The following is a 55,145-nucleotide window of genomic DNA, read 5'->3' on the forward strand; positions in this document are numbered from 1 at the left end:
GTCCGAGCGCCGGCCAGGGGGCGAGCCGCGCGGTGGCGGGGGCAGCGCCGGTGGGCGGCGGGTCGCCCAGGTAGCCGGTCTGGAACAGCTGCGGCGTGCGCTGCTCGCCGCCCACCCGCATGATCATGCCCCGGCCGCGCAGCCGCGACGGGATCGTGGCCGCGTCGGGCACGCCGAGCACCTCGGTGCTGTCGGAAGGCTCGTTCTGCCGCAGCGTGATGCGCAGCGAGATGTTGTTCTTCAGCTCGGGCGAGAGCTTGCCCTGCAACGACTGCGTGGCCAGCACCAGGTGCATGCCGAGCGAGCGCCCCTTGGCCGCCACGTTCACCAGCTCGCGCAGGAAGTCGGGCGAGGTCTCCAGCACCCGGGCGAACTCGTCGAACACCATGACCAGCCGGGGCAGCCGGCCGCCCGCGTTCCAGTAGGCGTCGATCTCCCCGCCGTACCTGGCCAGGATCGCCTCGCGGCGGCGCACCTCCGCGCGTACGGAGGCCAGCACCCGGCGCGCCGCGCTCTCGTCGAAGACGTCGGCCGCCGTGTCGCCGGTCGAGCGGATCAGCCCGACCACGTGCGGGCAGTGCTCGAACGGCAGGAACGCGCTGCCGCCCTTGAAGTCGACCAGCACCAGGTTCAGCTCGTCCGGCCGGTTGGCCAGCAGCAGCGAGGTGACCAGCGTCTGCAGCAGGATGCTCTTGCCCGCGCCCGTCGCCCCGCCGAGCATCGTGTGCGGCCCGTCGGCGGCCAGGTCCACGGTCACGGGCCCGGAGCCGTCGGCCCCGATGCACACCCTGGTCGTCGGCCCCGGATCGGCGGCCCAGCGCGCCAGTACGGCCTCCGCACCGGGAACGGGCAGGCCCAGGGCGTCCAGCAGGCGTACGGAGGCGGGGATGACGCTCTCGGCCCTGGCCAGCGTGAGCCGGTCGCGCATGGGGGCGACCGCGCGGGCGATGCGTTCCGCGGCCTGCTCCCCGAGGCTCTCCGGCTGCACCGACACCGGCAGGCCCTGGCGGCCCCTGGTGAGCAGCATGCCGGCGCCGTCCAGCTCGCAGACGCCGCGGCACTCGTTCAGGCTGCGCTGGTCGGCGCAGATCACGTACACGCCGACGGAGGGGCCCTCCCTGAGCACCTCCTTCATGCCCGGGATGTCACGTAACGCGCGGGCTCCGTCGAGCACCACGACCACGTCCTCGGCGAAGCGGCGGTCCCTGACCTTGAGCCGCTCGGTGACCAGGTCCTTCAGCTCCTCGATCCGCTCCGTCCTGGTCTCCGGCGTGTTGCCGATCAGGCAGGGGACGGGGGCGTCCACGTTCAGGTGCGGCAGCCAGCGCGCCCAGGCCAGGTGCTCGCCTCCCGACGCGGTGATGAGGACGAGACGCAGTTCGTCGGGCGCGCGCAGCGTGCCGAGCTGGATCAGCAGCCAGCGCAGCAGCGCGTCCACCGGCTCTGGCGGGCCGATCACGCCCAGCACGCCGATCTCGCGCAGGTCCACCATGACGGGCACCCCGCGCAGCGCCGGCTCGGCGAAGCCGGGCCACGGCTCCCCGTCGAACGCGATCGTGGCCGGCTCGTCGGCCACGCCGACGCGCAGCGTCAGGCCGTCGGGGGAGTCGGCGTTGCGCGGCCACAGCCCGGGACCCTCGTGGGTGGCGGCGAACGTCAGGTCGACCTCGTCGGGCGCGACCACGTGCCGCAGCCACTGCTCGTGCACCACGTGCTGCCGCATCCGTTCGACGGTCTCGTGTTTGCGCTGGTCGAACTCGCGTTCCTTCTTCCTGCGCTGCCGTCCCTCGACCCACTGGGTGGCGAAGAACGTGATCGGCGTCAGAATTCCGAAAAGCAGAAAATATGGACTTTTCAACAGAATGGCCATCGCGACCGCAATGGGCAGCGGAAGAAGTGAAGAAAGGAGCGCCACGGCGATATTGCGCGGGGGCGTCTCGTTCCTGGGCAGGGTGAGGCGGGCGCCGGGAACGGCGGGGGCGGGGGAGAAGGCCCGGTCGAAGTCGATGTGCCCGTCCCTGCTGGGCGTGGTCCGCAGCCGGGCGGACGGCAGCGGCGCCCAGCGCAGCCGGTCGTCGCCCACCTGGAGCACCCCGTCGGGCCGTAACAAGGCCGGGCCGCGCACGGGGAGCTCGTCCACCAGCGTGCCGTTGCGCGAGCCGAGGTCGACGACCGTGGCCTCGCCGGTCCACGACACGTCCAGCCGGGCGTGCCGCCGGGAGACCTTGTGGTCGCGCGGCAGGCTGATGTCGGTCCACTCGCGGCCGATCACGTGGCTGCCGGGGCTCAGCCAGACCACCTGGCCGGCGTCGGGCCCGGCGAACACCCGGACGGCTCCCGCCGCGGCGAGGGGACGCCAGGGCGGCACCCGCTCGGGCTCGCCGACGCTGATCGTGACGCCCGGCACCAGCGGGCTGTCCGCGACGGTGGCGTCGGGGTCGAGCTTGCCGCTGCCGACGTAGCACGGGCGGCCCTTGACGGGGAACGGCAGCGCCCGCAGCAGGGAGCCGACCGTGGTCTCTGGCTCCGCCGTCACCTCGACGTCGGCGGAGGTGGAGGCCGCTGGATCGCGGATCGTCAACCGAATGATCATGATCCCCTCTCCAGGGGACTGAAGCACGATTTAACGGATATTTCTAGGGATGTGGCGAGACGGGCAAACTACCTGACCCGGAGGCTCGGCCGAGGCTAGAGTGTCAATTCTCAATATCAGCGGAGCGAGCGCGATATTTCATGATATCCGCCGCGCGAGGGAGCACGCCCCCACGTGAATCACCGCGTAACCGACGAGGCCATGGTCCGAGCCCTCTATCGCGAATACGGCGCCCCCTTGATGGCCTTCGCCATCAGGCTGACGGGCGGCGATCGGCGCTGGGCCGAGGACGTCGTCCAGGAGACCCTCGTCCGCGCCTGGCGCAACATCCACGATCTCCGTACGGACTCCGGCTCATTGATGCCCTGGCTGGCCACCGTCGCCCGCCGCGTCGTCATCGACAACCGCCGCCGCTCCGGCTCGCGCCCCCTCGACACGGTCGAGGACATCTCGGACCGCGTCCAGCCCGTGGCGGCCGAGGACGAGCGGTTGCTCAGGGAGATCGTCGTGACCGACGCGATGATGTCGTTGTCCCCGGCCCACCGTCAGGTGCTCACAGAGACGTTCCTGCTGGACCGCAGCGTCCAGGAGGCGGCGGAGACGATCGGCGTGCCCGTGGGCACGGTGAAGTCCCGCGTGTACTACGCGATGCGCGCGCTGCGCGTCGCGCTTGAGGAAAGGGGGGTGACGTTGCCGTGATCGGACAGCGTCACAGTAACAGGGGGGTGACGCCATGACGGAGGTACACCACGAGGACGTGGCCGCGTACGCGCTCGGCCTGCTCAGCGACGACGAGCGGGCCGCTTTCGAGCGCCATCTCGGCACGTGCCCGATCTGCGCCGCCGAGGTGGGGTCGTTCGCGGCGATGGGAGAGCTGATCAAGGGTGTGCACCCCGACGATCTGCTGCCGCATCCGCCGGACCAGCAGGTCGAGTCGCTGCTGGTACGCCGTGCGGCCACCGAGCGCAGGCGCCGCCGCTTCCACCGGGGGTTCATGAGCGCCGCCGCCTGCCTCGTCGTCGCGGCCGGGATCTTCCTCGGCATCAGCTCCTTCACCAGCGGGCCCAATCCCGACAGCATCCACAGCCCGGCCAGGGCCCTGCTCATGACCGGCCGCACCTACGCACTGAACGATCCCTCCACCGGGGTCTCGGGGCTCGTCGGCGTGGAGGACAAGGGATGGGGGACCCATGTCGCGCTGGAGCTCAAGGGCGTCAAGGGGCCGCTGCAGTGCCGGCTGATGGCAGTCGGCGACGACGGCCGCTCCGAGGTGGTGGCGAGCTGGGGCGTGCCGGAGAAGGGGTACGGCGTGCCGGGGGCCGAGGATCCGCTGCTGCTGCACGGCGGCACCAGCCTGCCCCAGTCCGAGCTCAACCACTTCACGGTCCAGACCTTCGACGGCCGGATCCTGGCCTCCGTCGCCGTGTGATCCGGTCCAGATGATTGTTCGGGGAGGGGCAGTATCGGTCGCCGGCTCACAACGCCTGGAGCAGGGCGCGTAGCTCGCTGATCTGCTTGGGCTCGGCGATCCCGTCCCACGGTGACAGGGCGGCCAGGCCGGCGTCCTGGTGCTCGGCCGCCCTGCCGCCGCGCAGCCTGCCCAGGTGCAGGTGGGCCAGCGCGGTGCTGACCCCGAACGGGGGCAGCCTCGGCTCGGCCTCCTCCAGCAACGCCACCACGGTTTCGGCCGCGTGCCCGGGGCCCTCCAGCAGCACCCCGGCCCGCTGCACCAGGCAGCGGGCCCTGCCGGTCTCGTCCGCCGTGTCCGCGTAGAGCTGCTCGGCCTGCTCCAGGTGGGAGCGGGCGTCGAAGGACTGGCCCAGGTAGTGGTGGGTGAGCGCGAGGAGTTCGTGGGCGTGCGCCTGCGCGCCGGGGTCGCCGGCCCGTCTGGACAGGTCGAGGGCGCGGAACAGCACGGCCCTGGCGTCGGCGTACAGGCTGCGTGCCTCCGCGCCCCTGCCGTCGTGGTCGAACGTCTGGCCCTTGCGCATGAGGAGCGCGGCCACATTGGTCATCCTGATCGCGTGCCCGGTGACGTCGCCGCCGGACAGCGCCTGCCCGTACCGTACGAGTGCCGACTCCACGGCGGTGAACTCGTCGCCGCCCGCCAGCAGCAGCGCGGCGTGCTCCAGGTGCAGCTCGGCCGGCCACGACCCCACCCTGACGCGCAGCTCGGCCGCCTGGTTGAAGTGCTGGCGGGCCTTGCGCGGGTCTCCCCAGGTGAGCTGGATCGCGCACTGGCGCAGCTCGGCCGTGGCCTGCACGCGTTCGTCCCCGAGCGCCTTCGCGGCGGCGGACAGCGCGGCCGCCGCGCGCAGGCGGTCCTCGTGCCGCTGTTCGAGCCGGAACCAGGCTTCCAGGCCGTCCGCGATGCGCCCGAGCGCGCGGCCGGTCTGGCGTCCCGGCACGGCGCCGGCCAGGACCTGGAGCAGCACCCGGTCCTCCATCGCGAACCAGGTCCTGGCCTCGTCGGCGGGCAGCCGGGCGGCGTAGGCGGCGGCCTGCTCGGCGAAGTGCTCGACCAGGCGGCGCCAGGCGGCGTTCTCCCGTGGCGTCCCGGCCGCGCCGCTGTCCCTGAACGCGCCGGTCACCCTGACGCGGGTCATCCGTACGTTCTCCACCAGCCCGAAGTCCGCCAGCTCGGTGATCGCGTCTTCGGCGGAGGGCACCCCGAGCAGCGCGGCGGCGGCCTGGTGGTCGACCTCGGCGATCGGCAGCCCGGCCAGCAGGATGAACAGCTGCTTGGCCGTGGGCCGCAACTGCTTGATGCTCAGGTTGAGCACGAAGTCGAGCGTCTTGTCGATGGACAGGTTCCGCAGGTCGTCCACCAGCGACTGCAGCGGCACGTTGGGGTTGCCCGCCAGCCAGCGGCCGACCCTGACGATCTCCAGAGGGCTGCCCAGGCAGGCGTCCACCAGCAGCGCGAGCGCCTTCGGATCCCGGGTAACGCGGTCGTCGCCGATGTGGCGGGCCAGCAGCGCCCGCCCGGCCTCGGGGGCGAGCGGGCCGAGCTGGATCGGCTCCGCGTGCTGCGGCAGCTCGTCGGAGAGCGTGCCCGCCACCACGATGTGCGCGCCTGGCACCCTGGTCGGCAGCCAGTCGACCTGGCTCCACGTGCTGACGTTGTCGAGCAGCAGCACGCAGCCGGTGCCGGTGAGAGCCTCGATCACCTGCGCCGTGGCGTCCTGCGGCTCCTGGATGGCGCCCGGCGGCCGGTTGAGCGTGCGCAGCACCCGCTGGGCGACGCTCAGCGGCGTCTCCGGATGGTTCCTGTCGGGGCCGCGCAGGTCGGCGTAGCGCTGCTTGCGGGCCTCGCCGGCCAGGTCCCACATGGCCCTGATCGCCACCGAGGAGGTGCCCGAACCCATGACGCCCTGCACCACGACCAGGCCGCGTTCCAGCGCCAGGTCCTTGATCTGCTGGAGCTCGGTGTCCCGGCCCACCAGGCCCTCCGGGCGGTCGGGGAAGGGCATGGGGGCCAGGGCGGGGCGGGCGGGGCGTTCGCGGCGGCGGCGTACGAGGTGGGTGATCCAGCCGGCCGCGATCGGGAAGGGCAGGGCGAGGACCGCCAGCAGCCAGGTCGGCAGGTCGCCCGCGAGCTGCTTGATCAGCTCCTCCTGGAGCAGCAGGAAGGTGCCGCCCGCCGTCACCAGGCCGCCCAGGCCGAGCTCGGGCAGGTGGGCCGTGGCTCGCCGGTGCAGCCGCGACAACCGGAAACCCAGCCGGTCCTTCCGCGAGATGTCCGTCATCGCGGCACCTCCCGGCGGCCCGGCCGGTCGTCGTAGGAACCCGTCATCGCCGCACTCCTCGCGTCAGCCCACGGTAGAGGCGCCGGGCGGTGACGGCCACCACGAGCACCGGGACCGCGGTCGCGATCACCGCTTGCGCCGCCAGCGGGCTCGCGGCGCTCATGAAGTGGCGGGCCTGCTCCAGCAGGATCAGCGGCAGGTGATCGCCCGACGGCCAGTTCAGCAGCAGCCCGACGACCGCGTCGTTCCAGACCAGGACGAACGCCAGCACCCCGGCCAGCACCACGGCGGGCCGCGCCTCGCGTACGACGTGGAACAACTCCCAGCGGTCGCGGGCCAGCATGGGGGCGGGCACCTGGACGAACGCGTTGTGCAGGACCAGCACCGCCAGCGGGATCACCAGCGCCGCGTGCACGATGGCCAGCGCGGGCGCGGTGCCGATCGGGCTCAGCCAGCGCTGCAGCGGCACGGCGAACGCCTGCGGGGGCAGCGCGGCCAGGGCCACCGACACCAGCAGGACGGGCCGCCAGGCCCGGCGCGGCAGCAGGTGCTCGTGGGCCAGCACGTACGCGGCCGGCACCGCGGCCAGCAGCACCACGCACACGACAGCGAAGGCGCGCAGGAACGTGGTGCCCAGCGCGGCGGTGAACCCGTCGTCGGCGAAGGCGTCGGCGTACGAGGTGAGCGTCCAGGGACCGCCGCTCCACCACCCCGACCGGGCGGCGGCCTCCGGCTTGCGCAGGGACGTGAGCAGCAGTGCGACGAACGGCAGCAGCCACAGCCCCGACACCACCGCGCACAGCGGCCACAGGCGCCGCCCGCGCGCCGCAGGAGGCGCGGGCGGCGCCGGCTCGGACCAGCTCACCCGCCCCCGCAGCCCGAGCAGCCCGAGCGAGGCCGCCCCCGCCACCAGCAGCGACATCAGCACCGCGAGTGCCGCGGCCCCCGCGTCGCCCAGGTCGTCGTTGTGCCGCCACCAGAACAGCCCCCCGCCCTCGACCAGCGCCTGCATCGACCCGGGCGCGCCCATCAGCACCAGGTCGAACACGCGGGCCGCGGCCACCAGCGCGAACACGTACGCCAGCGCGGCCGGCCCGGCGAGCGCGGGCAGCACCACGGACCAGATCCTGCGCCGCCGGCGCACGCCGAACGCCCTGGCCATCCGCAGCAGCCCGGCCGGCAGCCGCGCCAGGGCCTCGTGGAAGACCAGGAACGCGATCCCGGCCCACTGCCAGACGAACGCCAGCCCGAGCACCATCCAGATCCAGCCAGGACCGAGGAAGGGCGTGTCGGAGCCCAGCAGGGCCGCGAACAGCCCCCGGTGGTGATTGGTGTCGAACAGCAACCGGAAGATCGCCCCGGTGGTGAGCGGGGAGACCACGGCCGGCAGGACCAGGACGACGCGCAGTACCCGGCCGGGCAGCGGGCCCGCGTTCCTGGCCAGCCAGGCCAGGCCCAGCCCCACGGCGCAGACGACCAGGACCAGCACCCACCACAGCAGCGTGTTGCCGAGCGCCTGCCAGGCGTGGACGTCGCTCAGCACACCGGACCACGCGCCCGGCTCCGAGAGGCTGATGCCCACGGTCACCAGCAGCGGGGCCAGGATGACGCCCGCCGACAGCAGCACCGCGAGCAGCAGGTAGAGGGAGGCGTGCCGGCGGCTGAGCCGGTGCCCGACGGCCGGCACCCCCGCGTCGTGGTGCGGCGCCACCTCGAACAGGAACGCGTTCCGCTCAGTCATCGCGCACCTCTAAGCACGACAGCCCCCTCGCGTACCGGCCGCTCACCCGTCGCCCTCCCCGGCAGCGGCCACGATCTTGTGGCGGGGGGGGGGGGGGGGGGGGGGGGGGGGGGGGGGGCCGCCCGCCCGGGCGGGGGCCGCCGCCTCAGCCGCGACCTCGGTGAACAGCTCGGTGAGCACGCGCCACAACCCCCTGCCGTCGCCGCCCTCCAGCGGCCCGATGAGCCGGTCGGACAGGTCGTAGTGGCGGTTCGCGCCCTGGCTCAGCTCTTGCGCGGGCCCGGCCAGCAGCGGGTGGGACGGCCGGCTGAACGGCGTCAGGAAGCCGCCGTCGTCGACCCAGGCGGTCAGCGCGTCACGTTCGCCCGGCACCCGCGGCCTGGTCAGCCAGTCGACGAAGGTGACGGCGTCGGGACCGCCGCCGCGCATGGCCACCGCCACGTCGCCGCCGACCACCAGCGGCGGCTCCTTGCCCTGGTGGGCGGGGAAGCGGAAGTGCTCGGCGACGTCCGCGCCGCCGTGCAGCTCGATGACCGGCAGCGCGAAGTCGGGCGCGGCGACCAGGTCGGCGGTGCGGTAGGTGAAGACGTCGAGGATGGAGTCGTGGAACTGCATGGTCAGCGCCCGCCGCCCCTGCTCGGGGGTGAACGCCTCACGCCAGATGCCGGCGAGCAGCGTGAGCGCCTCGGTCACCTGGGTCACGCCCCACCAGTCCGCGTTGCCCTTCCCGGCCGGCGGGAAGAGCCCGTCGTAGACCTCGGGGGCGTAGGCGAGCAGGACGTTCTCGAACCAGTCACTCAGCACCCATCCGTCGGCCGCCCCGATCGCCAGCGTGCCCGGCGCCGGCCTCCAGGTGGCCAGGTCGGCGGGCTGCGTCTGCTCTCCCGCGCGATGCCACACGAGCGACTTGTGCGCGAGCTTGAACCAGGTGCCGAGTTCCTCCCCGCTCCCGTACGGCGTCACGAGCCGCCGCCAGAACCCCGGCTGCGTGTGGCCGCCCTCCCTGGGCCGGACGCGGGGGCGTACGAGAGGGTCGAAGAGCAGCCCCAGCCGGGGGATGACCGCCACGTCGGGGATGACGTCCTGGGCGGGCCCGCGCAGCAGGGCGCTGATGTTGTCGCCGGCCGAGTAGACGCTGACGGGCCTCCTGAAGCGCTCCACGAACGCGTCCACCACCCGGCGGAACCTGCCTAACTCCGCCCCGCTCCAGACCACGGCGACGCGCAGCGGCGGCAGCGTCGCGCAGCCGGCCAGCGCGGCGCCCGACATGACGCCCGGCACGGTGGCGAGCAGCGCCCTACGGCTGAGCGGCATCTTCGATCTCCCAGTAGTGAGAAGGGGAGGCGAGGCTGGCCACCCTGGTCCTGTCGTCGGTGACGACGAGCACGGCGAGCCCGGGGTCGGCGCCCAGGGCGCCGCTCACGGCGGCGTGGCAGGGCCCGCAGCCCGTGCGGTCCTCGATCACCATCACCTTCACGGGCAGCAGCCGGCACAGGGCGCGGGCCAGTGCGACGCTCAGCCGCTCGTCGTGGGCGAGTTCGTGCGGTCGTGAGCGGAGAAAGCCCTGGATGTCCAGCCGCCTGGCCATGTACGCGATCCGCCCGTGCACGAACGACGGCGCCAGGTCGTCGCCGGCGGCCAGCGCCAGGTTCCGTTCGACGGTCAGGTGCGGTAACAGCCCGGCGTTCGCCGGGACCAGGCCGATCTCGCGCTCCGCGGGCAGCCGCATGGTGACCTCCTCGCCGCCGACGCGGATCCGGCCGCCCAGGGGCATCTCCAGGCCGAGCAGCAGATCGGTGAACGCGTCGGCCTCGGCGGCGTCCGCGGCCACCACGACGGCGGTCTCGCCGGGGTCGAGCGTGAGCGGATCCGGGGCCAACCGGCGCCTTGTCCCGCGCGGGTCCCAGGTGAGGCCGGTGATCTCCAGAAGTGACACGTGTGCAACCGCCGTGAACTCGCGATGTCATCCGCACTTGACGTTTTCACAGTCGGTGGATCACGGCAACGTGGTTGCCCGATCCCGCTACGTGCTCGCCGCTCGATCCGTCACGTACCGAACAACTACCGCCGGCTACCGCTACGCGCTCGCCCGCCTCGCGGCGAAGTGGGTGCGGAACCAGTCGGTGGCGTGGCCGGCCACGGCGTCCAGCGCGCCTGGCTCCTCGAACAGGTGGGTGGCGCCGGGCACGATCATGATCCGGCTCTCGGCGGCCAGGCGTTCCTGGGCCTCCTCGTTCAGCTCCAGCACCACCGGGTCCCGGCCGCCCACGATGAGCAGGGTCGGCGCGCGTACCGCCGCCAGCCTCGGCCCGGCCAGGTCGGGCCGGCCACCGCGGGAGACGATCGCGGCGACGTCGTTGCCGGGCGTGGCCGCCGCCCACAGGGCCGCCGCCGCTCCGGTGCTGGCGCCGAAGTAGCCGATGGGCAGGCCCACCGCATCGGGCTGCTCGCGCGCCCACGCGGTGCGTTCCAGCAGCCGCCCGGCCAGCAGCCCGATGTTGAAGACGTTCGACCTGTCGGTCTCCTCCTCAGGGGTGAGCAGGTCGAACAGCAGCGTGCCCAGGCCGGCCTCGTTGAGCGCGCCGGCCACGTACCGGTTGCGCGGGCTGTGCCGGCCGCTGCCGCTGCCGTGCGCGAACAGCACCAGGCCCTGCGCCCCGTCAGGAACGATCAGATCGCCGGACATGCGTCCCTCCTCTCGCCGCACGCTGCCGCTACCCGGTTACGGACAGCTCTATCAGCTTCCTAGCTGGGCATTTACTCGATATGGAGACCGAAACCGGGCGCAAACCCGTACCCGCCGGCTCCCCGCTCGAACGCATCGTCTCGGGCGGCGCGTCGGCGCTGGCGCTCGTGCGCAGCATGGGGATCGGGCGCTGGCTGCGCATGGAGCGGGAGGTGCTGGCCCAGACGGTCAAGGTGACGGGCGCGTGCGTGCTCGGGTGGTGGCTGGCGGCGTACGTGCTGCATCTGGACCTGCCGGTGCTCGTGCCCATCGGCGTGCTGCTGACGGTGTCGGCGACCGCGTACAGCACGCTGGTGCGAGGCGCGCAGCAGGTCATGGCCGTCGTCGTGGGCGTGGCGGTGGCCACCGCGCTGGTCTGGCTGATCGGCGTGAACGCGGTGACGCTGGCCGTGCTCGTGATGGCCGGCCTGGTGGTGTCGCGCCTGCTCAACCTGCCCGCCCAGAACGTCCAGATCCCGATCTCGGCGCTGCTCGTGTTCGCCCTGGGCAGCAGGTACGGCTTCGAGCGTCTCGCGGACGTGCTCCTGGGCGCCGCCATCGGCATCGCGGCGAACCTCCTGATCGCGCCCCCGCGCCATGTGGACAAGGCAGGCAAGGAGCTGTGCGGCCTGTCCGCCGAGCTGGGCGACCTGGCCGACGACATCTCGCGCGGGCTGCGGGACGGGTGGGACGCGGGGATGGCCCGCGAGTGGCTGGAACGGGCGAGGACCCTCTCGCAACGGCTGGAGGACACGGAGCAGGCCGCCGAGCAGGCGGCGGAGTCGGTACGCCTGTCGCTGCGCCGCAGCCGCTACGACCGCAGCCTGAACCAGGTGGCCGAGGCCGCCACCTGCCTCGACCACGCCTGTCACCAGCTCAGGAGCCTCGCCAGGGGCCTGGTCGACCTCATCGCGGGAGTCCGCGGCCTGCCTGGCGAGCGTGGGGCCGACCTGCCCGAGGCACTGGCGGACGAGCTGGCGGCGCTGGCCCGCGTCTTCCGCGGCTTCGGGCACCTTCAGGTCGGCCGGGGCCGGAGGGAAGACCTGGCGGACCTGCGCGCGGCCCTGGAGGAAGGGGAGCGCCACCAAAAGCGGCTGGTGACCACGTTCCGGCAGACCAGGCACGCGGAGCTGGGCTCGCTGCAGGGAGCGCTCCTGGACGCCTGCGCGCGCATCCGCCACGAGTTCGACCCGGACTCGGGCCCGCACACCCTCGCCTTCCCGGCGCATGATTGATCCGTGCCGGAACATCCTGAGCCCGACTGCTGGCTCCACCCCCACCTGGAGACGCGTCCCTCGGGCATCGAGGGCACGGGCCTGTTCGCGACCGCCGCCGTACCCGCCGGCACCGTCGTCGCCCGGATGGGCGGTCGCCTGGTGGACGACGGCGAGCTGCGCCGGCTGATCGCCGCGCCCGGCTACGTCGACACCATCACGGTGGACGCCGGCCGCCACCTGGTCCTGCCACCCGGCCGCCCCATCGGCAAGAGCAACCACAGCTGCGACCCGAACCTGTGGTGGACCGGCCCCTACACCCTGGCCGCCCGCCGCGACCTGGCCCCCGGCGACGAGGTCACCAACGACTACGCCACCAGCACCGCCGAGCCCGGCTTCACCCTCGACTGCCGGTGCGGCACGGCGCTGTGCCGGGGCCGGATCACGGGGGAGGACTGGCGCCGCCACGAGCTCCAGGAGCGTTACGGCGAACACTGGGTCCCGGCCCTGCGGCGGCTCATCGCCCAGCCCTGAGCGTGGTGCCGGTCCTGCTGGGGCTCATCTCCCACGTCCAGGACGCCGGTGCCTGGCATACTGCTCTGATGTCCGATTTCGCCGAGTTCCGAGCCAAGGGGCGTGAGGCCCTGCTGTCCGGCCGGGCCACCCATGACAGCCCCATGGTCGAGGGCGGCCTTCGCTGGGGAGCCGCGGCCGTGCTGCGACCCGAGGGCGAGGTCATGACTCGCATGACGGAGCTGGCCGCCACCCTCGACGCGCCCGGCCACTGGGTGCACGGCGGCCGGACCCTGCACGTCACGATCAGGTCGCTGGAGCCGTACCGGGAGCACATCCCCGTGGACGACCCGCTGCGCCGGGCCTACGGCGCGGCGCTGGCGGAGGCCGCCGAGGACCTGCCCCCGGCCAGGGCGTATTTCGCGGGCGTGAGCCCGCACCCAGGCGGCGTCCTGGTGGGCGTGCACCCGCTGGACGAGACCATGGAGACGCTGCGCAAGCGTTTCTCCGGCGCGCTGGACGCGCGCGGCGTGCGGGACCTGGACCACGGCCGCGTCCGCGACCTCTGGTACGTCAGCCTGCTGCACTTCGCCGCCCCGCTGGCGGATCCCGGGCGGATCGTCGAGTGGTGCGACGCCCACGCCGACGCGGATTTCGGCACGGCCGAGCTGCCGACGGCGGAGATCGTCCAGTTCGTGCTGACGGGCACGACCGTCCGCGTCGGCAGCCTGGAACAGGTCACGCTGGGAACCGCCTGATCTCGGCGTTCAGCCCAGCAGCAGCGCCGTGACGAAGTGCAGCAGGTGCCAGGCCACGTAGGCGCTGAGCGAGCAGAACGCCCACTCCTTGCCCCGCCCGATCCTGGCGATCCAGCGCAGCTCCTCGGCCGGCTCGCGCCGCGCCCGCAGGCTGCCCGCGACGAAGCACGCCGAGATCAGCCAGGCCGCCCCCGACACCGCGACCAGGGTGAGCGAGAGCGCCGTGAGCACGGGCGAGCCCACGGGAAGGTCGGGCGGCAGGAACTGGCGGCCCCAGACCCCCGCGACCCCGGCGAGCACGACGGCGGTGATCCGCCTGTCCTTACGCGCCTGTCGCTTGAGCCATTGCAGGTCTCGACGCAGATGATTCTTGAGCATCCGGATCACCTCCGAGTGGAGTAGCTGGCCCTGCCAGCTAACGAGAAGATCCGGAAAAGATCTGCGACCTCTGATTTCAAGTTTCCCGACTTATGTCGGCATTTCACGACAAATTGCGGATTTCCGCGGCGACGCGCTGCGCCTCGAAAACGTCGCCCACCTCTTCCAGCGTCCGCCTGGCGTCCCGGAGATAGGACAGCGCCGCCCCGCGCCGCCCCAGCCGGGCCGAGATCAGCCCGAGCGCCCGCAACGCGCACCCGTGGTCGCGCCGCGTCCCGCACTCCAGGTGCACGTCCCTGGCCTGCCGGGCGTACACCAGCGCCTCGTCCGCCCGGTCCAGGTCGAGCAGCACCATGGCCAGCGTGGTCAGCGCCGCCGCCCACCGGTCGCGGGTGCCGGTCTCGTTCTGCAGCTCGGCCGCCTCCCTGGCCGGCTCCAGCGCGCGGGCCGGCTCGCCCGCCGTGTGCAGCGCCGTCGCCGTCGACAGCAGCGCGCTGGCCCGGTTGTCGCGCAGTTCCTCCCTGATCTCCAGCGACGCCGTGGCCGCCCGCAGCGCGGAATCGTGCAGCCCCAGCGACAGGTACGTGTACGCCAGCGTCTCCTGCACGTCGGCCTCGGCCCGCCGGTTGCCCAGGCCCTGCACGATGTCCAGGGCTTCGAGCGCGTACACGAAGGCCACCTGGGGCAGGCCCTGCCGCCTGCGCACCCGCGCCAGCCGGTTCAGCATGCGGGCCTCCACCGGCTCGTCGTGGATGACCCGGCTGATGACCAGCGCCTGGTTGAGGTAGTCGTCGGCCCGCTGGTAGTCCGACAGCCGCCAGTGCACCAGCCCGATGTCCCCCAGCGTCTCGGCCTTGCCCTGCTCGTGGTGGAGCTCGACCTGCACGGCCAGCGCCTGCTCGTAGTGGGCGAGCGCCTCGTCGTAGCGGGAGCTGTTGCGGGCGATCCGGCCGAGCGCGCACAGGGCCCGGCCGCAGCCGTACTGGTCGCCGGTGGCCGTGTAGCCGGCCAGGGCACGTTCGGCGTCGCGCCGCGCGTCGTGCTGCAGCCGCAGCAGGTCGTAGCTCTCGGCCAGGCAGAGCAGCGTCTCGGCCTCGGCGTGCTCGTCGCCCAGCTCGTGGCAGATGGACAGCGCCTCCAGCCCCTCGGACAGCGCGGCGTGCGGCTCGCCCAGGTTGCGCTGCACCGTGGCCAGGATGATCAGGCTCTGGGCGGTGCCGCGCCGGTCGCCGAGCTCCTCGCGTACGTCGAGGGCCTGGCCGGCGTACTGCAGCGCCAGTTCGTACCGTTCCTGCGACAGGTGCAGCCGCGACAGCGCGTGCAGGCTGCCGGCCACGCCCGCGCGGTCGCCGATCTCCCGGTAGAGGTCGAGGGCCTCCCCGGCGCAGGCGAGCGCCTCCTCGCTGTTGCCCGCGATGCCGTGCACCTCGGCCAGGTCGTTGAGCGCCCGCGCCCGGCCGACGCGGTCGCCGAGCGAGTCGAAGTCGGCCAGCGCCTCGCCGATGAACCTGGCCGCCAGCGTCGAGGGCCCGATGTCGCGGTGGATCGAGCCCAGATGGCCGCGCATCAGCGCGATGGCCCGCCGGTTGCTCACCTGCATCGCGCAGGCCAGCCCGCCCTGCTGGATCTCCAGGTTGTTCTCGTAGTACCGCAGCCGCCTGAACGGCTCGAACACCGCCTCCGCCAGCCGCCAGGCCATCCCGTGCGCGCCGCTCTCCTCGGCCAGCCGCACGACCGAGACCAGCGAGCGCCGCTCCGCCTCGAACCACTCGCGCGGCGTCTCCGGGTCGGATGCCACCGCCAGGTAGTGATCGAGCAGCCGCGCCCTGGCCTCGCGCACGCCCGCCTCCGCGTGCCGGCCGAGCTCCCTGGCCAGCCGCTTGACCAGGTCGTGCACCCGGTAGCGGGGTCCCGGCAGCGGCTCGACCAGGTACGCCCGGTGCAGCCCCTCGACCGCCAGCACGGCCTCGCTCACCGGCGCGCCGAGCGCCGCGGCCAGCACCTGGGGCGTGAAGTCCCGTCCGGGCAGCAGCCCGACGTGCCGGAACGCCCGCCGCTGCGCCCGGCTCAGCGACTCGTACGCCAGGTCGAGCGCCGACCTGAACGCCTCCTCCGGATCGCCCACCAGCAGCCGATCGGGCCTGCGCAGCTCGCGCACCCGCGAGCGCACGCTCAGCCCGGGGTTCTCGGCCAGCTTGGCCGCCGAGATCCGCAGCGCGAACGGATGGTACGAGCACACCCGCGCCAGCTCGGCCAGCGCGTCCCGGTCGGCGGCCCTGGGCGAGCCCTCACCGAGCACCGCCACCAGCAGCGCCACCGCGCTGCCCGGGTCGAGCACCGGCAGGTCCATGAGGTCGGCGTGCCCGGTGGCGCGCAGCGGCGCCATCCGCGTCCTGCTGGTGACCAGCACCACGCAGTCCCCGCTGCCCGGCAGCAGCGCGCGCACCTGCGCGGGGTCGGCGGCGTTGTCGAGGATGAGCAGCAGCCTGCGCCCGGCGATCCTGCTGCGGTAGAGGAGCATCAGCTCGGCCTCGTCGGCGGCGGGCATGTGCTCGCCGACGCCGAGCGAGCGCAGGATCTGCCCGAGCGCCTCGGCCGGGTTCATCGGCGGCTGGGTGGGCGACTGGCCGCGCAGGTCGATGACGATCTGCCCGTCGGGGAAGCGGTCGGCGTGCAGGTGGGCCCAGTGCGTCACCAGCGCGGTCTTGCCCACGCCCGGCAGGCCCTGCACGACCATGGTGTTCGTCCTGCTGGGGCGTTCCAGCCAGGCGGTGAGCTGCTCCAGGCTCTGGTGCCGTCCGGTCAGGTCGGGGACGGTGGGGGGCAGCTGGCGCGGCTTCGGTACCTCGCCCACCGGCAGGGGCTCGGCCGGTCCCGCGGGGCGCGACAGGAACGGCGTCACCCGGCCCTGCCACGGCGCCGACAGGTGCTCCCAGCTCCCGGCGGCGGCACGCAGCGCGGAGGGGGCGGCGATGCGCAGCCGCCGGTAGGCGGGGGGGGGGGCCGCCGTCCCCCACCCGCGGGTAGCCGGGCCGGACCAGCCAGCCCCGCCGCGCCCACTGGCCGAGCTGGCGCTGCACCACGTCGGGCGAGGTGCCGACCATGTCGGCCAGCGTCTCGGTCGACAGCGGCGGCGGCGACTACGAGGCCAGCCCGTAGCGCTCGTCGAGGTGCAGCAGCCACACCGCCAGCCGGGCGGCGACGGGGGCGCGGCCCAGTGCCTCGTGCCTGCGGGCGGCCACGTTCCTGGCGAACAGCTCCTGGACCAGCGCCCCCGCCACGGCCGTCCCGGCGCCGGCGCGCTCGCGCAGCCGCCGCAGGTCGATGGGCCAGACCCGCACCTCGGTCAGCGCGTCCACCCGGACGCGGTCGGCGGGGCTCCAGAAGGCCAGCTCGCCCACGAGGTCGCCGTCGCCGCGCAGGTCGTGCACGACCTCGCGCTCGCCGGCCGGGCCGTACTCGCGGGCGTAGCCGTAGTCGATCACGTACACGCTGGTCGCCGGCCGTAACGGCGAGCAGATCACCTCGTTACGGCGGTAGAGGCGGGGACGCGCGCCCTCGTCGACCAGCGACCTGAAGAACCCCATCGGACACCACCCCCTTCAGGACGGCGGTGTCCCCGACGTGACAGCGGTCGCGCGGCCCGTACGGCGACCTGTCACATCAGTGGAGCGCAGCGGGAACCGGCTGTCAATCAGCTGCCGGCGGCGGGTCAGACGTTGGCGGCGTCGGCCCGGTCGGGCACGAATCGGTAGCCGACATTACGGACGGTGCCGATCAGGGATTCGTACTCGGTGCCGAGCTTGGCGCGCAGTCGCCGGACGTGCACGTCGACCGTCCTGGTGCCGCCGAAGTAGTCGTAGCCCCACACCTCCTGCAGCAACTGGGCCCGGGTGAAGACCCGGCCGGGGTGCTGGGCGAGGTATTTGAGCAGCTCGAACTCCTTGAAGGTGAGGTCGAGCACGCGCCCGCGCAGCCGGGCGGTGTAGGTGGCCTCGTCGATCGACAGGTCACCGCTGCGGATCTCGTCGGGCACGTCTTCGGCCGTGGCCTGCGAGATGCGGCCGGTGGCCATGCGCAGCCGCGCCTCCACCTCGGCCGGCCCGGCGCTGTCGAGCAGCACGTCGTCGACGCCCCACTCGGCGGTCATCGCGGCCAGCCCGCCCTCGGTCACGATCACCAGCAGCGGGCAGTCGATCCCGGTGGTGCGGATCAGCCGGCACAGGCTCTTGGCCTGCACCAACTCCTTGCGCGCGTCGACCAGGACGGCGTCGGCGGGTGGAGTGTCGATCAGGGCGGACGCCTCCGCGGGAGCGACGCGGACCGAGTGGAGCAGCAACCCGAGCGCCGGGAGCACCTCGGCGGACGGCTCGAGGGCGTTGGTCAGCAGCAGCAGGTTGCTCATTACGGCCTCCTCAAACGCGCAAGGACCCGGGGGCTTCGTCGCCCAGGTCCTGTAGGTGAGGATATCCCACGAGTAAGTCGCGTCCATTGCGCGTCCGACTGGTGAACAGCGCGTCAACCGAAACATGCTTGTTAAGGACGGCGCACAATGGACGCAAACCGATTGTGAGGCAAGGCATGGCCACGGGAAAAATACGTTATTGGGCGGCGGCCAAGGAAGCGGCCGGTGTCGCCGAGGAGTCGTTCGACGCGCTCACGCTTGGTGAACTCATGACCAAAATCACACAAAATCGTACAGAACTGGCCCGAGTGGTCCGGCGCTGCTCGTTCTTGATCGACGGCACTCCGGTCGGCCGCCGTCCCCATGACGAGGTGGTCCTCGGCGACGGCGCGACGGTGGAGGTGCTGCCCCCCTTCGCCGGGGGGTGACGCGGCGCTTACGGGGGTGATGCGGCGCTTTACGGGGGAAGGAGCATGCCAGTCGGTAGGCTTCTGACCCCCGCTCATGACAGGGAGCCCCATGCGCAAGCTGATCGTTTTCCTGATCGTGCTCATCGTCCTCCTTGTCGCCGTCGACCGGGTCGCCGTGGCCGGGGTCGAGCGCGACCTGGGAAACAGGATCGCCGCCGCGGCCGACCTGTCCGGCCCGCCGACCGTGTCCATCGAAGGCATACCGTTTCTCACTCAGGCCGCGTCGGGGCACTATCCGGAGGTACGGTTCGATCTCGGCACCTTCAACTACGGAGGCGTGCCGGTCAAGAACCTGCGGGGCGCCGCCTACGACGTGACGGCGCCCCTCGCCGACGTCCTCCAGAACAGAGCCAACATCGAGGCCCGTCGCGTCACCATCAGCGGCACCCTCACCAGGGCGACGATCGACAAGTACGCCCCCGAGGGCGTCAAGATCGGCGGCAACGGGCGGCGGCTCACGGCCTCGGGCGAGGTGACGATGGGGGTGAACAAGGTGAAGTTCGACGCGGAGATGCGGATCGAGGTCGCCGACGGCGGCATCAAGCTCCAGGCCGAGAAGATCCAGGGCGTGCCCGTGCCCGGCCAGCTCGCGCAGCTGATCTCCTACACCATCCCGTTCAAGGGGAACCTGCCCTTCGACGTCAAGGTCACCGGCGTCAAGAGTGTGGCGGAAGGGCTCGAGTTCTCCGCCGAAGCGTCTGACGTGCCGATCCGTGGATGAGGCTGAACCGCTTCGCCCCGCCGTTCGTGATGAGGGTGTGAGTACAGCAGGCACCGCCGACGAGGAACTCGTGAGGACCCTCTTCGACGAGCACGCTGGGCCCCTGTACGGCTACGTTCTGCGACTGACCGGTGACTCGGGGCGGGCGGAGGACGTCGTCCAGGAGACGCTGCTGCGTGCCTGGCGACATCCCGACGCGCTGTCCGACCGTCCCATCCGCGCGTGGCTGTTCACGGTGGCCCGTAATCTCGTCGTCGATCAGCATCGCGCGAAGAAGGCGAGACCGCAGGAGACCGGTGACGAGGCGCTGGCGGTGCTGCCGGCGGACGACGAGCTGGAGCGCGCGGTCGAGTCGTGGGCGGTGGCCGGGGCGCTGGCGGCGCTGCGGCAGGAGCACCGCGAGGTGCTGCTGGAGGTCTACTACCGGGGGCGATCGGTGAAGGAGGCGTCGGCGACGCTGGGCATTCCGCCGGGCACGGTCAAGTCCCGTACCTACTACGCGTTGCGCGCCCTGAAACTGGCGCTGGAGGAACGGGGGCTGGCACCGTGATGACGTGCGAGGAGGTGCGGATCGCGCTGGGCGCCCACGCCCTCGGCGCGCTCGACCCGGAAGAAGCACTGGAGATCGACCACCATCTGGCCACCTGCGAGGCGTGCGGCGCCGAGCTGGTGGAGCTGGAGGGCGTGAGCGCCTTCCTGGGCAAGGTGTCGGAACGCGACGTCGAGCTGGTGGCCAGCCCCCCGCGCCAGGTGCTCGACCGGCTGCTGAACGACCGCGCCAGGCGTAACAGGCGCGGCCGGATCCTGATGTCCGTGGCCGCCTCGGCGGCGGTCCTGGTGGTCGGCGGCACGGTGTGGTTGAACGTCCAGGTCAGGCCGTCCTCCGACTCCGCCGCGGCGGGGGCGCCTGCGGACGTCCGGAGCCCCCGGTCGGTGGATCCGGACGCGCCCCGCGTGCTGCAGGACGACGGCTCCGCCGAGCGGGCCGCGCCGGCCGAACCCGCCCCGGCCGAGTCGGCCCCGTCCGAGCTGGCGCAGCCGCGTAAGGCGGTGCCGTCGGCGAGCGCCACCGGGCAGGCCGAGAGCGACGCGTCGCCCTACGGCGCGGCCACGCGGCAGCCGTCCGCGAGCCCCATGCCGAGCCGGAAGGCGGTCGAGAACGGCCGCGAGTTCAGCGGCGCCAACAGGGTCGCCGACTACCGGGCCACCGTGCTGGCCTGGCCGACCGGCACGGGCACCGAGCTGGGCGTACGCGTCAGCGGCGTGCCGGTGGACACGAGCTGCGCCCTGGTCGTCGTCGGGGTCGACGGGCGGCGCGAGACCGCGACGGAATGGGTGGTCAGCCGGGAGTCGTACCAGGACAAGGCGGTCTTCCGCAGTGAGACGACGATGAGCGTGCGCGAGATCGCCAGGTTCGAGATCGTGGATCGGAAGGGCGAGCGGCTGGTCGTGGTGCCCGTCCCGGCGAAGGCGCGCCGATAGTCGCCATCTGCCTGGAAGCAATCGCGGGCGTCCGTGGTTGCATCGAGGGATGACGGGATTGTGGGTGGTGCTGGCGACGCTGGCGCTCGGGACGCTGATCGGGGTGATCCGCCTGCGCCGCGACGGCCGCATACGCGACACGGGGGCCTCTACTGGGGCCGCTACTGGGGCCGCCACTGAGGCCGGTGCGGGCGGCGAGCGGCTGTCCGCCGCCGACCTCGGCTCGGGGCTGGGCGAGCGGGCCACGCTCGTGCAGTTCTCGACCGCCTTCTGCCAGCCCTGCCGGGCCACCCGGCGGATCCTGGCCGACGTGAGCGAACTCGTGCCCGGGGTCAGCCACGTCGAGATCGACGCCGAGTCCCGGCTCGACCTCGTCCGCCGGCTGGACATCATGCGCACCCCGACCGTGCTGGTGCTCGACCAGGCGGGTGTGATCGTCAAGAGGGCGGCCGGTCAGCCGCGCAAGGCCGACGTCCTGGCCGCGCTGGCGGGCGCCGTACCGGAGTCGTGACGGTGAGCCCGACCGCGAGCCCGACCGCGAGCCCGACAGCAAGCTCGGCTGTGATGCAGGTCACATTCGTCTCACCAACCGGACGAGATGTGACAGATGTCGAGACGCCGAGTAGTGTCGTGCCCATGAACCCGACGACAGAGCTGCTGACGAAGCGGCGCGCGGTTGATTTCTGCCGCGTCGCCACCGCGCTCTGTCGCGCTGCCTGAGGACGATCTCGCGCGGACTTTCGATCCGCCCCAAATCGACCCCTTCAGGAGCATCCCGCGATGCGTGCCGATCCTAGAGCGCTGCGCTTCGGCGCGGCCATCACCACCCTGGTCCTCGCCTCCGTCCTGGTGACGGGGAGTTCCTGGTTGCTCGCCGCCCAGACGGTGGTCTTCGCACTCGGACTGGTGTGGCGCTCACCGTACGCGATGCTCTTCAAGGCGCTGGTCCGCAGCGCCCCGAAGGAGACCGAGGACGCCCGCCCGCCCCGCTTCGCCCAGGGGGTCGGACTGGTCTTCGCGGTCGTGGGTCTGGCCGGATATCTCACCGGGATCACGCCGCTGGCCCTCGTGGCCACGGCCGCGGCTCTCCTCGCCGCCTTCCTCAACGCAGCCTTCGGATTCTGCCTTGGCTGCGAGATGTACCTGCTCATTCGCCGTCTACTGCCCGCCGCCAAAATGGAGGTATCCCAATGAGCCGCTCCGCCGCCCTGGTGGACGCCGACTGGGTCGAGGCCAACCTCGACACGCCCGGAGTCGTCCTCGTCGAGGTCGACGAGGATGTCAGCGCTTACGACAAGGGCCACATCCGTGGCGCCGTGAAGGTCGACTGGCGCACCGACCTACAGGACCCGGTGCGCCGCGACTTCGTGGACAAGACCGGCTTCGAGGCCCTGCTGTCCGACCGAGGCATCTCCAACGACGACACCGTCGTGCTCTACGGCGGAAACAACAACTGGTTCGCGGCCTACGCCTACTGGTACTTCAAGCTTTACGGCCACCAGAACGTGAAGCTGCTCGACGGCGGGCGCAAGAAGTGGGAGCTCGACTCGCGCGAGCTGGTCCGCGACGTGCCCGAGCGGGCCAAGACGCAGTACGTCGCCCAGGAGCAGGACACCGCGATCCGCGCCTTCCGCGACGACGTCGTCAGCGCGATCGGCAAGCTCAACCTGGTCGACGTGCGCTCGCCCGACGAGTTCACCGGCAAGCTGCTGGCCCCGGCCCACCTCCCGCAGGAGCAGGCCCAGCGCGGCGGCCACGTGCCCACCGCGCGCAACATCCCGTGGTCGAAGGCGGCCAACGACGACGGCACGTTCAAGTCCGACGACGACCTGCGCACCCTCTACCAGGAGGCCGGCGTCAACTTCGGCAAGGACACCATCGCCTACTGCCGCATCGGCGAGCGCTCCGCGCACACGTGGTTCGTGCTGCACGAGCTGCTGGAGCAGGCCAACGTGAAGAACTACGACGGTTCGTGGACCGAGTACGGCTCGCTCGTGGGCGTGCCGATCGAGCTGGGGGAGGCCCGCTGATGTCGAGCGCAGCACAGGGGTGCGGAGCACCCGAACAGACCATCGCGTTGCCGGCCGGGATCGACCTGGCCAACCAGGCCGTGATCCAGGGCGTCGTGACCGGCGCCGGCACCGCCTACGCGCGGCTGCTCGACCACTCCGGTGAGTTCACCGGCGAGGTCGTGGTGTCCGACGACGGCATCTTCCGCTTCTTCGCCGCTCCCGGCGACTGGACCGTCCGCATCATCGCGGGCGGCGGCGTCACCAGGGACGTCCAGGTGGAGGCCAAGCTGGGCGAGGTCGCCCAGCTCGCGGTGGCCGTCTGACCCGCGACACGTAACGAGAGGCCCGCGTCCGTCACGGACGCGGGCCTCTCGCGTGCTCGCTCGCGGGCGGGGGTTCCCGGCCTGCTCGAAAGCGTGCGGCCTCGGTGTGCAACCGTCTCCCGCCGGGTGGTGTTGTAGAGGACGTGAGTGATTCCGACTGCGCCGACCCGGTGCGCAAGGCACTGCTCGACGACCTCGACGAGGGGTTCGCCGAGCTGTACGCCGCCCATCGCGGCCTGGTCTTCTCGACCGCGCTGCGGCTGAGCGGGCGCTGGCCCGACGCCGAGGACCTCACGGCGGAGACGTTCCTGCGCGCGTACCGGGCGCTGGCCGGATACGAGCGCGACCGCGTCGCCCAGCTCCAGCCGCGGGCGTGGGTGATGACGATCCTGATGAACGTCTGGCGCAACTGCGCCAGGACCAGGTCCCGCAAACCGCCGCCCGACCTGCCAGGCGAGCCGGTCGACGCCGTCGATCCGCACGAGGACGTCGAGGCGGCGGCCGTCCGCCGCGAGACCGGCGACGAGCTGGCCGGGCTGCTGGCCCTGCTGCCCGAGGAGCAGCGGGCCGCGGTCGTGCTGCGGCACGTCGTGGACCTGCCGGTCAGCGAGATCGCCACCGTGCTCAAGATCCCCCAGGGTACGGTCAAGTCGCACGTGTCACGGGGGCTGAGGCGGCTACGCGCACTGGGAGGTGCCCGATGACCGAGGACGAACTGCTCACCGGACTGGCGGCGCTGGCCGCCGGGCCGCCGGACGGGCTGCTCGACCGGATCGCGGCCCGCTGGGTCAGCGTGCCGGGGCCGATCGGGGAGCTCTCGGTGGCCTTCACCGAGCAGGGCGTGGCGTACGTGCACGCGGGCGACGGGTTCGCGCAGGCCCACAGGAAGCGCTTCGGCCGCCCGCTGCTGCCCGCCGCGCGTCCGCCCGCCGGGCTGCTGCCCGCGCTGCGCACCGGCCGCCTGGCGGGGCTGCGGCTGGACCTGCGCGGCGTGAGCGACTTCCAGCGTGACGTGCTGGAGGCCGTCCGTACGATCCCGCGCGGCGAGGTGCGCCCCTACGCGTGGGTCGCGGCCCGCGCCGGGCGGCCGAAGGCGGTGCGCGCGGTGGGGACGGCGCTCGGCCACAACCCGGTGCCGCTGCTCATCCCGTGTCACCGGGTGACCAGGTCGGACGGGGTCCCCGGCGACTACGTGTTCGGCGCCGCGGCCAAGGAGCGGCTGCTGCTGGCCGAGGGGGTCGATCTGGACCGGCTCCGCCGGCTGGCAGGGGAGCGCGTCTTCTACCTGGCCAGCGACACGACCGGCGTGGTGTGCTTCCCGACCTGCCACAACGCCAGGCGCATCACCCCCGCGCACCGGCACGGCTTCCGCAGCCTCGCCCAGGCCAGGGCGGCCGGCTATCGCCCCTGCCGCACCTGCCGCCCCGCCCAGCCCGATCCTTCGTGATTTGTCAGATCGGTTTGGTGGGGTAACGCATGAGAAGGGTGGCGCGGACGACGTCGGGGCCGTGCGCCCGGTAGCCGTGCGGCACGTCGGAGACCCACGAGATGTGGTCACCGGGCCCGGCCGTCAGCGGCTCCTTGATGGGGCCGGCGCTGAGGGTGCCGGTGAAGACCGTGATGTGCTCGCTGACGCCCTCGTGGTGGCCGGGGGAGGTCTGGGTGAGGCCGGGCGGCACGCGTACGCGGTAGAGCTCGTAGGTGACGCGGTCGTCCTCGAACACCTCAAGGAGCTCCGCCTCGATCGCCGTGCCGCGCATGATCTGCGGCTCGGGCGGCGCGTCGAGTATCGCCCCGATCGGCACCCCTAGTTGCGCGGTGATCGCCCACAGCGTGTCGAGCGTCGGGTTGCGGGTGCCGGTCTCGACGCCCGACAGCGTGGCCTTCCCGATGCCGGCGCGCTTGGCGAGCTCGGAGAGCGAGACGCCGCGGGCCTGCCGCAACTGTCGCAGTCGCTCTCCCACCACGCGGGGATCGGTGTCTATGGCCGGCCGCGAATCCATACCGCCATGGTGCCGCAGAATCGGCGAACTGATGAGCCCCGGGACAGGCCGATGCGCCGGACGGCGTCCGTCGCCGCGTGTCCATGATCGATCTGCGGAGAGTGACCCTCTTCGGGTGTTGCGGCTGCGACATGAGGGACAGACCGATACGATTCCACAGATGTCCGGATCGACAGGTGTGATGGTGCCTCCGCGACCTGGGCCTACGCCGGCTCAGCGGATGCCGTCGCCGTACTCGCTGCCCCTGCACGCACTGCGTCTCGCGGGGAAGTGCGCCCTGCCCTTGATCTTCTGGTTCGCCGCCGGCCAGTTGACGCGCTTCGTGCTGATGTACGCGGCGACGGAGGTCGCGTACGGCGACTTCCGTCAGGTCCGCCTGGTGCTCGTGATGACCCTGCTGACGCTCATCGTGCTGGCGGCGATGACGGTCACGACCGGCATGCTCTACACCCTGCGCAGCTCCCTGTGGGAGATCCGTGCCAGGGAAGGGGTGGCGGACGAGCGCTTCTTCCGCGCGCTCGACCGGGTCGCCCCGGCGTTCGCGGTGCTCTACCTGGCCTGGGGCTTCCAGAACCGGGACGCCAGGGAGACCATCCAGATGGACTACTTCCACAACTTCCAGGAAGGGCTGAACAACTCCCTCTTCGGTGAGGAGAACTTCGTCGGCCGGGGGCTCATCGACCTCGACTGGCGGGTGTCGATCGGCGCGATGGTCGTCACGTTCGGGCTGAAGCTGCTCTTCGCGAAGCTCGTCGAGAACGGCAAGGGGAAGTTCGCCGGCTTCGGCGCCGCCTTCTCCGAGTTCGCCTTCGTCTTCTACGGCCTCAACGGCACCGTCGCCATCGCGGACGCGCGTTCCGAGTGGATGGAGCACCGCGCGGTGATCGCCGACACGAAGGACGTCTGGACCAAGGCCCAGGAGAACCTGCCGCTGTGGAAGGACGTCACCGAGGTGTTCGACGACCTCTGGCCGATCTTCCTCGACTCGGTCGCCGTCCCCCTCGCCTGGCTCACGGTGGCGATGCTGGTGTTCGGCGCGTACTCCGACGAGACCCGCACCCTGGTCAAGGGCACCAGGCTGGAACGGGGCGTCGACCGGCTCGAAGGCGCCCACGACCTCACACAGAAGTCGTTCGACCAGGTCACCGGCGGGTTCAAGGACCGCTGGCTGCCGTTGGCCAACTCGCTGCGGATGATCTACCGGGCCGGGCTGCCGCTGTTCGGCATGATGTGCCTGTGCTACGTGGCGCTCGACGTGGGCGGCCAGTACGCCGACCGCGGGCTGCGCACGCTCATCGGCTCGCAGTCGGAGTGGCTCTGGGCCGTCCAGGGGCCGCCGCTGGCGTTCGTCCGCGACTGCGCCGTCACCGTGCTGACCATGGCGTTGCTGGCGGCGACGTACGACATCGCGGCCACCAGGGCCCGGCTCAGCGGCGAGTCGCTCAACGACGTCTGACCGGACGCCCGACCACGTCCGGACCCACGCTCGACGGCATCGGCCCGGACGCCCGACCACGTCCGGACCGGACCCCTCATCTCCTGCCTGAACCCACGCTCAACGGCGTCGGAACCGCAGCACCTCGGTGTCCTGCGGCATCTTCTCGATGACGTCACGCTTGAACAGATCCTCGGTCGGGGTGTCCGAACGGTAGTTGCTCGGCCTGAGCAGCAGCTCCACCTCGTCCGCCACCTTGGTCGGCACGATCGCCCCGGCGAGGATCTTGTACGCCTTGCCCACTTCCAGCCGGTCCGTCGGCCGGTTCCCGTCCGAGGAGATCTCCACGACCCAGGTACGGCCCGCGCGGTCCGTCAGCTTCATGTCCCTGGGGCTGGCGGTCATGGTGGCGCTGCTGGCGTCGAGGGCCTTCTTGGTGACGTCCACCTGCAGCCAGGTCACCTCGGGGCCGTAGCCGCCGTTGCCGGGCGGCATCTTCATCGGCTTGACGGAGCCCGTCCACTCGATCTTGTTCACCGTGGCCGGCTGACCGGCGGCGACCACGATCTCCTTGGTCTTCTCGTCCGTCTGGACGGTGTAGAAGTTGTAGCCGTCGTAGGTCTGGGCGCCGGTGATCAGCAGCGACACGAGAACCGCGCCGACCCCGATCAGCACCTTGCGCCGACGCGACATCCCGGACGCCGACCGCCCCGCCCCGGACGTGCCCTGCTGCGCCGCGGTAGCCGGCTCTCCCGGCTGTCCCGGATGCGCCGGCTGTCCCTGCTGCCCCGGATGCGCGGGCTGCCCTGGATACGCCGGGCCGGCCGCCGGAAGCGGCATGCCCGGCTGCGGAGAGCCCGCCGGATACTGCGGCCCAGGGCCCATCGCCTGCTCGCCGCCGACCGCCTGCGGCCCTCCCGGGCCCGCGACCGGGGTGTCCTGGTCGGCGTGCCGGCGGCCGGTGTAGGGGAGAGCGGGCGCGCCGACAGCGGGGAGGGGCTGGGTGGCCATGCCGGGCGGCTCGGCGGCCTCGGGAGTCTGGGCGGGTGGCCAGACCTGCTGGTCCGGATGCGCGTGCCGGCCGCCCTGACCGGCGCGCCCCTGAGGTGCGGGAATGCCGTATCCGGGAACGCCCGGCCTCTGCCCGGGCTGCTGCCCCTGCCCCGCCGCCCGCCTGCGGGTCGGCCTGCGCCGCGACAAGGGAGTCTCCCGGCGCCCGGCCCCTCCCTCGGCCGGCGCCTCCTGCCCGAAGGCCGCCTGAGCCGCAGCGGTCGGATCCTGCCCGTAATCGGCCTGAGCCCCAGCGGCCTGCGGGTCCGGTCCATAGCCGGCCTGAGGTCCGGAGAGCAGCGGGTCCTGTCCGTGACGCGGTTGCGGTCTGGGAGACAGGGCGTCCTGGCCGGGGCGCGCGTCCTGGCCGAGGAGCGGGCCGTAGGGCTGGGTCGCGCCAGCCTCATACGGCGCGCCTGGCGCCGGACCCTGCGAGAAGCCCTGCGGCGTGCTCTGAGACGGAGGGAACTCCACGAACGGGTGCGAACCCCGCCCCGACGGCGGCGGCTGCCGATCAGGTGGCGGCTGGAGCCCGGAGGGCTGCCGCGGACTGGCCGGCGGCTGCACGGGCGGCGCTTGCAGGCCCGGAGGTTGCTGCCGGCTGGCCGGCGGAGGCTGGAGGCTGCCTGGGGCCTGGCGACCGGATGGCGGGGGTTGCAGGCCACCTGAGGCCCGCCCGGGCGACGGAGGCTGGAGGCCGTCAGGGACCTGTCGTCCCGACGGTGGAGGCTGGAGGCCGTCAGGGAGCCGGTGGCCGGACGGAGGCGGCTGGAGGCCCTCAGGGACCCGCTGACCGGAGGGTGGCGGCTGGAGGCCGTCAGGGGCGTGCTGACCGGACGGCGGGGCCTGCTGACCCGACGGCGGGGCTTGTCGGACGGGTGGCGGGGCCTGGGGACCGGACGATGTCGGTGGGTCGTCGGGCTGCCTCTCGCTCCTCGGCGAGAACCAGTCGCGCTCCTCGTTCGTACTCATACCGCGATCACCATGTATCTACAGCGTGGAAGCCCCGTCCTTCAGGGCGGGGAGGAGACGCGGAACGGTCGGGCACTGCTGTCTCCCGGTTCGGTCGGTGTTGATCGGTAGCTTGATCGGCGTGTCTCGCTATCGGCTTCAGCCCACGCCCGCGCAGGAGCGGGTGCTGCTGGAGCATTGCGGGCATGCCCGTTTCGTGTGGAATCTGGCGGTGGAGCAGCACGCGCACCGGAAGCCGGGGCGGAAGGGCGCGCCGGGGTTCGCGGAGCAGTGCCGCCAGCTCACGCAGGCGCGGGCGGAGTTCGCGTGGTTGCGGGCGGGTTCGATCGTCGTCCAGCAGCAGGCGCTCAAGGGCTTCGCGCAGGCGATGGCTGACTTCTTCGGCAAGACCCACAGGCGGCCGACGTGGCGCAAGCGCGGGCGGGGGGAAGGGTTGCGGGTCGTCGCGGTCGAGGCGGGTGATGTGCGCCGGCTGTCGCGCAAGGTGGGCGAGGTGAGGATCCCGAAGGTGGGGTGGGTGCGGTTGCGCTGGTCCCGCGCCGTCCCTGAAGGGGTGAAGTCCTACCGGGTGACCCGGGACCGAGCGGGCCGCTGGCATGTCACCTTCGCCGCAGTACCCGAACCGGTGCCCGCTCCCGACACCGGTGAGGTCGTCGGCGTGGACCGTGGGATTGCCGTGTCGGCGGCGCTGTCCACGGGCGAGCTGCTGAAAGCTCCCGGCCTGCGTGACACGGAGAAGGCACGTCTGTTGCGCCTGCCGCGCAGACTGGCCAGGGCACAGCGCGGATCCAGCCGCAGGGCCAAGGTGAAGGCGGCCATCGCCCGGCTGAAGGCCCGCGAAACCGACCGGAGTAAGGACTGGGTGGAGAAGACCTCCACCAGCCTGGCCCGCCGCTTCGAGGTGATCGCCGTCGAGGACCTGAAGATCGCCGGCACGACCCGTTCGGCCCGGGGCACGGTCGAGGCGCCGGGCCGCAACGTGGGCCAGGAGGCCGGGCTCAACCGGGGTGTCCTGGCCGCCGGTTGGGGACGGCTCGTCGAGCGGCTGGAGCACAAGGCTCCCGGCCGCATCCGCAAGATCGATCCTCGTCTCACGTCGCAGACCTGCAACGCCCGCGGGCACCGCGCGGCGGAGTCGAGACAGAGCCAATCTCGATTCCGCTGCCTCGCCTGCGGGCACCAGGACAACGCCGACGCCAGCGCGGCCAGGAACATCAGGGATACGGCGGCAGGGCATGCCGTCGCTGCGCGGGGAGGCTCGCCGCTGGGCGGGCCGGTGAACCGCGAACCGCAACACGACCGCCTCCTCGTGGGGTAGTCATCGTTGGAATCCCCGCCTTCATGCGGGGGAGGATGTCAATTCTTGTCAGTCGAGTAGACGGCCTGCGCCGACGTGGCCAGCTTGCGCGCGCCCTCCTCGTCCAGGCCGAGATCGATCTCGACCTCCGGCTGGTACGACTCGACGAGGAAGGAGCCGGGGAGAGCGTACGTGACGGTCGCCCCCGCCAGGGCCGCCGGCGGCACCTCGAAGTAGGACTCGCCGGTGCGCCAGATGTCCGGCTGCACCCACTTGTCGGCCAGCGTCCGGGTGCTGTTCACCCGGTCCGTGGCGTCGAACTTCTTCCCGTCGGCGGTCGTCAGCACCGGCTGCCCCAGGTGGTACGGCTTGAGGGCGGACCTGGCCCTGACCTTGAGGACGAGGAAGATCTGGTCGGTCTGGACGGTCTTGTCGCCGCTCTTGATCGACTTGGCCGCGAAGAAGTCCTCAAGTTGCAGGCTGAAGCGCCGCGCGTCCACGATGTCGCCCTTGGCGCCGCTGTAGACGAGCGGATCGCTGGTTTCGAGCTCGGACAGGTGGAAGCTCTGCACCCACATGGCGACGGCGATCAGCGCCACCCCGGCGAGCGCGGCGAGCGCCTGGGTCGCGACGCCACCGCCGCCGGAGCCGCCCGACCGGCGCTGCGCCCGCCTGGCGCCGCGGGCCGGGACCATGGAGGAAGGCTGCTGGGTGGTGGTCACGTCGTGCCCTCCTTCTTGACCGGCAGCACGACCCGCGCCTTGATCTCGGGCATCTGCTTGTCGCCGACCTCCTTGCTGGCCACCGACCAGTACGGCAGCGCGGCGACGGGGTCGGCCGAATACTCGAAGGCCCCCACGTCGAGCGTGATCTTCTCCGGCGGCTGCTCGTTCTCCTTGAGCCGGTAGCGCAGGATGACCTCGCTCTGGACCCCCGGGTGCAGCTGCCTGCTCTCCCCGCCCTTGACGCGGACGAACGTGAACGGACCGGCGTCCTTGGAGAAGGCCGGCGTGATCTTGAGGAGGGAGCCGGCGAAGTCACCGGCCGTGACGGCGCTCTCGGGCTTCTCCGGCGGCATCCCGATCCCGGAGGTGTCGTCGCCCAGGTTGACGACGTCGAAGACCAGCTCGACGAAGCGTTTGTCCTCTTCCCAGTCGAACTGGGCCTTCTCCACCGTGACCCGTGACTCGACGAACTTGGTGGAGTAGCGGCCCTGGTCGAGCACGGCGCCCTGGCCCAGGGCCTCCGGTTCGTCGGGAGCCTCGCTGAGTCCGCCGAGCAGAGCGGTGATGCCGACGACCGTGAACGCCGTCAAGGCGAGCGCGGGCACCACTACCGGGCGTCTGGGCTTGTCACTGCTGCCGCCGGAGGGTTCCGTCATGGGTAAGGATGGTAATAGGTATCGCTTGTCCCATCTGCCGCAATGCTCCCATCGGACTGGTCGAATTGCCGAGAAACCCTGCCGCTACGGGCCTTGTAGCTCATACGCTGTCACGGAGCGGAAAGGGCTGATCCCTACTCCTCATGACATACCGGCGGCCGGAGGGTCACGTGGCGGACGTGCATCCCGAGCATGCCCAGCTCCAGGCGGACCGCATCTACCTGGGCTGGCAGTACATCCTGCTGCACCCCGACCCAGGCTCGCCACCCAGGCGCCCCTCTCCCGCCGAGGAACCGGCCGCCGAGGCCGAGGACGATCCCGCCCGGCTCGAACTGCTGCGCCGCGAGCGGCTCCAGGAGGACATGCTCAACCGGCCGGTCCGGGTCTTCCGCCTGTTCATGCTGGTCCTGACCGTGCTGATCCTCGCCGCCGCCCTGGCCGGCTACCTGCCCTGGTCCTTCGCCCTGGTCGGGCTCGTGGCCGCGGGCGGCGTGGCGGCCGTGTGCAGCTTCGCGCTGATGCAGGGCGACCGCGCGGTCCGCTACCGGGTGCTGGAGCAGCAGGCCCGCGACGAGCGGCAGCAGCGGGAACGTGACAAGGAGCTGTTCAAGGCGCAGGAGGAGCACGCCCAGCGCTACCGCGAGTGGCAGGAGTCCAAGGACCGGCACGACAAGCAGCTCACCTGGTACGCCGTGGCGGTGCCCGACGAGATCGACCGCATCGACGTGGCCGGCGGGACCTTACCCGGCTGGTCCGCGCTCGTGACGCTGCTCGGCGCGACCCGCCTCTACAGCGGCGGCCACCTGACGGTGCTCGACCTGTCCGAGGGCGCGATCGCCAAGGACCTCATCGAGCTGGCCCGCAAGGGCGGAGACGACCCGCTGGTGTGGGTGCTGCCGGTCGACCTGCCCAAGCTCGACCTGGGCGCCACGCTGAAGCCCGAGGCGTTCGCCGACGTGCTGGCCCACGTCGTCAGCGTCAGCGAGGAGCACCGCACCACCCGCGACCTGAGCTTCGACAACGCCATCCTGGAGCGGGTCCTGGAGGTGCTCGGCGAGAACGCCACGATCAGCCAGGTCACCGCCGCGCTGCGGGCGCTGGCGCAGGTGGGCGACCCGCGCGACGACCTCAGGTTCGGGCTGATCACCGCGACCCAGCTCGAACGCATCGGCACGCTGTTCGGGCGCGGCGTGAGCGACCGGGTGGTGATCGAGCGGGCGTGGGCGCTGGAGTCGCAGCTGCGCAAGCTGGAGACGCTGGGCACGCAGGCCGTACGGCTGCCGCCCGCCAGGCTGCGGGTGGTGAGCATGGACCGGCAGGCGGGTGTCTTCGGCAACCGGGTGCTCGGCACGTACGTGGCCACCGCCCTGACCCACATCCTGCGCCAGTCGCCCGCCTCCGACCGGCCCTGGTACCACACCATCATCGTGGCGGGCGCGGACAAGCTCAGGGGCGACGTGCTCGACCGGCTGATGGACGCCTGTGAGACCTCCCGTACCGGGCTGGTGCTGACGTACCGGTCGCTGACCCCGTCCGTACGCGAGCGGCTCGGCAGAGGGCACGCCGCGGTCGCGTTCATGCGGCTCGGCAACGCCGAGGACGCCCGGGTCGCCAGCGAGCACGTCGGCACCGAGCACCGTCTTGAGCTGGCCCAGCTCACCGAGACGATCAGCGACTCGCTGCCGGGCCTCGACGGCGGCTACACCTCGACCGTCGCGCAGATCGACGACGAGGAGCACGAAGGGCGCGACGAGAACCACGACGACCTGGCCGGCGACATCACCGAGTCCACGGAGTGGGGCAGGACCGCCGACAAGATCGCGGAGAAGGAGCGGGTGCTGCAGCGCTCGCGCGAGTTCCTCGTGGAGCCGCACCAGCTCCAGCAACTACCCACGACGTCCGTGATCGTCACGGACGCCACGGCGGAGGGGAGGCGCGTACGCCTGGCAGACGCGAACCCGGCCATCCTCACCTTTCCCAAGACCACGCTCGGCGAGCTGGACGACGTGCGCGAGGCCGTACTCGCGCTCGATCCCAGGGCCGGGGACGGCGACGGAGAGCCGCCGCCGAACCTCGGGCCACCACCGCCACGCCTGGACTGGCGCAAGGGCAGGCAATGACATGGTCAATGTCAAGGTGACGAGCTGACGGTTGGCGGAATTTAACAAAGAACCGTCTGTGGGGGAATGAAATGCAGCCGAGTGTCTCGCTGAGCGGGCCCTGGTATCGAATCCAATCGATCGCAGCACCCTCGCGAAGCTCGTCGGCAGAGTGGGACTTCGTCACCGTGCTTCCCGCGGTGCTGTCGGCGGCGCAGCGCGACCGGCCTTTCGTCATCGGCTGGCTGTCGAGAGGATCGGGGGCGCCGCTCGAACTCATCACCAACGCGGGGCCCCTGTCGCCGCCGCGCCAGCCGCGCCGGGCCACCGACTCGCCCGGTCATCCGAGCGGGCCGCAGCCGCTGCTGTTCCCCGGCGGGGCGCGCGGCACGGAGCTCGACGAGGGCTATCTCGCCGACCTGGCCGACCTGGTGTGGGCGCCGTGCCCGGGACGGCAGGCGCCGCCGCTGGGGAGCAGGGGGCGCGAGTTCGACCCCGACGAGCTCAAACGGCCGACGCTGTTCGAGTCGACGCTGGTCACGCTCATGTCGCGGCCCTTCGCCTGGCTCGTCGTCGCCGAGCCGACCGACCTGCTCGACGCCGAGGTGGCGCACCTGCGCACGCAGCTCAACGTGCTGCGCCAGTACGGCGACGCCTCCGAGCGCTCCCGCTTCGACGCCGAGCGGGCCGAGCGGCGCATGCAGGAGCTGGACGCCTTCCGCGAGGCGGGCCTGTGGAACGTGCGCGTGCTGGCCGGCGGCGCCACCGCCGACGAGCTGCGGCAGATCGCACCTGTGCTCGTGGGGTCGGTCGAGATGAGCCATCACCCGTACCGGCTGCGCAGTTCCCACGGCGCCGCCTACGCCCTGTCGGAGGCGCTGGCCGTCACCATGCAGGATCCGTCCGACGGCGCCGCGGCGCCGTTCGCGGCCACCGCCGGGGCGCTGGCCGCGCTGGCCGGGCTGCCCAGGCGGGAGGTGCCCGGCGTGCGCGTGCTGGAGTCCGGCTTCTTCGACGTCACCGCCGAGTCGAACGAGGGCGCCACCGGCGGAGAGCTGGAGCTGGGCGAGATCCTCGACGGCCAGGACCGGGGCGTGGGCACGTTCCGGGTGCCGCTGTCCACGCTCAACCGGCACGCCTTCGTCACGGGGGCGACCGGGTCGGGCAAGTCCCAGACCGTACGGCACCTGCTGGAGCAGCTCAGCAGGGCCCGTATCCCGTGGCTGGCGATCGAGCCGGCCAAGTCCGAGTACGCCGCCATGGCCGGCCGCGTCGACGACCCCGTCACCGTGATCAACCCGTCGGCCCCCGACGGCGTGCCGTTCAGCGTAAACCCGCTCGAACCCGAGCCCGGCTACCCGGTCCAGGCGCACATCGACATGGTCAGGGCGCTGTTCATGGCCGCGTTCGACGCCGAGGAGCCGTTCCCGCAGATCATGTCGCTGGCTCTGCAGCGCGTCTACGAGGCCACCGGCTGGGACGTGGTCACCGGCGGCGCCGTGCCGGGCTCCAGCGTCCCGCCCAGCGTGCCCACGCTCGAACAGCTCCAGCAGCACGCCATGGACGTCATCAAGGAGATCGGGTACGGCCGCGAGGTGCAGGCCGACGTCGAAGGCTTCATCTCGCTGCGGCTGCGCTCGCTGCGGGTGGGCTCGGCCGGGCGTTTCTTCGAGGGCGGCCACCCCGCCGACATCGGCGGCCTGCTGGAACGTGACGTCGTGCTGGCCATCGAGGACGTGGCCAACGACGAGGACAAGGCGTTCCTCATGGGCACGCTGATCATCAGGATCGTCGAGCACCTGCGCATGCGCGCCAGGCGGGAGCGCAGCCCCGAGCTGCGTCACGTCATCGTGATCGAGGAGGCGCACCGCCTGCTGCGCGACCGCGGCCACGGCCGGGCCTCCACCCACGCCGTGGAGTTGCTGGCCGGGCTGCTCGCGGAGATCAGGGCGTACGGCGAGGGCATCGTGGTGGCCGAGCAGATCCCCACCAAGCTCATCTCCGACGTGGTCAAGAACACCGCGCTGAAGGTCGTGCACCGGCTGCCCGCCGAGGACGACAGGTCGCTCGTCGGGGCGGCCATGAACCTGAGCGAGGAGCAGTCCCGCCACGTGGTCTCGCTCCAGCCGGGCTCGGCCGCGGTGTTCGCCGACGGCATGGACCGGCCGCTGCGGGTGCGCGTGCCGCTGGGGGAGTCCAGGGAGAAGGTGCTGCCAGGACCGCCGCCGCCCATCCGCGGGCGCAGGTCGGCCGCGTGCGGGGCGCAGTGCCGTACCGGGCAGGCGTGCACGCTGGTGGAGCTGCGCGAGGCCGACGTGCTCGCCGACGCCTCCGACTGGGCCTGGCTGCGCATCTGGTGCGACACCGTCGTGCTGGCCTTCGTCAGCAACCGGCCGCTGCCGGGGGTTCCGCGCGCCCTGTCGGCCGCCTGGGCCGACCTGCCGGCGCGGCGCAGGGAGTGCCTGCTCGCCACCCTCGTCGAACGCGCGGTGCAGCGGCGCGCCTGGTCGCTGCGGAGCTGGTTCGATCCGGCGCTGCTGACGGAGAAGGCCGCCGAGACCGCCACCCGCCTGCTGTCAGGACTCGACGGCGGCGGCGAGCGCCCTGGCGCGTCGTGGGTCATCCCGCAGGTGCGCTGGCTGCACGAGGTCGACCGGCTCTTCCCGTACGGGCAGCCGGCCCCGAACCTGCGCAGCCCCGCGCCGCCCATGGAGTACGCCCTGTTCCGCCCGCCGAACGGCAACGGCTCGGGCGACCTGATCCACGCCGAGCTGCTCGGTCACCGGGCCAAGGCGCTGCGTCACCATCCGCTGTCGATGGAGGTGGAGCACAACCGGTCGCTGGCCTGGCGGGTCATCCTCGGCGACGACGAGGCCGAGGGCGTGCAGCGCGACATCGTGACGGTCGCCATCGGCGTGGAGGCGTCGGCCAGGATCAGGCACGTGGGGCAGACGATGGGGGCCGGCTGGCTGGAAGGGGTGCTGTCGTGGCCGCGCAGGTTCGTGCTGCCGTTCGAGCAGGGCGGCGCCCCGGAGATCGCCTTCGCCGAGCCCGCCCCTTCCCCCGCCTGACCGCCGCCGCACGCCGCGCGAGCCGGTCCCCGATCGGCTCGCGAGCGCGGGCTTCCTAGCTCGCGGGCTGCGTTTTGCTGTGGTTCTCCAGACTTGGGGGCAACGACGACTAGGATCCATGCACATGACCCAGCTTCCTCTGCGGGCCCAGCTCGCCAGCGCCCTGGGCCGCAGTGCCGCCACGCTGTCCAGGATGACCGGGCGTGGTGACGGCTCGGTGATCGGCGGGCGGGTCGGCCTGATGCTCGAGCCCGACCTCCTGCGCCAGCTCGCCAGAGATCGCAAGCTGGCCCTCGTCAGTGCGACCAACGGCAAGACCACCACGACCAGGTTGATCACGTCGGCGCTGCTGGAGCTCGGCGAGGTGGCCACCAACGTCTTCGGTGCCAACATGCCGGCCGGCCACGTCTCCGCGCTCTCCCAGCACAAGCGGGCCCCCTACGGCGTGCTGGAGGTGGACGAGAAATACCTCCCGGAGGTGCTCGACACCACCGGCGCCGGCGTCGTCTGCCTGATGAACCTCAGCCGCGACCAGATGGACCGCGCAGCCGAGATCTGGCTGCTGGCCCAGAAGTGGCGCAGGGCGCTGTCCGGCAAGCCGACCCACGTGATCGCCAACTGCGACGACCCGCTCGTCACCTGGGGCGCCTCGACGGCCGCCAAGGTGACCTGGGTCGCCGGCGGGCAGCGCTGGAAGGAGGACTCCTGGTGCTGCCCCGAGTGCGGCGGCCCGCTCGACCGCAAGGACGCCGACTGGGCGTGCAGGGAGTGCACGTTCCACCGGCCCGAGCCGCAGTGGGCGGTCGACGACGACGCGGCGATCGACCCCCAGGGTCAGCGCTGGCTGCTCGACATCCAGCTGCCCGGCCAGGCCAACCGCTCCAACGCGGTGATGGCGCTGGCGGTGGCCGACGCGTTCGGGCTGCCGGTGGAGCAGGCGCTGCCGAGGCTGCGCGAGGTCACCTCGGTGGCCGGCCGCTACACCACCGTCGAGCGTGACGGCAGGCACGCGCGGCTGCTGCTGGCGAAGAACCCGGCGGGCTGGCTGGAGGCGTTCGACGTCGCCGACCCGCAGTTCCCGATCATCCTGTCGGTCAACGCGCAGGGCCCCGACGGCCGCGACACCTCGTGGCTGTGGGACGTCGACTACCGCATCCTGCGCGGGCGGCCCGTCTTCGTCACCGGTCAGCGCCGGCTCGACATGGCGCTTCGGCTCGACGTGGCCGACGTGCCGTTCACGCTGTGCGGCACGTTCTCGGAGGCGCTGGCCATGCAGCCGCCGGGCCGGGTCGACGTGATCGCCAACTACACCGCCTTCCAGGACATCCGAACGGAGTTCGGCCGTGCCGTCTGACAGTGCCCTTCGCATCGTCTGGATCTACCCCGACCTGCTGAGCACCTACGGTGACCAGGGCAACGTCCTGGTCCTTGAGCAGCGGGCGCAGCGCAGGGGCATCGAGACCGAGACGATCCACGTACGCTCGGCCGACCCCGTTCCCGAGACCGGCGACATCTACCTGATCGGCGGCGGCGAGGACCGGCCGCAGATCCTGGCCGCCGAGCGCCTGCGCAGAGACGGCGGCCTGCACCGGGCCATCGCGCGCGGGGCGGCCATGCTGGCCGTGTGCGCCGGCTACCAGATCATGGGCAGCACGTTCGGCGGCGAGGAGGGCCAGCCGGTCGACGGCATCGGCCTGCTCGACATCGCCAGCACCCGGGGTCCCGCGCGGGCCGTGGGCGAGCTGGTGGCCGAGGTGGACGCCGCGCTCAACCTGCCCACGCTGACCGGTTTCGAGAACCACATGGGCGTCACCAGCCTGGGTCCCGGCGTCAGGCCGCTGTCGCAGACGATCAAGGGCGTGGGCAACGGCGACGGGTTCGAGGGCTGCTACGCGGGCCATGTCGTGGGCACCTACCTGCACGGCCCCGCGCTGGCCCGCAACCCCGCGCTGGCCGACCTGCTGCTGTCGTGGCGGGCCGGGGAGCTGGCCCCGCTCGACGACTCCCGCTACGAGGCCCTGCGCCAGGAGCGGCTGACGGCCGTCCTGCAGAGCTGACCGTTCTGCAGAGCTGACCCGGCCGGCGACGAGGGTCCTGCGGCGCCGACCCGCGCCGACCCGGCTGGGGCGGCTGGGTCGGCGTCAGCGTTCGTTCCGGCCTCGGCCGTGCTCGATCAGCGGGGTGAGCCCGTCGAGCAGCGCGCCGAGGCCGAACTCGAAGAGCCGGTCGAGGTCGAGGTCGAACTCGCCCAGCTCGTCCAGGAGCCGGACGAAGGCCGGATAGTCCCTCGACTCGCCGATCCAGCGCAGCTCGTCGCCCCGCTCGTCCATCCACTCGTCGGCGGTGACCCCGGTGGCCGCCTGGGCCCGCCGTTCCTTCTCGATGTTGGCCGCGATGCCCTGCACGTAGCCGTAGAGCGTGATCTGCACGTACATCCTGGTCTCGGCGTCGAACCCGCTGCCCGCCAGCGCCCGCATGGCCCACTCCGTGTGCCTGAGCAGGGCGGGTGAGGGCACCGGCCGGGTGATCGAGCTCAGCCCGGCCATCCACGGGTGGGCGCGGTAGGAGGCCCACTGCAGGCGGGCGATCGTCTCCAGCCCGGCCCGCCAGTCGTCCGGCTGCTCGCCGGGCAGCGCGAACTCCGCGACGGCCGCGTCCACCATGAGCACGACCAGGTCGTCCTTGCCGCCCACGTGGCGGTAGAGGGACATCGTGGCCACGCCCAGCCGGTCGGCGAGCGCGCGCATGGTCAGCTCGGCCAGCCCGTCCACGTCGGCGAGCTCGACGGCCGCGCGCACCACGCGCCGCCGCGTCAGGTCGTGCTCGGAGGCGGCCGGCCTGGGCTTCTGGCCGCGACCCCGCGCCACCACGGTGCCGACGCGCGGCTCGGCCACCACGACGCCCTCCCTGGCCAGCAGCGTGAGCGCCTTGGCGGCGGTGGCCAGGGCGACGTTCCAGTCACGGGCCAGCTGCCTGGTCGAGGGCACCCGCTCGCCGGGGCGCAGCCTGCCCTCCGCTATGCGCCGCTTGATGTCGGCCGCGATCAGGGCGTGGGGAGGGGTGGTCATGCGTCCTCCTGTACTAGTACAGATCTGCCCACTATAGCCTTGCTGCCTGCTGTATGTACTGCGTACATTCAGTTTCGCGTACAACGTCAACAGCAGGGAGCAGATCATGAGGGTTCTCGTTTCAGGGGCGAGCGTCGGCGGGCCCGTGCTGGCGTACTGGCTGCGCCGGCACGGCCACGACGTCACGGTCGTCGAGCGCGCGCCCGCCCCGCGCAAGGGCGGCCAGGCCGTCGACCTCAGGGGCGCCGCGCTCACCGTGGCCGCGCGCATGGGCCTGCTGGAGCGGATCAAGGCGCTGCGCACGACCATGCGCGGCATGTCCATGGTGGACACGGCCGGCAACGAGCTCATGCGCGACGAGGAGAGCACGCTGAGCGGCGGACGCTTCGACAGCCCCGACGTCGAGATCATGCGCGACGACCTCGTCGCCGTCCTCGTCGGTGCCTCCGACGCCCGCTATCTCTACGGCGACTCGATCGCCACGCTGAGCGAGAACGGCGAGGTGACGTTCGAGAGCGGCCGCAAGGAGCGCTACGACCGCGTCATCGGCGCCGACGGGCTGCACTCCAACGTGCGCCGGCTCGCCTTCGGCCCGGAGCGGCAGTTCGTGCACCACCTCGGCACCTACGTCTCCATCTACACCGCCCCCAACTTCCTCGGCCTGGACCGCTGGCAGACCTGGTTCAACGAGGGCGAGGCGGGCGGCGCGCTGTTCAGCGACCGCGACCCGGGCGAGCTGCGGGTCAACCTGGGCTTCAGGTCCGAGGCGATCGACTACGACCACCGCGACGTCGAGGGGCAGAAGCGGCTCGTCCAGGAGCGCTGCGCCGGGGTCTTCGAGGCGGAGCGGCTGCTGAAGGCGATGTGGGAGTCCGACGACTTCTACTTCGACGCCATGGCCCAGGTCAGGATGGAGCGCTGGACGAAGGGGCGGGTCGCGCTGGTGGGTGACGCGGGCTACTGCGCCTCGCCGCTGTCGGGGCAGGGCACGAGCCTGGCCATGGTGGGGGCGTACGTGCTGGCGGAGGAGCTCGGCCGCGACCCGCGTACGGCGTACGCGTGCTACGAGGAGCGCATGCGCCCGTTCGTCGCGGCGAACCAGGCGCTCGCCCACGAGAACCCCGGCCGGGGAGCCGCTCCGGAGAGCGTGCAACGGGCGGCGGCCGGCATCACGCTGGACTGACAGGGCGTAACCGCTACGATTTCCCGCCATGACGGGTATCAGACTCACGTTGACCGCCATGGCGGCCACCGCTCTGACGTTGACCGCCGCCCCCGCCGCCCTGGCAGCGGAGGCCGGGATCACGGACGAGGTGACGATGACCCTCGGCAAGGACGGCACCCTGCACGTGGTCGAGAAGATCACCGGGGCTTCCGGCGGGCTCAAGCGGACATTCATCACCAGGACGCGGTACGACGACGCCAACGACCGCCTCTACCAGATCGCGAACGTCAAGGGCGGCACCCTCAGCGGCGACGTGCTCACCGTGACGGGCGAGACCGTCGAGTACGACGTCAAGGGAGCGGTGACCACGTCGGGCGGTGTCGAGGAGCTGCGCTGGTTCGCCGTGAACGGCTGGAACCAGCAGGTCGCCAAGGCCACGGTCAAGGTGAGCGGCCCCGGGCAGGTCCAGAACCTGTCCTGCTTCGCCGGCGAGCTCACCTCCGCCATCGGCTGCACCTCGGCCTCCATGGACCACTCGGCCACCCAGGCGGACTTCGAGCAGGAGGCGATCCCGGCCGGCCAGGCCCTCACCGTCGTCGTCGGCTACCCGAAGGGCTCCAGCGGCGGCGCACCGATCCTGGAGCGGCGCTTCTCCCTGGCCGCCGCCTTCACGCTCGACACCGTCACCGGCGGCGCGCTGGCCGGCCTGCTGGTGCTGCTGCTCGGCGGCGTCGCGCTGATCTACTGGACGCGCGGCAGGGACGCCAGGGTCGCCGGGCACGAGGGCGGCGCGGTCGATCCGGTGCAGAACGGTCACTTCTCCCCGCCCGACGGGGTCCGGCCCGGCCAGATCGGCACCCTGGTGGACGAGCAGGCCGACGTGGTCGACGTGACCGCCACCATCGTCGACCTCGCGGTCCGCGGTTACCTGCGCATCGACGAGCAGCCGCGGCAGGCGTACGACGCCCCCGACTGGATGCTGGTCAGGAACCCGAACGCGCCGGTTCACGACCTGCTGCCGTACGAGAAGGCCCTCTACGACGCCATCTTCGACGGGCGCGACGCGGTGCTGCTGTCGCAGTTGTCCGGCTCGTTCGTCAGCCACCTGGGCAAGGTGCGCGACGCGCTCTACGCCGACGTGGTCAGGCAGGGCTGGTTCGCCCGCCGTCCCGACACCGAGCGCACCCGGTGGACCACGATCGGGGTGATCCTCATCGGCGTCGGGCTGATCGCCACGGCGGCGCTGGCCTGGCTCACCACGTACGGGCTGCTCGGTCTGGCCCTGGTCATCGCGGGCGGCGCGCTGGCCGTCGGCGGCCAGTACATGCCGGCCAAGACCGCCAAGGGCTCGGCGGCGCTGGCGCACACGATGGGCTTTCGCCAGTACCTGTTCTCCGGCGAGCTCGGCGACGTGCCCGAGCAGCACCGGGTCGAGCTCTTCTCCCGCTACCTGCCCTACGCCGTGATCTTCGACGGGGTCGAGCACTGGGCGCGGGTGGTGGCCTCCGTCACCGGCAACGGCCACCAGGCCGACAACCTCTACTGGTATCACGGGCCGGCGGAGTGGGACCTGTCCAAGTTCGCCGGATCGATGCGCACGTTCACCACGACGACCTCCGGCGCGATCTCCGCCACCCGCCAGTTCCGCACCCTCTGAGGGCCCTAGCGGATCCTCAGCTCCCCGACGGGCCGCCCGCCGCCCAGAACCGGCGGAGCGGCCAGGTCGGCCAGCTCGGGCGCGTCCAGGCCGAGCGAGCGCAGCGCCGCCACGGTGGCGGGCACGCGGGCACGTCCCGAGCCGTCCTCCACCTTGACCGTGCCCGCGCGCCCGTCCTCGAACACGAACGCCTCGAACCCCTCGGCGCCCGTCTTCACCATCAGGCCGGGCAGGGCCCGCATCAGCTTGGCCTCCGCCCGGTCGGTGCCCGAGGTCCACTCGGGGTGGGCGCGCATCGCGTCGAGGATCTTGCGCTCGTACGAGTCCTCCGAGGACTGCGCGAACGCCCTGAACGCCCTGGTCACCCCGAGCATCGAGACGAAGAACAGCGGCGCGCCGCACCCGTCGACCCCGGAGGCCGCGACCCGCTCGCCGGTGAACTCCTCCACGGTCGCCCGGATAGCCCGCTGCAGCGGATGCGCCGGCTCCAGGTAGGTGCTCAGCGGCCAGTCGTTCAGCACACAGGTGGCCAGCATGGCGGAGTGCTTGCCCGAGCAGTTCATCTGCACGCGCCCGCGCTCGGTCGACGCCCGGTCGAACGGATAGTCCTCAGGGCAGAGCAGCGCCTCCTCCTCCAGCCCCGCGCCCGCCAGGATCTTCCTGACACCGTCCACATGGAAGGGCTCGCCGGAATGGGAGGCGCAGGCCAGCGCCAGCAGCTCACCCTCCAGGTCGAGCCCGGCGCGGAGCATGCCGAGCGCCTGCAGCGGCTTCATCGACGACCGCGGGGACACCGGCACGTGCACCGCGCCCCTCGTCTCGACCGGGCGCCCCTGGGCGTCCGCCGTCAGCACGCGCACCTGATGCGTGGACTCCACGAACCCGGATCGGACGACTTCTACGATCATCGACATGTCATATCCCCTTTCGGCACGAGTTTAGGGACTGTTCTTCCTGGTCCAGAACGGGTCCAGAATGGGATCCCATGCGAGCAGTCGTACAACGGGTCAGTTCCGCGTCGGTCGAGGTCGAGGGGCGCACGGTCGGGGCGGTCACCGAGCCCGGCCTGCTCGTCCTCGTGGGCGTCACCCACGGCGACACCCGCGCCGAGGCGGCCAAGCTCGCCGCCAAGCTGTGGGGCCTGCGCATCCTGCACGGCGAGAAGTCCTGCTCCGACGTCTCGGCGCCGCTCCTGGTGATCAGCCAGTTCACCCTGTACGGCGACGCGCGCAAGGGCCGCCGGCCCACCTGGCAGGCGGCCGCCCCTGGGCCCGTCGCCGAGCCGCTGGTCGAGGCCGTGGTCGAGGAGCTGCGGACACTGGGCGCGCACGTGGAGACCGGGATCTTCGGGGCCGACATGAAGGTCTCACTGGTCAACGACGGCCCGATCACCCTGATCCTGGAGCTGTGACACCACCACCGACCGACCGCCCGCCCTGATCGGCGGAGGGGGCGGGCGGGGCTGGGACAGGCGGCGCTGGAGCGGCTGCGTCAGCGGATGCGGCGGCGCAGCGACGGGTCGATGCTGACGTTGCGGCCCGCGTCCGGCGGCACCACGACCTCCTGGGCCGCGGCCACCCCACCGGCCAGCAGCGGCGCGTCCACCGGCACCGTACGCTTGATCACGGCCAGCGCGATCGGCCCCAGCTCGTGGTGCCGAGCGGCCGAGCCGACCACCCCGACCTCCTGGCTCTCGAAGATCACCGGCGCGCCGTGCGGCGGCAGGGTGTCCACGCTGCCGTCGAGGTGCAGGAAGACCAGGCGGCGCGGCGGATGCCCCAGATTGTGCACCCGCGCCACCGTCTCCTGGCCCCGGTAGCACCCCTTGCTGAGGTGCACCGCCGCACCGATCCAGCCCACCTCGTGGGGGATCGTCTTGTGGTCGGTCTCGAAGCCGAGCCGCGGCCGGTGCGCCTCGATCCGCAGCGCCTCGTACGCCCACAGCCCGGCCAGCGGCTTGCCCAGGTGCTCGGCCAGCTCGGCCCGCGGCACCAGGAAGTCCTCGCCGGCCGTGGACAGCACGGCCAGGTCGTCGACCAGGGTGACCTCGACGCGCAGCATGAACCGCATCCGGTCGAGGTAGTCGGCCAGGCTCTTGCCCGTGCCAGGCTCGACGTGGGCGAGGATGCTCTCGCCGTCGTCGACGAGGGTCATGTGGTGCTGGACGCGGCCCTGGAGGTCGAGGTCGAGCGTCTGGGTCCATTCGCCGGGACGCAGCGAGTCGAGCTTCTGCGAGGTCAGGTCGTTGAGCCATTTCAGCCGGTCGGCGCCGGAGATCCGGATCACCTCGCGGTTGCTGCGGTCGACGACCGCCTCTCCCTTGACCAGCGCGCGCTGCTCGGCGAACAGGTCGCCGTAGTGCGCCGCCACATCGGAGTCCGGGGCGTCTGCCTGGACGGCACCGGGGAGGTCGAGCAGAGGGCTACGCATGCCCTCCAGGCTATCCGCAGTCGCAGGCCGGCCAGGAAAGGGGGCGTCCGCTGAGCGCGTACAGGAGCCGGTGCGCGGAGCGGCGGGTCAGCGGCAGTTGCGGCAGCGGCCGAAGACGGTCAGGTGGTGCACGTCGGCGGCGAACCCCATCTCCGCGTCCAGCCCGTTGATCAGACCCTCGGCCAGCTCCGGCCGCACCTCGGACACCTCGCCGCAGCCCCGGCAGACCAGGTGGACGTGGTCGGCCTCGGCCGCCAGGTGATAGGTCGGCGCGCCGTGCCCGAGATGGGTGTGGGTGACCATGCCGAGCTCTTCGAGCAGCTCCAGCGTGCGGTAGACGGTCGAGATGTTGACCCCGCGGGCCGTCTCGCGGACCTTGGCGCAGATCTCCTCGGGCGTGGCGTGCTCCAGGTCCTTGACCGCTTCGAGGACGAGCTGGCGCTGTGGGGTGACCCGGTAGCCCTTGGCGCGGAGTTCCTCATGCCACTGCGTCTCGGTCATGTCCCGAGTGTAGGCGCAGAGATCCGGAGGCCGCGAAGTCCGGCCGCATGCCCCCGGAAGATATTCACTTGCCCCTTTCGCGGCATACCGCATAGCTTCGTTGGTACGCGGAAAGGAGGTGGTCCGAATAATGGTTAGTCATAGACGGATCAGCGAGGTGGTTGTCCGCTGACCTCGCGGACTGTTGTCTCGTGACGGTAGAAGCGAATACGAGGCAACCACCGGGGCCCCTGGCAGCCGGAGGGCGGGACGCCGTCCCGACCATGGTCCATCCGGCCCGTCCGCACCGCGGGCGGAGCGATGCCCGGGGCCCTTCTCATGCCCGCCGTCAGTAGGCCCTCTCAGTAGGCCCTCTCAGTAGGCCCCCTCAGTAGACGCCGTCAGTGCTCGCCGCGGGCAGGCAGCCCGAGCCGGCCGCACGCGTCCCGATAGAGCATCACCACGGCCTTGCGCACCTGCGCCCGCTCGGTGAGCGTCTCGCCCCAGGGCACCCGCACGGCCTCACCGCCGTCGATCGTGAACGTGATCGCCTCGGCGTCCACGTCACTCGTCACGGCGCTCGTCGCCTCGGGCCGCCCGCCCATCCCGCGCACGATGATCAGTGAGTCGCCGGCGTGGTCGTCGTTCATGTGGCGCTTGATCGCCTCGACGGCGTCAGCGGTGAAGGGGGTGCTCACGGTCGCTCAGGCCACCTTCTTCAGCTCGGCCGACATGTGGTCCGTGAGCGGGTGGCCGACCGCCGCCATCTCGTACGCCCACATGAGGTTGCCGTTGACCAGGCCGTAGAGCCGGTGACCCGCGCTGTACTCCTTGGCCGTGGCGGTGCGCGCGACCACGTCGGTGCGCAGCTCGATCTTGTGGAAGACGACCTCGCCGATGTAGACCTCGACGATCCCGGTCGGGTGCGAGAGCACGACCTCGATCTGCCGCTCGGGCAGCGCCCGCCAGTAGCCCGACTCGGTCGCCAGCGGCTTGACCCGGTTGCCCTCCTCGTCGAGCAGCCAGGTGCGGCTGACGTAGGTCAGGAACGGCTTGCCGTTGTGCCCGAACTCGATCTCCTGCCCGAAGTTGAAGCTCTCGATCGTCGGGTAGCCGCCCACTCCGGCGCCCTCCCACCGGCCCAGCAGGAACGAGATCGGCTCCAAGGCCGGGTGCACCTCAGGTTCTTCCATGGTCCCAAGAGTAGTGGGGGGCGGCGCGTTAGGGTGGCGGGCATGGCACGATCACTGGTGATCAAGGTTACCGCCGGCGCCGACGCTCCCGAGCGCTGCAACCAGGCGTTCACGGTCGCGGCGGCGGCGCTGGCGAGCGGCGTACCCGTGTCGTTGTGGCTGACGGGGGAGTCGTCGTGGTTCGCGCTGCCCGGGCGGGCCAAGGAGTTCGTCCTGCCGCACGCCGCGCCGCTGCCCGACCTGCTCGACGCCGTCCTCGCGGCCGGCCGGGTGACGCTGTGCACCCAGTGCGCGGCGCGCAGGAACATCACCGTGGACGACGTCATCGAGGGGGTCCGCATCGCGGGCGCGCCGGCGTTCGTGGAGGAAGCCGTCGCCGACGGCGCCCAGGCCCTCGTCTACTGACCCGCGCCGCGGACGCGCGGGCGACCGATCGCGCGCGCCCGGACGTGGGCGGCGGTCAGCCGGAGATCTGGATGCGCAGGCGGCGGAAGCCGCGGCCCTTGCTCTCGATCTTGGCGACCTTGATGTGCCCGATCTGCTTGGTCGAGGCCACGTGGGTGCCGCCGTCGGCCTGGGTGTCGAGGCCCACGATGTCGACGATGCGCACGTCCTGGACGCTCTCCGGCACCAGATTCGTCGCCGTGCGGATGATGTCGGGGATCGCGAACGCCTCGGGCCTGGGCAGCACCTTCACGTCGATGCGGCGGTCGGCCACGATCTCGGCGTTGCAGGCGTCCTCCACGGCCTCCTTGAACCCCGGCGGCACCTCGGGCAGGTTGAAGTCCATCCGAGCGCTCAGCTCGTCCATGTTGCCGCCGGTGACCAGGCAGCCGTAGTCCCTGAAGACGACCCCGCACAGCACGTGCAGGCCCGAGTGGGTGCGCATGAGGGCCGAGCGCCGCGCGTCGGCCACCGCGCCCTCGACCACGGTGCCGGCCGGCGGGATCGGGTCGCCCTCCGCCGGGATCAGGTAGAGGTCGTCGCCCTTGCGCGCCCCCACGATCCGGGTCTCGACACCCTGCCAGATCAGAACTCCGTGATCCGCCGGCTGGCCGCCCCCGCCCGGATAGAATGCCGACCTGCTCAGCACGATCCCTTCGGGCGTCGCGTCCAGGACGACGGCTTCGAAGTCACGCAGATTCTGGTCGGACAGTTCCAATCGTCGCGTACGTCCGTGGAGATCGGTGCTCATATTCGGCAGCCTAGTGCCCTGAGGTGGTCATGCGTGGCCTGACGAACCGGCTCTCCCTGGCGGTCATCGCGGTGCTGGCGGCGCCGTCCTGCGCGGCGGTCCAGCCCGCCGAGCCCCGCCCTCCGGCGGCGCGGGTGATGATGTTCGTGGGCGACAGCTTCACGGTCGGCTCGGGTCCTGTGCCGACCTGGCGCACGTACGCGTCCGCGACCGCCCGGCTGATGGGCCGGCAGCCGATCATCGCGGGCGCGAGCGGTACCGGCTACTGCAACGCGGGCCGGGTGGGGCGCACGTTCCAGCGCTCGTTCGAGGAGGAGCTGTCCTGGCGCCCGGCGCCCGACCTGCTGGTCGTCTCCGGTGGCCACAACGACCGGCGCTGCGGCGCCGAGCAGGTGCGCCAGGCCGCCGGGCGGCTGCTGGGGCAGGTGCGGGCGAAGTGGCCGCGGACCGAGATCGTCATGATCGGCCCGATCTGGCTGAGCGACCCGCCCAGGAAGGCGTACGGGGTGCGCGACGCGCTGGCGGCGGCGGCCAGGGCGTGGAACGTTCCATTCCTCGATCCGCTGGGCAGGCGCTGGCCGCCGGAGGCGATCCTGCCCGACGGCGTGCATCCCACGCTCGCCGGGCACGAGAGCCTGGCCGCCTGGCTGGCGGCCGAACTGGCCTGAACCGGGTGAGCCCGGTTACCACGGCCCGTACGGGCCGTTGTTGCCGCCGCGCCCGCCCATGCCCTTGACGGCGGGCTTGACGTCGACGATGTAGATCGTGGCCGCGATGACCGCCGCGATCGAGAAGATGCCGAGGCCGATGCCGAGGAACGCGGCCCCGCCGACCTGCATGAAGGCGTCGAAGTAGGACAGCGCCCCAGCGGCCGAGAACAGCGTGGCCAGACCCAGGATCAGCAGCCACAGGTTCTTCTTCAGCTTGCCCGCCGAGACGAAGGCGTTGGTCGGCACTCGTACCGCGTGCATGAACGCGTAGACCGACATGCCCAGGATGGCCACGGCGAGCACCAGGAAGAGGAGGTTGAAGACCCCGTAGATCATAGTCATGTGTTCGTCTCCGCCCAACGCCGATGAATCGGATTCAGCCTAATAGGCGTCCCCGTCATGCGGGCACCCCTGAACGGAAAGGCCCGCCTCCGGATCGGGAGACGGGCCCAGCGAGCCTGGTCAGGCCCTGGTGGTCTTCGTGGTCTTGGTGGTGCGGGTCTTCTTGGCCGGCTCGATCGGCTCGGCGACGGGCGGCTCGGCGGCCACCGACACCTCTTCCAGCTCCAGCGCGGCCTCGCCCGTGGTCTTGCTGACGACCTTGCGGCCGCGCGTGGCGAAGTCCTCGTAGACCTCGGTGGCCCGGTGGGAGAGCTGATCGGCGTATTCACGCGCCTTCTCCGGGAGCTCCCTGGCGATGCCCTCGGCCTTGTCGGCGTACTCGCGGGCCTTGACCGGCAGGTCCTTGGCCAGCTCCGTGCGGCGCGACTGCAGCTTCAGCAGCTGCTCGGGCAGCTCGCGCAGCTTCTCGACCGCATAGTCGCCGGCGCCGGCGACCGCGTAGAACGGCTTGGACTCGGTGAGCTTCTTGACCTCGGTGGCGAGCGTCATGGGTTAACCTTCCTTGGTTTCCTGGGTGACGTTGCCGTTGCGTGAGGTCGCCGCGTAGGGCTCAAGTGCGGCGAGAAACTCCTCGGGCAGCGGCTCGTCGTCCGTATCGGAGTCGTGCCGGGGACGGGCATTCTGGGAGGTCTGCTCGTCTTCGGCGCGTCTCTCCTTGAGGAACGACTCGTAGATGTCGATCAGCACCTGGCGTTGCCGTTCGCTGAGATTCGCGTCGGCCCGGATCGCGGTGATCACATCGCTCGGCGGCTCGCGGTCCTCGATGAGGCCCGCCTGCACGTAGAGCGCCTGTGAGGAGATGCGCAGTCCTTTGGCGATCTGGTTGAGAATCTCCGCGCTCGGTTTGCGCAGCCCCCGCTCGATCTGGCTCAGGTAGGGGTTGGAGACCCCGGCAGCCGCGGCCAGCTGGCGCAGCGAGATCTTCGCCTGCTGCCGCTGATCACGGATGTATTCACCGATCGAGCCGACCTTGGGTAGTGCCATGCCTGTAGTCTGCCTCGCGCTGCTTGCAAATGCAAACGCGGTGATAAACTCCAGCAAGCATTACAGCTGGAAAATCCACAGGAGCGGGGTGCTGGTGACCAAACTCACAGACAGCGCGATGAAGCCGTAGCGCACCGACGTGGACAGCTCGGGATCGGGCTTGACCAGGCGATTCACCCTGGCCATGACATTTTGCGCCTGGACGCCCAGCATGCCGTGCGGGGTCGGCATGGCGCCCGCCGTGCCGAACCTGAGCAGCGCCGTCGCCAGCCGGCGCGGCGAGCAGTAGCGGCGGGCCCGGTCGTCGGCGGCCATCTCGATGAGCAGCTCCACCTGCGCCTGGGCCTCGGCCACCACCTTCGACCACGGCATCGCCCGGCGCAGCGCGGCGAAGGGCAGCAGCACCAGGTCGTGGCGCTCGCGTACGTGCGCCGCCTCGTGCGCGAGGACGGCCGCCAGCTCGTCCTCCGACAGCAGCTTGAGCGCGCCCTCGCTGACCACGACCTGCGAGCGCAGCCCCGGCACGCAGTAGGCGGCGGCGCTGGGATGGGCCAGCACCCGCACGCCCGGCACGCCCGGGTCGTCGTGGGAGATCAGCGTGAGCAGCATGCGGTGCCTGCGGCGGGCCCGCAGCGCCTGCACGCCCGCGGTGAGCAGCACCACGATCAGCACCGCGAGCGCGGTGAGCCCCGCGATCAGCGCCAGCACGTGCAGCGGGTCCCACGCCCGCGCGGGCGCCTGCCCGTGCGCGAACGCGATGAGCCCCGGCAGGGCGCCGACGTCGTAGGGCTGGACGGCGTAGGCGAGCATGGCCCCGGTGGTGGCCAGGCCCCACGAGACGCCGAGTGACTGCCAGAGGATGATGGCCAGGCGCGGGGCGCGCGAGGTCCACCGGGCCGTGGTGAAACGCCAGGAGCCGACCGCGCACGCCGTGGCGAGCGCTGCCAGCACCGCTGCCGTGATCACTCGTCCTCCAGCTCCGTAAGGGCTCTGCGCAGGATCTCCGCCTCTGGGTCCGACACTGCCTGGGCGAAGCGGGTCAGGGCGGCCGAGCGGTCGCCCGTCAGGTCCAGGGCTTCAAGCATAAGCTCGGCGATGTACGCGTCGCGGCTTTCGGCCGGCTGATATCTCCACGCGCGCCCGTCGCGGGTGCGTTCGAGGAAGCCCTTGCGGGTGAGCCGGTCGAGAACGGTCATGACCGTGGTGGGGGCCAGGTCGCGGTCGGCGATCAGTTTGCCGACCTCGCGGGCGGTCAGCGCGCCGCTCTCCGCCCAGAGGATGTCCATGATGCTGCGTTCAAGCTCGCCAAGACCCTTCACACCATTCAGGGTAGCTCTACAACGTGTCGAGCTGGCATCCGGGTGGCGCGGCTTCGTGAAGAACGCGTTGTGAAAGTGGTTCGTGACAGTCTCAGGACCATGAAGCTCACGCTGGTCCAAGGCGACATCACCGAGCAGGCCGTGGACGCGGTGGTCAACGCCGCCAACTCCTCCCTCCTGGGCGGCGGAGGCGTGGACGGCGCCATCCACCGCCGGGGCGGGCCGGAGATCCTGGCCGAGTGCAGGAGGCTGCGCGCGAGCCACTACGGCCGCGGCCTGCCGACCGGCCAGGCCGTGGCGACCACGGCCGGCCGGCTGCGCGCCCGCTGGGTGATCCACACGGTCGGGCCCGTCCACTCCGCATCGGAGGACCGCTCGGAGCTGCTCGCCTCCTGCTACCGGGAGTCGCTGCGGGTGGCCGACTCCCTGGAGGCCGCCTCGGTGGCCTTTCCCGCGATCTCGACCGGCATTTTCGCATGGCCGATGGACGACGCCGCCGGCATCGCCGTGGAGACGGTTCGGCGGGCGGAGACGTCGGTGGAGGAGGTCAGGTTCGTGCTGCTCGACAGTGCCGCGTACGCCGCGTTCGGGGCGCGCTTCTGAGCGCGCCCCGAGCTCACATCAGGGCGCCCATGGAGGTGCGACCGCCCAGGTGACGTCCTGGTCGTAGCTCACCGGGTTGTCGAAGGCGTGCGAGCCGCCCGGCACCGCGATGTGCACGGCCTCGGCGTTGTGTCGCACGGCGTGCCCGGCGATGTTGTACGACGCCAGCGTCACCCCCGTGCCCCCGGCCCTGGGCGGCTGGGCGCAGAAGGTGGCGTCCTGGTCGAACAGCGCCGTCCCGTCACGGGCGTCCTTGCGCACCCGGAAGTCGGCGTGCCGCAGGTAGTGCCCGGCGAAGTTGCGCGACTCGAACGAGTAGCAGCTCCCGTCGGCCAGCCCTCGGCGCACGTAGAACGTGGCGTCCTCCTTGAGCACCTGCGCGCTGCCCGCGTTGACCACGTCGGTGCGCGCCAGCGAGCTCTGGTGGCGCAGGTACCGGTCGGTGAACTCGGGTGTCGTCACCCGCAGCGACTGCGCCGCCCCGACCGTCAGGTCGGCCCCGCTGCGCCACCAGGGCGTCGCGGGCAGCCAGGTGACGTCGGCGGCGAACGACGCAGGGCTGTCCCACGCGTTCGGGCCGCCGCTGCGCGCCACGTAGACGGCCTCGGAGAAGTGGCGCAGGAAGTGCCCCGGCAGGTTGCGCGACTCCAGCGACACGCCGGTCCCCGCCTGCGCGGGTCGCACGCAGAACGTGGCGTCCTGGTCGAACAGCGCCGTCCCGTCGCGGGCGTCGGCACGGACCCGGTAGCCGGAGTGCCGCAGGAAACGACCGGGCAGGTTGCGCGACTCGAACGACACGCACGCGCTGTCGCCCAGCCCCGCCCGCACCCGGAACGTGGCGTCCAGCTTGAGCCCGTCCGCGCTCGCCGCGTTGACCACGTCCGTGCGGGCCAGGTCGTTCTGGTGGCGCAGGAAGCGGTCGGTGTGGCCGGAGGTGGTGACGCGCAGCGAGGTGAGCCCGCCGGTCACCAGGCCGGTGGCGGACTGGATGACCGAGCGGTTGACGGCGCGGACGCGGTCCGCGTTCGTCTTCAGCACCCGGCGGTCGTACGTCCACAGGCCGTTGACCTCGTTCTCGACGTCCGTGGGCTGGGTGTAGATCGAAGCCGACAGCCCGTTGTCCGTGATCAGCGGCTTGAGCTGCTCGTTGATCGAGACGTAGCGGTCGGTCAGCGCCGACTGGTTCGCGGTCATCTCGTACGCGAAACCGGTGCCCGGCCACTGGTTGCCGGGGCTGAGCAGGCCGAGGCCGCCGAACTCGCCGAGCACGGCCACCCGGCTCGCGCCGGGCCGCTGCGGCGTCCCCGGACCCACGTAGATGTGGTCGTCCACCACGTCGCCGTTGCCGCCGTCGAAGCCGCAGCAGTTGGAGCCGGAGTTGTTGTTCACCAGGCGGGTGGGGTCCCAGCTCTTGACCAGGTCGGCGATGCGGGCGGGGTCGTACTCGCCCCAGCCCTCGTTGAAGGGCACCCACTGCACGATCGAGGTGATCCCGCGCAGGTGGTCGATCATGCGGCGCAGTTCGCTCTCGAAGTTGGCGCGGTCGGCGGCAGAGGGGGTGACGCCGGTGCGCATCGAGGGCATGTCCTGCCAGACCAGCAGGCCGAGCCGGTCGGCCCAGTAGTACCAGCGGGCGGGCTCGACCTTGACGTGCTTGCGGACGGTGTTGAAGCCGAGCGCCTTCTGCTGTTCCAGGTCGAAGCGCAGGGCCGCGTCGGTGGGGGCGGTGGAGATGCCGTCGGGCCAGTAGCCCTGGTCGAGGGTGCCGAGCTGGTAGAGGAACCTGCCGTTGAGCGTGGGACGCAGCACGCCGCCGACGACGGCCTTCCCCACCGACCTCATCCCGAAATATCCGGACACGACGTCGCCGCCGCCGGTGCCGGTCAGCGTGACCCTGAGGTCGTACAGGAAGGGGTCGTCGGGCGTCCACAGCCGGGCGTTCGGCACCGGCACCCGCAGGTGCGCCCCGATCGCGCCGGTCGCGGTGCCGACCACGGCGCCGCCGGTCATGACCTCGGCCCGCACCTGCTGGCCCGAGGCCCCGGCCGCCTGCACCACCAGGTCGAGCTGCCCGGCGGCCACGTCGGGCACGGTGTCGAGGCGGGTGATGCTCGCGGCGTTGACCGGCTCCATCCACACGGTCTGCCAGATGCCGGAGTGCGCGGTGTAGAAGATGCCGCCGGGTGAGCGGCGCTGCTTGCCGATCGGGGCGCCCGCGCCGTCCACCGGGGCGTACACGCCGACGATGAGCTCGTTCGAGCCGGCGCGCAGGGCCGGGGTGATGTCGAAACCGAACGGGTCGTAGCCGCCGGTGTGGGTGCCGACCGAGGTGCCGTTCACCCACACCCGGGTCTCCCAGCTCACCGCGCCGAAGTTGAGCCGCACGCGGCGGCCCGACCAGGCGGCGGGCACGGTGAAGGCCCTGCGGTACCACATGCGGTCCTCGTGCCGCTGGACCCGCGACAGCCCCGACTCGATCGGGTACGGCACCAGCACCTGCTCGGCGAGGTTCTGCCCGGTCGGCGGGGTGGTGATGGAGCCGGTCGCGGCGAACTGCCACAGGCCGTTGAGGTTCTGCCACTCGGGGCGGACGAGCTGGGGCCGCGGATACTCCGGCAACGCGTTGTCGGGGCTCACCTCGGCGGTCCATGGGGTGGTCAGCGGGGGCGCCGCCAGCGCCTCCTGCACGGGTAAGGCGACGACTGCTCCTGAGAGGACCAGCACCGCGGTGAGGCGGCGGGCCCAGCCTGAGAATCTGCTCATCTCGGCTCCTTGACGAGGACCGGTGCTGACTCCCCCCGACAGGTTGCGACCGAACTTGAACGAGTTAGATCGCACCGTGACCATATACCGGAGATCACCTGTGCGAAATAGACCATTTGCGCGGGATTTTTCAGGCGCGTGGATCGACCGCTGACCACGGGAGCGTCAGCTCGCCCAGCCGCCACCGCGCCACGCCGCCCAGCGGCGGCCGCATCGGCACCGGCCAGGAGCCCGACAGGGCCTGGATCGTGGCCAGCCACCGCTGCCGCCGCCCGTGCGCGCCGTAGGGGGCGCTGACCGCCCAGGCCCGATCGAAGTCGCTCAGGAACGCATGAATCCGCTCGCCCGGCACGTTCCGGTGGATGAGCGTCTTGGGCAGCCGGTCGGCCAGATCGGACGGCCGCTCGAAGGCGTCCAGCCTGGCGGAGAACGTGATCGTCCGCGGCCCGCCGGCCGTCAGCCCCGCCCAGACCGCCCGCCGCCCGTTCTCCGAGGAGGTGCCCTCGACCAGGACGCCGCCGGGGGCCAGCCGCCCGGTCAGCACGTCCCAGTACCGCCAGGCGTCCTCCTCGCCGTACTGCCGCAGCACGTTGAAGGCGCGCACCAGCGTGGGCGGGCGCGGGACCGGCAGCTCGAAGCCGCCCAGCCGGAAGCTCAGCCCCTCCCGCTCGTACGGCTTCGCCACCGCCACCCGGGCCGGATCGATCTCGATCCCCACGACCTCCACACCCGGCGCCACCCGGCGCAACCGGGTGAACAGCTCCAGCGTGGTCGTGTGCGACGC

The 55,145-nt window shown here is 71.8% G+C and carries 56 protein-coding genes (1 of these 56 running past the window's edge); 28 read left to right on the forward strand and 28 right to left on the reverse strand.

All coding sequences use genetic code 11. From position 1 onward, the window contains the following. Positions 1–2,593 (reverse strand): FtsK/SpoIIIE domain-containing protein (locus ABFX54_RS08970; protein ID WP_346103093.1); only part of this gene is annotated, 2,593 nt, incomplete at its 3' end. Positions 2,594–2,767: 174 nt separating this feature from the next. On the opposite strand from ABFX54_RS08970, the gene ABFX54_RS08975 reads away from it, so the two are divergent. Next, the gene (locus tag ABFX54_RS08975) at positions 2,768–3,292 is read left to right on the forward strand and encodes a sigma-70 family RNA polymerase sigma factor (protein ID WP_428834514.1); all 525 of its coding nucleotides are present in this window, start codon (positions 2,768–2,770) and stop codon (positions 3,290–3,292) included. Positions 3,293–3,326: 34 nt separating this feature from the next. Further along, complete coding sequence (locus ABFX54_RS08980; RefSeq protein ID WP_346103095.1) at positions 3,327–4,022, forward strand: zf-HC2 domain-containing protein; 696 nt, start codon at positions 3,327–3,329, stop codon at positions 4,020–4,022. Between the two features lie 46 nt (positions 4,023–4,068). Here ABFX54_RS08980 and ABFX54_RS08985 read toward each other — a convergent pair whose 3' ends face one another. The 5 genes from ABFX54_RS08985 to ABFX54_RS09005 form a co-directional block, all read right to left on the reverse strand. Continuing rightward, positions 4,069–6,342 (reverse strand): tetratricopeptide repeat protein, encoded by a 2,274-nt coding sequence (locus ABFX54_RS08985; protein ID WP_346103096.1) that lies wholly within the window; start codon positions 6,340–6,342, stop codon positions 4,069–4,071. Positions 6,343–6,385: 43 nt separating this feature from the next. Beyond that, a complete protein-coding gene (locus ABFX54_RS08990) occupies positions 6,386–8,083 on the reverse strand; it encodes an ABC transporter permease subunit (protein WP_346103098.1) in 1,698 nt (565 codons plus the stop codon). A gap of 42 nt (positions 8,084–8,125) precedes the next feature. Continuing rightward, positions 8,126–9,397 carry a hypothetical protein gene (locus tag ABFX54_RS08995; RefSeq protein ID WP_346103100.1) on the reverse strand — a complete coding sequence of 424 codons (1,272 nt, stop codon included), beginning with the start codon at positions 9,395–9,397 and terminating at the stop codon, positions 8,126–8,128. Further along, complete coding sequence (locus ABFX54_RS09000; protein ID WP_346103102.1) at positions 9,381–10,019, reverse strand: ATP-binding cassette domain-containing protein; 639 nt, start codon at positions 10,017–10,019, stop codon at positions 9,381–9,383. The genes ABFX54_RS08995 and ABFX54_RS09000 overlap by 17 nt, the downstream gene beginning before the upstream one ends. A 141-nt stretch (positions 10,020–10,160) precedes the next feature. Then, a complete protein-coding gene (locus ABFX54_RS09005) occupies positions 10,161–10,769 on the reverse strand; it encodes a dienelactone hydrolase family protein (protein WP_346103104.1) in 609 nt (202 codons plus the stop codon). 80 nt (positions 10,770–10,849) lie between these two features. On the opposite strand from ABFX54_RS09005, the gene ABFX54_RS09010 reads away from it, so the two are divergent. From ABFX54_RS09010 to ABFX54_RS09020, 3 genes are all read left to right on the forward strand, one after another. Beyond that, on the forward strand, positions 10,850–12,043 hold the full coding sequence (locus ABFX54_RS09010) for an FUSC family protein (RefSeq protein WP_346103106.1): 1,194 nt from the start codon (positions 10,850–10,852) through the stop codon (positions 12,041–12,043). Positions 12,044–12,046: 3 nt separating this feature from the next. Further along, positions 12,047–12,556, forward strand: coding sequence for an SET domain-containing protein (locus ABFX54_RS09015; protein ID WP_346103108.1), 510 nt, complete (start codon positions 12,047–12,049; stop codon positions 12,554–12,556). Between the two features lie 68 nt (positions 12,557–12,624). Then, on the forward strand, positions 12,625–13,293 hold the full coding sequence (locus tag ABFX54_RS09020; RefSeq protein ID WP_346103110.1) for a hypothetical protein: 669 nt from the start codon (positions 12,625–12,627) through the stop codon (positions 13,291–13,293). Between the two features lie 9 nt (positions 13,294–13,302). Here ABFX54_RS09020 and ABFX54_RS09025 read toward each other — a convergent pair whose 3' ends face one another. The 4 genes from ABFX54_RS09025 to ABFX54_RS09040 all read right to left on the reverse strand — a co-directional run bounded on the left by ABFX54_RS09025 (position 13,303) and on the right by ABFX54_RS09040 (position 18,076). Continuing rightward, entirely contained in the window at positions 13,303–13,671 is a 369-nt protein-coding gene (locus tag ABFX54_RS09025) for a hypothetical protein (protein ID WP_346103112.1), read from the reverse strand. A gap of 103 nt (positions 13,672–13,774) precedes the next feature. Continuing rightward, entirely contained in the window at positions 13,775–16,525 is a 2,751-nt protein-coding gene (locus ABFX54_RS09030) for a tetratricopeptide repeat protein (protein ID WP_346103114.1), read from the reverse strand. A gap of 286 nt (positions 16,526–16,811) precedes the next feature. Next, the gene (locus tag ABFX54_RS09035) at positions 16,812–17,258 is read right to left on the reverse strand and encodes a Crp/Fnr family transcriptional regulator (RefSeq protein WP_346103116.1); all 447 of its coding nucleotides are present in this window, start codon (positions 17,256–17,258) and stop codon (positions 16,812–16,814) included. 125 nt (positions 17,259–17,383) lie between these two features. After that, positions 17,384–18,076 carry a response regulator transcription factor gene (locus ABFX54_RS09040; RefSeq protein ID WP_346103117.1) on the reverse strand — a complete coding sequence of 231 codons (693 nt, stop codon included), beginning with the start codon at positions 18,074–18,076 and terminating at the stop codon, positions 17,384–17,386. A gap of 176 nt (positions 18,077–18,252) precedes the next feature. Between ABFX54_RS09040 and ABFX54_RS09045 the strand changes: the two genes are divergently transcribed. The 11 genes from ABFX54_RS09045 to ABFX54_RS09090 all read left to right on the forward strand — a co-directional run bounded on the left by ABFX54_RS09045 (position 18,253) and on the right by ABFX54_RS09090 (position 24,531). Further along, a complete protein-coding gene (locus ABFX54_RS09045; RefSeq protein ID WP_346103119.1) occupies positions 18,253–18,504 on the forward strand; it encodes a MoaD/ThiS family protein in 252 nt (83 codons plus the stop codon). A 91-nt stretch (positions 18,505–18,595) separates the two neighbouring features. Beyond that, positions 18,596–19,267: an LmeA family phospholipid-binding protein gene (locus ABFX54_RS09050; RefSeq protein WP_346103121.1), complete on the forward strand. Its 672-nt coding sequence runs from the start codon at positions 18,596–18,598 to the stop codon at positions 19,265–19,267. A gap of 37 nt (positions 19,268–19,304) precedes the next feature. Next, positions 19,305–19,817: a sigma-70 family RNA polymerase sigma factor gene (locus ABFX54_RS09055; protein WP_346103123.1), complete on the forward strand. Its 513-nt coding sequence runs from the start codon at positions 19,305–19,307 to the stop codon at positions 19,815–19,817. Then, complete coding sequence (locus ABFX54_RS09060) at positions 19,817–20,749, forward strand: anti-sigma factor family protein (RefSeq protein ID WP_346103365.1); 933 nt, start codon at positions 19,817–19,819, stop codon at positions 20,747–20,749. Before ABFX54_RS09055 ends, ABFX54_RS09060 begins: the two co-directional genes overlap by 1 nt. A gap of 49 nt (positions 20,750–20,798) precedes the next feature. Then, complete coding sequence (locus ABFX54_RS09065; RefSeq protein ID WP_346103125.1) at positions 20,799–21,260, forward strand: thioredoxin family protein; 462 nt, start codon at positions 20,799–20,801, stop codon at positions 21,258–21,260. 125 nt (positions 21,261–21,385) lie between these two features. After that, positions 21,386–21,469, forward strand: a complete 84-nt coding sequence (locus ABFX54_RS56875) for a putative leader peptide (protein WP_357918323.1) — start codon at positions 21,386–21,388, stop codon at positions 21,467–21,469. A 60-nt stretch (positions 21,470–21,529) separates the two neighbouring features. Beyond that, positions 21,530–21,943: a DUF4395 domain-containing protein gene (locus ABFX54_RS09070; RefSeq protein ID WP_346103127.1), complete on the forward strand. Its 414-nt coding sequence runs from the start codon at positions 21,530–21,532 to the stop codon at positions 21,941–21,943. Further along, positions 21,940–22,779, forward strand: a complete 840-nt coding sequence (locus ABFX54_RS09075) for a sulfurtransferase (protein WP_346103129.1) — start codon at positions 21,940–21,942, stop codon at positions 22,777–22,779. The genes ABFX54_RS09070 and ABFX54_RS09075 overlap by 4 nt, the downstream gene beginning before the upstream one ends. After that, a complete protein-coding gene (locus ABFX54_RS09080) occupies positions 22,779–23,084 on the forward strand; it encodes a DUF1416 domain-containing protein (protein ID WP_106244064.1) in 306 nt (101 codons plus the stop codon). The genes ABFX54_RS09075 and ABFX54_RS09080 overlap by 1 nt, the downstream gene beginning before the upstream one ends. A gap of 143 nt (positions 23,085–23,227) precedes the next feature. Then, positions 23,228–23,788 (forward strand): RNA polymerase sigma factor, encoded by a 561-nt coding sequence (locus ABFX54_RS09085; RefSeq protein ID WP_346103131.1) that lies wholly within the window; start codon positions 23,228–23,230, stop codon positions 23,786–23,788. Further along, positions 23,785–24,531: a methylated-DNA--[protein]-cysteine S-methyltransferase gene (locus ABFX54_RS09090; protein WP_346103133.1), complete on the forward strand. Its 747-nt coding sequence runs from the start codon at positions 23,785–23,787 to the stop codon at positions 24,529–24,531. The genes ABFX54_RS09085 and ABFX54_RS09090 overlap by 4 nt, the downstream gene beginning before the upstream one ends. 4 nt (positions 24,532–24,535) lie before the next feature. On the opposite strand, the gene ABFX54_RS09095 is transcribed toward ABFX54_RS09090, so the two are convergent. Further along, positions 24,536–25,087, reverse strand: coding sequence for a helix-turn-helix domain-containing protein (locus ABFX54_RS09095; RefSeq protein WP_346103135.1), 552 nt, complete (start codon positions 25,085–25,087; stop codon positions 24,536–24,538). Positions 25,088–25,307: 220 nt separating this feature from the next. Here ABFX54_RS09095 and ABFX54_RS09100 point away from each other — a divergent pair, with 220 nt between their 5' ends. After that, on the forward strand, positions 25,308–26,543 hold the full coding sequence (locus tag ABFX54_RS09100; RefSeq protein ID WP_346103136.1) for a hypothetical protein: 1,236 nt from the start codon (positions 25,308–25,310) through the stop codon (positions 26,541–26,543). A 99-nt stretch (positions 26,544–26,642) separates the two neighbouring features. Here ABFX54_RS09100 and ABFX54_RS09105 read toward each other — a convergent pair whose 3' ends face one another. After that, positions 26,643–27,722: a hypothetical protein gene (locus ABFX54_RS09105; RefSeq protein ID WP_346103138.1), complete on the reverse strand. Its 1,080-nt coding sequence runs from the start codon at positions 27,720–27,722 to the stop codon at positions 26,643–26,645. A gap of 943 nt (positions 27,723–28,665) precedes the next feature. On the opposite strand from ABFX54_RS09105, the gene ABFX54_RS09110 reads away from it, so the two are divergent. Further along, complete coding sequence (locus ABFX54_RS09110; RefSeq protein WP_346103139.1) at positions 28,666–29,862, forward strand: RNA-guided endonuclease InsQ/TnpB family protein; 1,197 nt, start codon at positions 28,666–28,668, stop codon at positions 29,860–29,862. Positions 29,863–29,900: 38 nt separating this feature from the next. Here the strand turns inward: ABFX54_RS09110 and ABFX54_RS09115 are convergent, their stop codons facing one another. Together ABFX54_RS09115 and ABFX54_RS09120 are read right to left on the reverse strand one after the other, a co-directional pair. Then, a complete protein-coding gene (locus tag ABFX54_RS09115; protein WP_346103140.1) occupies positions 29,901–30,563 on the reverse strand; it encodes a hypothetical protein in 663 nt (220 codons plus the stop codon). Continuing rightward, complete coding sequence (locus ABFX54_RS09120; RefSeq protein ID WP_346103141.1) at positions 30,560–31,222, reverse strand: hypothetical protein; 663 nt, start codon at positions 31,220–31,222, stop codon at positions 30,560–30,562. Before ABFX54_RS09120 ends, ABFX54_RS09115 begins: the two co-directional genes overlap by 4 nt. Positions 31,223–31,392: 170 nt before the next feature. Between ABFX54_RS09120 and ABFX54_RS09125 the strand changes: the two genes are divergently transcribed. From ABFX54_RS09125 to ABFX54_RS09140, 4 genes are all read left to right on the forward strand, one after another. After that, the gene (locus ABFX54_RS09125; protein ID WP_346103143.1) at positions 31,393–33,342 is read left to right on the forward strand and encodes a hypothetical protein; all 1,950 of its coding nucleotides are present in this window, start codon (positions 31,393–31,395) and stop codon (positions 33,340–33,342) included. 167 nt (positions 33,343–33,509) lie between these two features. Beyond that, positions 33,510–36,392 (forward strand): ATP-binding protein, encoded by a 2,883-nt coding sequence (locus ABFX54_RS09130; RefSeq protein ID WP_346103144.1) that lies wholly within the window; start codon positions 33,510–33,512, stop codon positions 36,390–36,392. Between the two features lie 124 nt (positions 36,393–36,516). Then, positions 36,517–37,746, forward strand: coding sequence for a MurT ligase domain-containing protein (locus ABFX54_RS09135; protein WP_346103146.1), 1,230 nt, complete (start codon positions 36,517–36,519; stop codon positions 37,744–37,746). Further along, positions 37,736–38,449, forward strand: coding sequence for a type 1 glutamine amidotransferase (locus ABFX54_RS09140; RefSeq protein ID WP_346103147.1), 714 nt, complete (start codon positions 37,736–37,738; stop codon positions 38,447–38,449). The genes ABFX54_RS09135 and ABFX54_RS09140 overlap by 11 nt, the downstream gene beginning before the upstream one ends. Before the next feature lie 84 nt (positions 38,450–38,533). Here ABFX54_RS09140 and ABFX54_RS09145 read toward each other — a convergent pair whose 3' ends face one another. Then, the gene (locus tag ABFX54_RS09145; protein WP_346103149.1) at positions 38,534–39,460 is read right to left on the reverse strand and encodes a TetR/AcrR family transcriptional regulator C-terminal domain-containing protein; all 927 of its coding nucleotides are present in this window, start codon (positions 39,458–39,460) and stop codon (positions 38,534–38,536) included. A gap of 106 nt (positions 39,461–39,566) precedes the next feature. Here ABFX54_RS09145 and ABFX54_RS09150 point away from each other — a divergent pair, with 106 nt between their 5' ends. Next, on the forward strand, positions 39,567–40,643 hold the full coding sequence (locus ABFX54_RS09150) for an FAD-dependent monooxygenase (RefSeq protein ID WP_346103151.1): 1,077 nt from the start codon (positions 39,567–39,569) through the stop codon (positions 40,641–40,643). Positions 40,644–40,671: 28 nt separating this feature from the next. Next, positions 40,672–42,282, forward strand: a complete 1,611-nt coding sequence (locus tag ABFX54_RS09155; RefSeq protein ID WP_346103153.1) for a DUF2207 domain-containing protein — start codon at positions 40,672–40,674, stop codon at positions 42,280–42,282. 5 nt (positions 42,283–42,287) lie between these two features. Here ABFX54_RS09155 and ABFX54_RS09160 read toward each other — a convergent pair whose 3' ends face one another. Beyond that, complete coding sequence (locus ABFX54_RS09160; protein ID WP_346103154.1) at positions 42,288–43,190, reverse strand: asparaginase; 903 nt, start codon at positions 43,188–43,190, stop codon at positions 42,288–42,290. 77 nt (positions 43,191–43,267) lie between these two features. Between ABFX54_RS09160 and dtd the strand changes: the two genes are divergently transcribed. Next, positions 43,268–43,693 carry a D-aminoacyl-tRNA deacylase gene (gene dtd / locus ABFX54_RS09165; RefSeq protein ID WP_346103156.1) on the forward strand — a complete coding sequence of 142 codons (426 nt, stop codon included), beginning with the start codon at positions 43,268–43,270 and terminating at the stop codon, positions 43,691–43,693. An 80-nt stretch (positions 43,694–43,773) separates the two neighbouring features. On the opposite strand, the gene ygfZ is transcribed toward dtd, so the two are convergent. The 4 genes from ygfZ to ABFX54_RS09185 form a co-directional block, all read right to left on the reverse strand. Continuing rightward, on the reverse strand, positions 43,774–44,712 hold the full coding sequence (gene ygfZ / locus ABFX54_RS09170; RefSeq protein WP_346103158.1) for a CAF17-like 4Fe-4S cluster assembly/insertion protein YgfZ: 939 nt from the start codon (positions 44,710–44,712) through the stop codon (positions 43,774–43,776). Between the two features lie 87 nt (positions 44,713–44,799). After that, positions 44,800–45,213, reverse strand: a complete 414-nt coding sequence (locus ABFX54_RS09175; protein WP_346103160.1) for a Fur family transcriptional regulator — start codon at positions 45,211–45,213, stop codon at positions 44,800–44,802. Between the two features lie 380 nt (positions 45,214–45,593). Then, positions 45,594–45,890, reverse strand: coding sequence for a DUF2470 domain-containing protein (locus tag ABFX54_RS09180; protein WP_346103162.1), 297 nt, complete (start codon positions 45,888–45,890; stop codon positions 45,594–45,596). A 6-nt stretch (positions 45,891–45,896) separates the two neighbouring features. Next, the gene (locus ABFX54_RS09185; RefSeq protein WP_346103163.1) at positions 45,897–46,385 is read right to left on the reverse strand and encodes a heme-binding beta-barrel domain-containing protein; all 489 of its coding nucleotides are present in this window, start codon (positions 46,383–46,385) and stop codon (positions 45,897–45,899) included. Between the two features lie 42 nt (positions 46,386–46,427). Between ABFX54_RS09185 and ABFX54_RS09190 the strand changes: the two genes are divergently transcribed. After that, the gene (locus ABFX54_RS09190; RefSeq protein ID WP_106244108.1) at positions 46,428–46,790 is read left to right on the forward strand and encodes a DsrE family protein; all 363 of its coding nucleotides are present in this window, start codon (positions 46,428–46,430) and stop codon (positions 46,788–46,790) included. 55 nt (positions 46,791–46,845) lie between these two features. On the opposite strand, the gene ABFX54_RS09195 is transcribed toward ABFX54_RS09190, so the two are convergent. Beyond that, positions 46,846–47,580 carry an alanyl-tRNA editing protein gene (locus ABFX54_RS09195; protein ID WP_346103165.1) on the reverse strand — a complete coding sequence of 245 codons (735 nt, stop codon included), beginning with the start codon at positions 47,578–47,580 and terminating at the stop codon, positions 46,846–46,848. A gap of 29 nt (positions 47,581–47,609) precedes the next feature. Between ABFX54_RS09195 and ABFX54_RS09200 the strand changes: the two genes are divergently transcribed. Further along, a complete protein-coding gene (locus ABFX54_RS09200; protein WP_346103167.1) occupies positions 47,610–48,248 on the forward strand; it encodes an SGNH/GDSL hydrolase family protein in 639 nt (212 codons plus the stop codon). 15 nt (positions 48,249–48,263) lie between these two features. Here the strand turns inward: ABFX54_RS09200 and ABFX54_RS09205 are convergent, their stop codons facing one another. The 5 genes from ABFX54_RS09205 to ABFX54_RS09225 form a co-directional block, all read right to left on the reverse strand. Continuing rightward, positions 48,264–48,632, reverse strand: coding sequence for a DUF2516 family protein (locus ABFX54_RS09205; RefSeq protein WP_346103169.1), 369 nt, complete (start codon positions 48,630–48,632; stop codon positions 48,264–48,266). A 120-nt stretch (positions 48,633–48,752) separates the two neighbouring features. Further along, positions 48,753–49,181, reverse strand: coding sequence for a hypothetical protein (locus tag ABFX54_RS09210; protein WP_346103170.1), 429 nt, complete (start codon positions 49,179–49,181; stop codon positions 48,753–48,755). 3 nt (positions 49,182–49,184) lie between these two features. Next, entirely contained in the window at positions 49,185–49,676 is a 492-nt protein-coding gene (locus ABFX54_RS09215; protein ID WP_346103172.1) for a helix-turn-helix domain-containing protein, read from the reverse strand. Positions 49,677–49,736: 60 nt separating this feature from the next. After that, positions 49,737–50,642, reverse strand: a complete 906-nt coding sequence (locus ABFX54_RS09220) for a M56 family metallopeptidase (RefSeq protein ID WP_346103173.1) — start codon at positions 50,640–50,642, stop codon at positions 49,737–49,739. Continuing rightward, positions 50,639–50,995 carry a BlaI/MecI/CopY family transcriptional regulator gene (locus ABFX54_RS09225; protein WP_106244125.1) on the reverse strand — a complete coding sequence of 119 codons (357 nt, stop codon included), beginning with the start codon at positions 50,993–50,995 and terminating at the stop codon, positions 50,639–50,641. The genes ABFX54_RS09220 and ABFX54_RS09225 overlap by 4 nt, the downstream gene beginning before the upstream one ends. 99 nt (positions 50,996–51,094) lie before the next feature. Here ABFX54_RS09225 and ABFX54_RS09230 point away from each other — a divergent pair, with 99 nt between their 5' ends. Beyond that, positions 51,095–51,598 carry an O-acetyl-ADP-ribose deacetylase gene (locus ABFX54_RS09230; RefSeq protein WP_346103175.1) on the forward strand — a complete coding sequence of 168 codons (504 nt, stop codon included), beginning with the start codon at positions 51,095–51,097 and terminating at the stop codon, positions 51,596–51,598. A gap of 18 nt (positions 51,599–51,616) precedes the next feature. Here ABFX54_RS09230 and ABFX54_RS09235 read toward each other — a convergent pair whose 3' ends face one another. Both ABFX54_RS09235 and ABFX54_RS09240 read right to left on the reverse strand, forming a co-directional pair. Continuing rightward, positions 51,617–54,361: an AbfB domain-containing protein gene (locus ABFX54_RS09235; RefSeq protein WP_346103177.1), complete on the reverse strand. Its 2,745-nt coding sequence runs from the start codon at positions 54,359–54,361 to the stop codon at positions 51,617–51,619. Positions 54,362–54,491: 130 nt separating this feature from the next. Then, on the reverse strand, positions 54,492–55,145 hold the 3' portion of the coding sequence (locus ABFX54_RS09240) for a class I SAM-dependent methyltransferase (RefSeq protein ID WP_346103178.1). 141 nt of this gene lie beyond the right edge of the window; only the last 654 of its 795 coding nucleotides appear in the window; the start codon falls outside the window, past its right edge; it ends in the stop codon at positions 54,492–54,494.

The sequence above is a fragment of the Nonomuraea maheshkhaliensis genome, from assembly GCF_039529435.1.
Taxonomy (GTDB): domain Bacteria; phylum Actinomycetota; class Actinomycetes; order Streptosporangiales; family Streptosporangiaceae; genus Nonomuraea; species Nonomuraea maheshkhaliensis.

Bases quoted from the DNA above. Each gene is read 5' to 3' on its own strand.
- ABFX54_RS08985 (WP_346103096.1), bottom strand. From the start codon at position 6,342: ATGACGGACATCTCGCGGAAGGACCGGCTGGGTTTCCGGTTGTCGCGG.
- ABFX54_RS09155 (WP_346103153.1), top strand. From the start codon at position 40,672: ATGACGGGTATCAGACTCACGTTGACCGCCATGGCGGCCACCGCTCTG.
- ABFX54_RS09195 (WP_346103165.1), bottom strand. From the start codon at position 47,580: ATGAGCACCGATCTCCACGGACGTACGCGACGATTGGAACTGTCCGAC.
- ABFX54_RS09150 (WP_346103151.1), top strand. From the start codon at position 39,567: ATGAGGGTTCTCGTTTCAGGGGCGAGCGTCGGCGGGCCCGTGCTGGCG.
- ABFX54_RS09080 (WP_106244064.1), top strand. From the start codon at position 22,779: ATGTCGAGCGCAGCACAGGGGTGCGGAGCACCCGAACAGACCATCGCG.
- ABFX54_RS09215 (WP_346103172.1), bottom strand. From the start codon at position 49,676: ATGGCACTACCCAAGGTCGGCTCGATCGGTGAATACATCCGTGATCAG.
- ABFX54_RS09040 (WP_346103117.1), bottom strand. From the start codon at position 18,076: ATGAGCAACCTGCTGCTGCTGACCAACGCCCTCGAGCCGTCCGCCGAG.
- ABFX54_RS09175 (WP_346103160.1), bottom strand. From the start codon at position 45,213: ATGACCGAGACGCAGTGGCATGAGGAACTCCGCGCCAAGGGCTACCGG.
- ABFX54_RS08995 (WP_346103100.1), bottom strand. From the start codon at position 9,397: ATGCCGCTCAGCCGTAGGGCGCTGCTCGCCACCGTGCCGGGCGTCATG.
- ABFX54_RS09070 (WP_346103127.1), top strand. From the start codon at position 21,530: ATGCGTGCCGATCCTAGAGCGCTGCGCTTCGGCGCGGCCATCACCACC.
- ABFX54_RS09145 (WP_346103149.1), bottom strand. From the start codon at position 39,460: ATGACCACCCCTCCCCACGCCCTGATCGCGGCCGACATCAAGCGGCGC.
- ABFX54_RS09235 (WP_346103177.1), bottom strand. From the start codon at position 54,361: ATGAGCAGATTCTCAGGCTGGGCCCGCCGCCTCACCGCGGTGCTGGTC.
- ABFX54_RS09210 (WP_346103170.1), bottom strand. From the start codon at position 49,181: ATGACGCTCGCCACCGAGGTCAAGAAGCTCACCGAGTCCAAGCCGTTC.
- ABFX54_RS09230 (WP_346103175.1), top strand. From the start codon at position 51,095: ATGAAGCTCACGCTGGTCCAAGGCGACATCACCGAGCAGGCCGTGGAC.
- ABFX54_RS09090 (WP_346103133.1), top strand. From the start codon at position 23,785: ATGACCGAGGACGAACTGCTCACCGGACTGGCGGCGCTGGCCGCCGGG.
- ABFX54_RS09205 (WP_346103169.1), bottom strand. From the start codon at position 48,632: ATGACTATGATCTACGGGGTCTTCAACCTCCTCTTCCTGGTGCTCGCC.
- ABFX54_RS09010 (WP_346103106.1), top strand. From the start codon at position 10,850: ATGGAGACCGAAACCGGGCGCAAACCCGTACCCGCCGGCTCCCCGCTC.
- ygfZ (WP_346103158.1), bottom strand. From the start codon at position 44,712: ATGCGTAGCCCTCTGCTCGACCTCCCCGGTGCCGTCCAGGCAGACGCC.
- ABFX54_RS09120 (WP_346103141.1), bottom strand. From the start codon at position 31,222: ATGACGGAACCCTCCGGCGGCAGCAGTGACAAGCCCAGACGCCCGGTA.
- ABFX54_RS09050 (WP_346103121.1), top strand. From the start codon at position 18,596: ATGCGCAAGCTGATCGTTTTCCTGATCGTGCTCATCGTCCTCCTTGTC.
- ABFX54_RS09200 (WP_346103167.1), top strand. From the start codon at position 47,610: ATGCGTGGCCTGACGAACCGGCTCTCCCTGGCGGTCATCGCGGTGCTG.
- dtd (WP_346103156.1), top strand. From the start codon at position 43,268: ATGCGAGCAGTCGTACAACGGGTCAGTTCCGCGTCGGTCGAGGTCGAG.
- ABFX54_RS09095 (WP_346103135.1), bottom strand. From the start codon at position 25,087: ATGGATTCGCGGCCGGCCATAGACACCGATCCCCGCGTGGTGGGAGAG.
- ABFX54_RS09100 (WP_346103136.1), top strand. From the start codon at position 25,308: ATGCCGTCGCCGTACTCGCTGCCCCTGCACGCACTGCGTCTCGCGGGG.
- ABFX54_RS09035 (WP_346103116.1), bottom strand. From the start codon at position 17,258: ATGGGGTTCTTCAGGTCGCTGGTCGACGAGGGCGCGCGTCCCCGCCTC.
- ABFX54_RS56875 (WP_357918323.1), top strand. From the start codon at position 21,386: ATGAACCCGACGACAGAGCTGCTGACGAAGCGGCGCGCGGTTGATTTC.
- ABFX54_RS09185 (WP_346103163.1), bottom strand. From the start codon at position 46,385: ATGGAAGAACCTGAGGTGCACCCGGCCTTGGAGCCGATCTCGTTCCTG.
- ABFX54_RS09160 (WP_346103154.1), bottom strand. From the start codon at position 43,190: ATGATCGTAGAAGTCGTCCGATCCGGGTTCGTGGAGTCCACGCATCAG.
- ABFX54_RS09045 (WP_346103119.1), top strand. From the start codon at position 18,253: ATGGCCACGGGAAAAATACGTTATTGGGCGGCGGCCAAGGAAGCGGCC.
- ABFX54_RS09135 (WP_346103146.1), top strand. From the start codon at position 36,517: ATGACCCAGCTTCCTCTGCGGGCCCAGCTCGCCAGCGCCCTGGGCCGC.
- ABFX54_RS09060 (WP_346103365.1), top strand. From the start codon at position 19,817: ATGACGTGCGAGGAGGTGCGGATCGCGCTGGGCGCCCACGCCCTCGGC.
- ABFX54_RS09020 (WP_346103110.1), top strand. From the start codon at position 12,625: ATGTCCGATTTCGCCGAGTTCCGAGCCAAGGGGCGTGAGGCCCTGCTG.
- ABFX54_RS09075 (WP_346103129.1), top strand. From the start codon at position 21,940: ATGAGCCGCTCCGCCGCCCTGGTGGACGCCGACTGGGTCGAGGCCAAC.
- ABFX54_RS09005 (WP_346103104.1), bottom strand. From the start codon at position 10,769: ATGTCCGGCGATCTGATCGTTCCTGACGGGGCGCAGGGCCTGGTGCTG.
- ABFX54_RS09190 (WP_106244108.1), top strand. From the start codon at position 46,428: ATGGCACGATCACTGGTGATCAAGGTTACCGCCGGCGCCGACGCTCCC.
- ABFX54_RS09025 (WP_346103112.1), bottom strand. From the start codon at position 13,671: ATGCTCAAGAATCATCTGCGTCGAGACCTGCAATGGCTCAAGCGACAG.
- ABFX54_RS08980 (WP_346103095.1), top strand. From the start codon at position 3,327: ATGACGGAGGTACACCACGAGGACGTGGCCGCGTACGCGCTCGGCCTG.
- ABFX54_RS08990 (WP_346103098.1), bottom strand. From the start codon at position 8,083: ATGACTGAGCGGAACGCGTTCCTGTTCGAGGTGGCGCCGCACCACGAC.
- ABFX54_RS09065 (WP_346103125.1), top strand. From the start codon at position 20,799: ATGACGGGATTGTGGGTGGTGCTGGCGACGCTGGCGCTCGGGACGCTG.